This is a genomic window from Mesorhizobium sp. BHscii, from assembly GCF_053848065.1.
The window spans coordinates 57,672-112,147 of sequence record NZ_JBSPKW010000020.1 but is presented as its reverse complement, the minus strand read 5'-3'; the positions used below and the strand labels follow the sequence as shown (position 1 = coordinate 112,147).

Here is a 54,476-nt window from a genome sequence, read left to right as displayed (position 1 = left end):
GGACATGCAGCTCGGCGGCACCGGCAGCGACGCAGGCCGAGCCGTCACGCGCCATGGCTCCGGGGTCAAGCGGCAGTTGCGGATGAAAATCGGCGCTTCGCGCGCCATTGATGCAGGTCTGGACAATCATGGGTCAGCCCGGTTGAGTTCCTGCAAGTCTAGCGCATGATCGCGAAGATCGGAATCGGCGTTCGGAGCAAGGCCACGGAAGGGTCGCCGACGCTTGCCGGCCTGTGGGCTCTTTACCTGGAAAACTCGCTGCGCACGATGCCGTGGCGCTGGAGCTTATCGTAGAACGTCTTACGCGGAATCCCCAGCGCTTCGATCGTGCGCCTGACGTCGCCCTCGTTGCGGCCAAGCGTCTCGCGGATGATGTCGGCCTCGTAGCGCTCCAGCCGCTCCGGCAGCTTCATGTCGGCATCCGGCCGGGCTGGGCCAGGGGGAAGCGCTCCAGCGTCTTCTTCCAATCCAAGCACAAACCGCTCGGCGAAATGCGCGAGCTCGCGCACATTGCCCGGCCAGTCATGCTCCCTGAGATGGCGGTGCACCGAGGCCGGCACCGCCGGCACCGGACGCCGAAAGCGGGCGGCGGCGCGCTCGGCGAAATAGAAGAACAGCAGGGCGACGTCGTCGCGGCGCTCGCGCAGCGGCGGAATGGAGATCGTCACCACGTTGAGCCGGTAGTAGAGATCCTCGCGGAACGTGCCGCGCTGGCGCGGATCGCCGAGATCGACCTTGGCGGCCGCAACCACGCGCAGGTCGACGGGCCGCAACTCGTTGGTGCCGAGCGGCGTGACCTCGCGCATCTCCAGCACGCGCAGCATCTGCACCTGTGTCGAGACCGGCATGCTTTCGATCTCGTCGAGGAACAGCGTGCCGCCGCTGGCGTGCTCGATGCGGCCGATCCGCTTCTTCTTCGCGCCGGTGAAGGCGCCGGCCTCATGGCCAAACAACTCGCTCTCGATGACCGTCTCCGGCAGAGTGCCGCAATTCAGCGCAACGAAATTGCCCCTGGCGCGGCGGCTCCAGCGATGCAAGAGGCTTGCCACCACCTCCTTGCCGGAGCCGGTCTCGCCGGTCACCAGCACGTCGACGTCGGTGTCGGCGATCTGGCGCAGCGTGCGGCGCAGCCTTTCCATCGCCGGCGTCTGGCCGATCAGCGGCAGGCCGTCCTGCGCTTCTCCGGCCGCTTCGCGCAAGGCGCGGTTCTCCATCACCAGGCGGCGCTTTTCCGCCGCGCGGCGCACGCTCTGCACCAGCCGGTCGGCGGCGAAGGGTTTGGTGATGAAGTCGTAGGCGCCGTCCTTGATCGCCTTGACGGCAACCGCGATGTCGCCATGCCCGGTGACGAGGATGACCGGAATGTCCGGGTCCAGCCGCAGGACGCAATCGAAAAGCAGCAAGCCGTCGATTTCAGGCATCCGGATATCCGACACCACCACGCCGGCAAAACCGGCGTCGAGCCTGGCCAGCGCCTCGGCCGCCACCGAAAAAGCCAATACCGAAAAGCCGGCAAGCTCAAGCGTCTGCGCGGTGGCCCTGAGGAGATCGCTGTCGTCATCGATCAGGATCACCGGCGCTGCGTCGTCATTGGTCATGCTGCCTTTGCCATTACACTGCTTTTGCAAGATGGATGGTGAAGCGGGTGCCGCGATGGTCGCTCGAAACCTCGATGCGTCCGCCATAATCGGCGACGATATCCTTCGAGATGACGAGGCCAAGGCCGAGGCCTTTTTCCTTTGAGGTGTTGAACGGCGTGAACAGCGATCTAAGGATTGCGGGCGGAATGCCCGGTCCGTTGTCGAACACGCCGACCGTCACACCGTCCGCCGTCTCGTCGACCGAAACCCGCACATGAGCGTCGTCACGGCCTTCCAACGCTTCGAGCGCGTTCTGGAAGAGGTTGATCAGCACCTGTTCGAGCCGGACACGGTTGCCCATGACCTTGAGGGAAGGCGGCGGCAGGTCGATGGCCAGTGCGTCGAGCCGGCCGGCAAAGCGGCTTCTCAACAGCACCACGGCGCCTTCGATGACGCCGCGCAATTCGACAGGCTCGGCGGCGGTGCGACCCTTGCGGGCAAAGGCCTTCAATTCTTCGGTAATGGTGCCGATGCGTTCGGTAAGTGCTGCGATGGCGCCGAGATTTTCCTCGACCGGCGAAGTCTGCTTGCGGTCGAGGAAGACGCGGGCGTTGTCGGCATAGGCGCGTATAGTGGCGACCGGCTGGTTGATCTCGTGGGCGACGCCGGCGGCGACCTGGCCGAGGATGGCGAGGCGGTTGGCCTGGACCAGATCCTGCTGCACGACCTGCAGCTTGGCTTCCGTGCTGCGATGGCCTGATATCTCGGCCTGCAGCCGATCGCGGGCGCGGCTCAGATCCTCGGTCCGTTCGATCACGCGACGTTCGAGCTCGGTGCGCGCCGCCTGTTCGGCGGCGATCCGCATTTGCCCCGACTGCCGCCGCCACAACAGATACGCAGCAAGGCCGAGCAACGGGACAATGACGCCGAGTGCAAGGAGCCGCATTTCACGGACCGCGGCGGCGATCGGCGCTTCGGCCGGGACGAGATAGTCGAGCCGCCAGGGAGTCGAAGGGACCGGCGTAGAAAGCCTGAGATATTCCGCGTCGTTGCCGCCGGGCGTCACCGCATTGATGATCGACACGTCCGGGCTGAGCGCCTGCGGGCGCGTGATCGGCAATGGCATCAGCGGTGCGTCGCCGAACTGCTGGCTGTTCTGAATGGCGGCAAGGTCAGGCCCGGCAAGCGGCCCGGTCGTCATGAAGCGCCAGGACGGCACGCTGGTGATCAGGACGACGCCATTCTCGTCGCTGACATAGGCCGGGCGGTTCGCCTCGTGCCAGTCGGCCTCGAGCTGGTCGAACTCCGCCTTGACGACAACGACGCCGAGCGGTGCGGCATCATCGCCGACGCGGCGCGAGATGTAGAGACCGGGGCGTTTGCTGACATTGCCGAGCGCGAAATATTCGGCAGTTCCGGCCCGCATCGCGCCGGAGAAATAATCGCGAAATCGGTAGTCGTTGCCGACGAAGCTGATCGGCTCGCGCCAGTTGCTGGAGGCGATCGCCAGCCCGTCGGTGCCGATGACATAGAGCACCGAAGCCTTGGTGCCGGAGACCAGCCCTTCAAGCTTGCGGTTCAGCACATCGACCGCAGCAGCACTTTTCTGTGCCAGCGCGTCGCGCACCTGCTGGTCCTCCGACAAAAGCAGGGGCAGGGCGCGCGGGCTCTCCAGCACGGCGCGCAGCAGCGCGACCTTCAGATTGGCGTCGGTGCGGCCTTGCGCCGCCAGTGCCCCAACCTCCGTGGTGCGGCCATAAAGGCCTGCGCCGTAAAGTGCGGCCGTGGCGATCGCAAGGGCGATGGCCGCAAACAGCAGCCAGGCACGGCGCGCTCGCCTGCCGAGTTGCTCGGGCGTCGACGGTTGGCGCGTTGAAAACGGGGCAGCGGCGGGGCGTTGCAGCATCAGCCATTTGTGCATGTTTTCGCACAAAGCACAATTCGGCTATGCGAATATCCGCACTTTCTTTGCGCGAAACGAAACCTCGATTTCGAGAATATTCAATAAAATCATAGGGAAATTCTCTTCCACGCAGTCTGGCACGGCAGTTGCAAACACGAATTCAGCGGTCGCGAGGCTGCTGGGGGTCAATGCAATTGCTCCGGGAGGTCGAGCTTTCGATCGGAGCACAATGGAGGACGTCATGCAGACAGTATTCGCTGCCGCCGAGCCGCGCGGCAAACTTCCCTTCTACCGGCATCTCTATGTGCAGGTGCTGGCGGCGATCGCCGCCGGTGTGCTTCTCGGCCACTTCTATCCCGAAACCGGTGAGGCGATGAAGCCGTTCGGCGACGCCTTCATCAAGCTGGTGAAGATGGTGATCGCGCCGGTGATCTTCCTGACGGTGGCGACCGGGATCGCCGGCGTTGCCGACCTGCAGAAGATCGGCCGCGTCGCCGGCAAGGCGATGATCTATTTCCTGGTGTTCTCGACGCTGGCGCTTGTCGTCGGTCTCGTCGTGTCGAACGTCGTCCAGCCGGGTGCCGGCATGCATATCGATCCGGCCACGCTCGACGCCACCAAGGTGGCGACCTATGCCGAAAAGGCGCACGACACCAGCATTGTCGGCTTCCTGATGAATGTCATCCCCGACACGATCACCGGCGCCTTCGCGAAGGGCGACATCCTGCAGGTGCTGTTCTTCTCGGTGCTGTTCGGTGTCGCTTTGGCCATGGTCGGCGACCGCGGCCGTCCGGTCGTCGATTTCCTGCAGGCACTGACCACGCCGATCTTCCGCCTCGTCGCCATCCTGATGAAGGCCGCGCCGATCGGCGCCTTCGGCGCCATGGCCTTCACCATTGGCAAATACGGCATCGGCTCGATCGCCAACCTCGCGATGCTGATCGGCACATTCTATCTGACCGCGCTGCTGTTCGTGCTGGTGGTGCTTGGCGCCGTTGCCCGCTACAACGGCTTCTCGATCCTGGCGCTGATCCGCTACATCAAGGAAGAGCTGCTGCTGGTGCTCGGCACCTCGTCCTCGGAAGCGGCACTGCCGGGCCTGATGTCCAAGATGGAGCGCGCCGGCTGCAACCGCTCGGTGGTCGGGTTGGTCATCCCGACCGGCTATTCCTTCAACCTCGATGGCACCAACATCTACATGACGCTGGCCGCTTTGTTCATAGCGCAGGCGACCGACACGCCGCTCACCTTCGGCGACCAGATCCTGCTGCTCGCCGTTGCCATGCTGAGCTCCAAGGGTGCCGCCGGCATCACCGGCGCCGGCTTCATCACGCTCGCCGCGACGCTCTCGGTCGTACCCACGGTGCCGGTCGCCGGCATGGCTCTGATCCTCGGCGTCGACCGCTTCATGTCGGAATGCCGGGCGCTGACCAACTTCGTCGGCAATGCGGTGGCGACCGTGGTCGTGGCGCGCTGGGAAGGGGAACTCGACCAGACCAAGTTTGCCGCAGCAATGGCCGGCGACTTGCCGGAGGAAGCTGACCTGTCGCTGCCAGGGCTGCAGGCCGCCTGATTGTTCAGGCTGCATGGTCATAGTCCGAAGCCGGCTGCCGCCGGCTTCGGACTAGCCGCGGCCAATCTCCAACATCTGCGATTATCCACGGGCCACGCCGCTGCGCGCTGCCTCGGATGTAACAGGCTTGTGAGTCTTGTTGTTGGCGCGGGGCTTGCTCCAGCCTTATTTGAAGGCCAGTATCCGCCATGCCTTCAAGGCACCCGTCCACTTCGATCCCGACCTGATCGCGACCGAAGTTGAGACATTTCCGTCGGGCTCGGTTGCGAGCGGCCGAAACCGTCGGAGCTTGTGCTGCCGCCGACCACAACCTTGACCAAGGCGGCAGCCCTCGAAAGCATGGCGGCCTCGCTACGAAGTCGCAAGAGACGTGACCCGTCTCCTGACGGAAGGCGCATGCTTTCCTCTCAGGAACTCGTCGCGCGTGAAGAGGGGGCGGCCCGTGAGCGGGCTTTTGCCGAAACCAAAGCAAGATGCGAGGTCAAACGCGATGCAGTCTGAACCGAGGATTCCGGTATCAATCATCATCCCGAACTACAATTACGCGCGTTTCCTCAAACGCAGCATTGATAGCGCGCTGGAGCAGGACTACGCGGATGTCGAAGTCATCGTCGTCGACGATGCATCGCAGGACAATTCCGCGACAATCATAGAATCCTATCGCGACGAGATCGTCGCATGCCCGCGAGTGCAAAATGGCGGGCATGCCGCCGCGTTCAACACCGGCTTTGCGGCAAGCTCGGGCAAGATCGTCCTGTTCCTCGACGCCGACGACTACCTCTATCCGACCGCTGTTTCCACGATCGTCGACACCTGGGATGCGGCAACGGCCCAGGTGCAGTCCAGGCTGCATATCGTCGACGAGCGGCAACGCATCAAGGACGTCTTTCCGCCGCCCGAACTGCCGTTCGACAGCGGCGACGTCATGCCGAAACTTCTGCACAAGGGCCGCTACCAGACAACCGTAACCAGCGGGCTGGCCTTTGACCGCACAACCCTGGAATCGATCATGCCGATTCCAGAGCCGGAGTTCCGCCAGGGCGCCGACGGCTATCTTGCAACGCTGGCGCCTATGTACGGGCACGTCCAGTCCATTGAGGAATGCGTCGGCGCCTACCGGATCCATGGCGCCAACCATTCGGTCTTCGGTGAAAAGCTCGCCGAGCGGGCGCGCTGGAGGGTAACCCACGATTTCCGCCGCATGCAGGCGCTGTCGGACCAAGCCTCCGGGATCGGCTTAACAATCGTGCCGTCGGAGGCGGTCCGCCACGATCCGGTCCATCTGGAAGAGCGGCTGGCGTCGCTGTGCGCAGACAGACGCCGGCATCCCGTGGTCAATGATTTCCGGCTGGCGCTCGGGGCGGCGGGCGCCGTCGCCAGCCTCGAAATGACCGCGTCCCTGCGGCGCCGGGCCGTCCTTGCCGCCTGGTTCCTGTCAGTCGGGGTGTTGCCACGGAAAATGGCGACGGCGGTGCTGTCGTGGAAGCTCGACGCATCGTCTAGACCGGCATTCCTTAGCCGTCTGTCCAAGACAATCCGCCACGCGATGGGATAGAGTGACGCGTTGACATGGCTCCGCTAGGTATTCGGTCCGGTCCGTGACGAATGCTCGATGGCTAGGGCGAGCAGGCCCGGCCGCTCACTCGACCAGAACATGCGCCTCCCGCGCGGCGCCGACAAAGGCTTCCCTTGCGGCCTCGGTTGTAACATCGCCGCTCATGGCCCGGCGGCATGCGCGCAGTGCGGCGCCATGTTGCAGGCTGCCAGCGTCGCGCCACTGGCCTGTTAGCAATTCGACAGCCTGTTGTGCGTTGGAAATATGTCGGATCGTTCCCGTGATGCCGACCGAAACAGTAACCGGCTTGGAAAACCATCCTTGATCCATGGTGGAACCTTTGGTGAGTTGAACGCACCGAAACGCATGCCGTGGTACAAGGTTTCATTTGCGGCTGTCATCATGGCGTGAAAGCGGCGTTCCGCCGCCGGAAGGTCGGCGGGCGTCCCGTTCCAATCGGAGTCCCAACGAGCCACTCACCACCATAGCAACGAACGCATGCCGACCCCGGGTAGGGCAGCACGCGTCTGCCTGCCCTAATGCGCCCCGCGCAGCCTGACCACAACACTGCGCGCCGCCAGCACCAGCACCGTGATGATGATCAGGATCACCGAAAGGGCGGCGATCGCCGGGTCGATGTTGTCGCGCAGGCCCATCCACATCAGCCTGGGCAGCGTGATGGCGTTGACCGAGGTGATGAACAGGGTGACGCCGATCTCTTCCCAGGACAGCACGAAGGACAGAAGGGCCGCGGTGACGATGCCGAATTTGATGTTGGGCATGATGATGCGGGTGGCGCGCTCCCACACGGTGGCGCCGAGGCCGCGCGCGGCAAGATCGATGCGCCGGTCGAGCTGGCTGAGCGAGACCAGGATCAGCACCGTGGCGAAGGGCACCGTCATCACCGCATGCGCCATGGCGACACCGAGCCAGGTGTCATAGCCGAACAACGAGCTGACGCCGGAGATCGAGGTCAGCAGGAAGTAGAGCGTGATCGCCGAGACCACAGGCGGCACCACCATCGGCAGCAGCACGAACCCGACGAGTGCAGCGGTAAAGCGCGGCTGGAACATCCACACACCGAGGCTGAAGCACAGCGCCAGCACGGTGGAAAAGGCGCTGCTGACGACGCCGATCCTGATCGAGAGCAGGATCGAGTTGATCCAGCGCGGATCCTCGATCAGCGCCCGGTAATGGCGCAGCGACAATTCGCCTGACGGCATTGCAAGCATGCGGGTCGGCGTCAGCGACACCGGGATGACCGCAAGCAGCGGCAACAGCAGAAATAGCGCAACCAGGGCGGCGAGGACCAGCGAGACGGGGCCGGGGCGGTAGGTCGGCATCAGATCAGCTGCTTCGGTCTGACATAGCGGAACACCAGCGCCATCAGCGCGCCGACGAACAGCACCAGTACGACGCTGATCGCCGCCCCTAGGCCCCAGTCCGGGCTCTGGAAGATGCGGAGATAGATCAGCTCGGCGACCATCACGCTGCGGCCGCCGCCGAGGATCGCCGGCGTCACGAAGAAGCCCAGCGAAAACACGAAGACGATTAGCGCCGAGCCGATGATGCCGGAGCGGGTCATGGGCACGAACACCGACCAGAAGGTGCGCATACGGCTGGAGCCGAGCCCGCGCGCCGCCAGCAGGACGCGGTCGTCAAGGCTGCGCATCGACGACGCCAGTGGAAACACGGCGAAGGGGATAAGGAAATGCGTCATGCCGACGATGACGCCGAATTCGTTGCGTACCAGCGTCAGAGGTTCTGAGATGAAGCCGATCGCCTGCAGCCAGGTATTGAACAGGCCGCGATTGGAAAGCAGCGCCACCCAGCCGAAGGCGCGCGTCAGCACCGAGATCCAGAACGGCACCAGGATGCAGAATTCGGCGATTACGCGCTGCGCCGGCGTGCCGCGCACCCAGACCACGGTGATGGCATAGGCAGCGGCAACCGAAACAATCGTGACGATCGCGGCGATGCGCAGCGTGCGGACAAACACCGACTGAACCAGCGGGTCGCTAAGCAGCGTGCCATACTGCCCGAGCCCCGGCTCTGGCAGCGTGAAGCTCCAATTGACGACGCCGAAAAATGGCCAGGCATAGGCGGCGCCAAGGAACAGGAGCAGCGGCGCCATCAACAGCGCCGCGCCCATCCGGTCGGAGAGATATGCTTTCATCTCGGCCCCGGTTATCCCGGTCCTATCAGGCGGAGATGATCTTCGTGTATTCGTCGAGTGCGGCCCCGTAGTTCTTGGCGTACCACTCCATGTCGAGCGCGATCTGCTTCTTCATGTTTTCGGGGTCGACCGGGTTGATGCGCTTCTTGTCGGCGGGGATCAGCGCGTCGGCGGCCGGATTGGCCGGACCCTGGCCGAGCTTGTCGAACATGATCAATTGCTTCTCCGGGTCCTGGGCGCTGGCGATGAACTTCATCGCCGCGTCCTTGCCGCCGGGATTGCCCTTGAGCACGGCGAGCGCGCCGGGCGAGATCAGGCCCTGGTCCCAGATGAACTTGATCTTGCCGCCGGAATCCTGCTCGATCAGAGAGGCGCGGGTCGACCAGACGATCGCCATCGAAGCCTCGCCGTCGAGCAGCACGCTCTGGCTTTCGGCGCCGCCGCCCCAATAGGCAACGACGTTTTCCTTGAAGGCGGCGATCTTGTCATGCGCGCGCTTGAGGTCGAGCGGATAGAGCGAGGCCGGCGCGATGCCGTCGGCGAGCAGTGCCGCTTCCCAGCTCGACACGCCCCATTTGTAGAGCGAGCGCTTGCCGGGGAATTTCGTCACGTCGAAGAAGTCGGCCATGCCGGTCGGCGCCTGGCTGCCGAATTTCTCGGAATCATAGGCGATGACGTAGGAGAAGAAATAGGTCGAGGCGGCGTGCTCCCAGCCGAAGCCCTCGCGCATCTTCTTCTTGTCGACGATCGAATAGTCGATCGGCTCGAGCATGCCTTGGGCGCCGAGGGTGATGGCCGAGAACGGGTCGACGTCGACCAGGTCCCAGGTCGGGGCGCCGCTCTTGAACTGCGCCGCGATCGCGCCTTCTGTCGGGCCGGAGCCATCCATCTTGACGGTGATGCCGGTCTCCTTGGTGAAGGCCTGGCCATAGGCCGCATCATAGGCGGTGATGGCGTCGCCGCCCCAATTGACCAGCACCAGTTCCTTGGCTTGCGCGAACGCGCCGGTCGAGCGCAGCAGGATCGGCGTGCCGGCCAGCACGAGTGCGGCCAGCTGCGTGAACTGCCGGCGCGAAATCTCACCGCGCGCCGCCCTGGCGGACAGCGTCTCGATAGAGTGTTTCTTGGTTTCGCTCATCTTTGAATTGTTTGTCATGTCAGTTCCCCTTTTTTGTCGTTGATACTTCCCGAAAGTCAGCTTGGCGAATTCAGCTTCGCCACGCCAATCGTCATTGTCCTCCGTCCGGAAGGAGGAAACCTTTTTCCGCCGGCCATGTCAGCCACACGGAATTGCCCTTGCTGAGTGCCGACGCTGCGACCTCGTTCGGCACCGAGACCGTCACCTTGGCGCCCTGGCGCGTCGTGAGATCGAGCCGCGTCGCGGCACCGAGATAGGTCGAAGCGACCGCAGTCGCGGCGATGCCGTTCTCGCCGGCGGCCGCTTCGGGCGCGATCGACATGTATTCGGGCCGGATCGCCAGGATGGCGTTGCTGCCGACGGCGCTTGCATTGCCGCGCAGCGTGATGGTGCGATCTTCGCATAGGCCGGTGGCGCCGTTGTCGGCGTTGCGCACGCCCTTCAGCGGCAGCATGTTGATCTCGCCGAGGAACTCGGCGACGAAACGGCTGGCCGGCCGGTCGTAAACCTCGTCAGGCGCGCCAACCTGCAGCAATTTGCCGTGGTTGAAGATGGCAACGCGCGACGATAGCGCCAGCGCCTCGCTCTGGTCATGGGTGACGAAGACGAAGGTGGTGCCGGTCTCCTGGTGCAGCCGCTTCATCTCGGCCTGCATCTGGCCGCGCAAGCCCTTGTCGAGCGCCGAGAACGGTTCGTCGAGGAGGAGCACGCCCGGCTCGAACACCAGCGCGCGTGCCAGCGCCACGCGCTGCTGCTGGCCGCCGGAAAGCTGCGACGGCAGTTTCTTCTCGTGGCCCTTCAGCCCGACGCGCTCGATCATCTCGCCGACACGTCGTTTGATCTCTGCCGACGATTTCTTGCGCACCTTGAGCGGGAAGGCGATGTTGCCCTCGACCGACATATGCGGGAACAGCGCGTAACCCTGGAAAACCATGCCGGCCGCACGCTGTTCGGCCGGCCGCTGGGTGATGTCGACGCCGTCGCTGTAAAGGCGACCGTCGGTCGGCTGCACGAAACCGGCAAGGATCATCAGGAAGGTGGTCTTGCCCGAACCGGAAGGCCCGAGGAGGGTCAGGAACTCACCGCGGCCGATATCGAGCGTCAGATCGTCCAGTGCACGGAACGAGCCGAAGCTCTTGCCGATCCCGATTGCCTTGATCTCTGCGGCCCGGCCGGGTTGCTGCATCCTGCCTTTGTCCTCAATGCTGATTGAAATCGTAGGCAGGGCGGCGGCTCACCGCAACCGAATAGTTTTCGCCTGACCGGCAAATTTGATTCATCTATGGTGAGGTGTAGCGCCAAATCTCTCCCCTCGAGGGGGAGATGTCGCCGAAGGCGACAGAGGGGGTCGCTGCGCGTGAGCGCCAACTTCCTCTTTCTTTGAAAGCCAGACCGGGCCGAGCCCAGCCGAAGCGACCCCTCTGGCCGCTCCGCGGCCATCTCCCACTCGAGGGGCCCTCGAGGGGGAGATTAACGCTGGTTCTCCGACAGCTTCGACCGCAACCATCCACTGAATACATCCAGCACCGGGTGGCTCGCCTTGGCATGCTCTGAGACGAAGAAGTACGACCGCGGCGAACTGATCGCGATGTCGAAGGGGCGCACCAGTCGGCCTTCGCTCAGCGCCCGGCGGCTGGTCAACTCGTCGCCCATGGCGATGCCCTGGCCGGCGATCGCCGCCGAAAAGACCAGGTTCATGTCGGAAAAGAAGATGCCGCCCTCGATGTCCGGATTTTCGACCTTCGATAGCGCCAGCCACCGCGCCCAGTCCTCGGTGTCGCCGAGATGCAGCAGATTGGCGCGCAGCACGTCGGCCGGCTTGGAAAAGCCGCCGACTTTGTTGAGCAGCGTCGGGCTGCACAGCGGCGTAAACGAGATTTCGCACAATAGCTCGACCGCGCGGTTCGGCCAGTTGCCGACGCCGAAGGCGATGAAGGCGTCGGCTTCGGCATTGCTGACGTCGTCCAGCCGCCGCGGCGTCAGGATGCGCAGCGCGACATCGGGGTACATCTGCCGGAATTCGCCAATGTGAGTGCACAGGAACAGCGAGGCGAAACCCGGCGTGCAGCTGACGCTGAACGAGCCGCCGACGCCGGTGCCGGCGTGGCGAGTCACTGCGTCGCCCAGCACAGTCAGCGCCTTGCGCACGTCGCTGGCATAGCGCTGGCCGCGCGGAGTGAGCGCCACGCCCTTGCCGATGCGCTCGAGCAGATCGAAGCCGAGATCGCGTTCGAGCAGGCGAAGCTGATGGCTGACGGCGCTGCGGGTCAGATGCAGTTCGTCAGCAGCGCGCCAGACGCTGCCGTGACGGGCAAAACTGTCGAGGGCGCGCAGCGCCTGCGTCGATGGAATTCTCAAGAGGTGAACCGAATTTGCATGAGCCGGGAAAACATATCACTTTTTGGCGACGCGCTTCACTGCTTTCTTCTCGTCCATGGAGGAACCGGTGACGAACTCGGCCCAAGCGACCGCGCTTGCCTGTCTGGATAACATCCAGCCGTCGCTGTCGGCGTGGACGCGGACGATCTTCGATTTCGGCGAGACCGCCTGGCGCGAATACCAGTCGGCCGCCTGGTATGTGGAACGTCTGAAGCACGAAGGCTTTTCTGTGGAGGAAGGCTCTGGCGGCATGCCCACCGCCTTCTGCGCCCATTGGACCAACGGCGCCGGGCCGACCATCGGCATGTATGCCGAGTATGACGCCGTACCCGGCAATTGCCAGGATGCGGCGACAGTGAGGCGTCCGCGCCCGGGCCTCGGCGAACAGGCCGGCGGCCACACCGATCCGCATTCCGGCCTCGGTATTGCCAGCCTTGGCGGGCTTTTGGCGACCAAAGCGGCGATGCAGCGGCACGGCATACCGGGCACGCTGCGCTTCACCGGCGAGCCGGCGGAGAAGGTGCGGGGATCGAAGCCGATCCATGCGGCAAAGGGCTATTATGACGGGCTTGCCGGCATGATCTCCTTTCATCCCTTCTACATGCTGCCGCTCTGCAACACGGCGCGCTGGGACACGCATTGCGGTGCCGCCTACGCGATGATCTACCGCTTTGTGTGCGACGAACCCGAAAATTGGATTCGCGCAAGCGATGGTGCACCGATTCCGCAGGCGCATTCGGCGGTCAGGGCGCCGGGTGCCAACGACGCGCTCATGATGATGTACATGGCGTCCAAGGCGCTACGCGATTCCATGCTGCCGCATCAGGGCGGCTGGTCGATCAGCGAGGCGATCCTGACGGCGGGGCAGGCGACCGCCGACAATCTGCCGGCCGGGCTGGCCGAGATCCAGTACATGATCCGCGTGCCGACGCTTGCGATGGCCGAGCAGGTGACCGCCGTGCTCGACCGCAATGCGGAAGCCGCCGCGAAAATGAGCGGCTGCCGCCATGAGCGGCACTGGGTGTCGAAGTCGCGTCCGGGGCTGGCCAATCACGCCATGGCTGATATCGCCTATGAGGCGCTGTCGACGGTCGGGCCACCGCGCTGGGACGAGGCGGCCAAGGCGATCGCCCGCGAAATCCAGGTCAATGCCGGCGGCGCGACGACCGACGAGCCGTTCATAGCCGAGATGGAGCACCTGATTGCGCCGCAGGATGCGGAGGCGATCCTGCGCCGCGACTTGCCGCCGTCGCAGCTCAATTCGACCTCGGATGATTACACCGACATGTCATGGCACGCGCCGACGGCGCGGTTCTATGTCGCCCGTCCGGCGCTGCGTTCGCGGAACGGCCACGCCTATCCGTCCTGGGTGATGAACGCGCTGGGCGGTATTTCCGCCACGATCGATCCGATGGTCACCTGCGCGTCGAAGACGATTGCGCTGGCAGCACTTCGCCTGCTGGAAGACAAGTCCGCCCGCGATGCGGCGATGGACGAATTCGTCGCCCGCACCGGTGGCGGCATTGGCGGCAGCAATTGGCTGGCGCCACTTTGCGACTACGACCCGCCGATCCATTTCCGCTGGCCGGAATATGTCACCACCCCGCGCGGACGGGACTGGTGGATACCAAGCAACCCGCAAGCCGCGTGATCACCCAAGCGAGGAGAACTCCATGACCGTTCATGACCGCATCGTAGCAGAACCGTTTTCGTTGCAACGCCGCAATCCGGCCGGCGGCACCAAGCCGCTTACTACTTGGGGCTTCGCCAACGAGACCGATGTCTTGACCGACGTCCTGCTCGGCTCGCCCAATTTCCTGCGCCACCTCTCGACCAGCTCGCTGTCGCGCAAACATCTGCGCGAGGCGCCGTGCAACGTCCAGATCGCGCAGGCGCAGCACAAGGATCTGGTCGCCGCCTATGAGCATTTCGGCGTCAACATCCACTGGCACGAGCCGACGCCGGAACTGCCGATGCAGGTGTATTCGCGCGATTCAAGCGTCATGACACCGTACGGCGTCATCATCACCGCGATGGCCAATTGGTGGCGGCGCGGCGAGAACTATGCGGCGATCCGCACCTATGAGAAGCTCGGCATCCCGATCTACGACATGGTCACCGCGGGCACTTTCGAGGGCGGCGACTTCAACGTCATCGAGGACGGCGTGGTGCTGATCGGCTGCGGTGGCGCCCGCACGCAGGAGGAGGGCGCGCGCCAGGTCCAGGCCTGGTTCGACAAGGAGGGTTGGGAAACCCGCATCGCCTTCATCGACGAATATTATGTCCATATCGACCTAATGGTGGTGCCGATCGCCGAGAAGCTGACCGCCGTCTGCCTCGCCTGCACGGAGCCGGGCATCGTCGATTGGCTGAAGGGCAAGGGCCACGAGATCATCGACGTGCCGTTCCAGGACACGATGGCACTCGGCTGCAACTTCATGTCGCTGGGCAAGGACAGGGTGATCGCGCCGACGTCCAGCCAAACGCTAATCTGCCAGCTCAAGGCGCGCGGCTTCGAAGTGGCGGCCGTCGACATGAGCGAGATCTCGAAGACCGGCGGCGGCATCCACTGCATGGCGCAGGCGCTGAAGCGCGAGCCGGCCTGAGGGGCCGGCCTGAGGGGCCGGCCTTTAGCCCGGCCACTTCCGCGGAAGCGCCATCGTCAGCGACGTCGATCCCGCCTGGCTCGCGGCACGCGTCTACAGCACGATGAGCGTTCCCTTGCGCAGACGCCTGGCGCAACGATAGGCGAGGTCGGCGGCGACCATGTCTTCCATCGCAATGCCCATCGCCTTGTAGGTGGTGATCTGTTGATCCGAAACGCGACCCGGCGCGCGGTCGAGCAGCATGGCGCCAAGCTCGGTGCCGAAATCCGGGTCGAAGCCGGCAAGCTCGCAAGAACCGACTGGGGTCGGTTTGAATGCATCCTTGGTTTCGACAAAAAGACTGGATTTGCCGATGAGCTCGATCGGCATTTCACCGCCGGGCGGCGCCACCCCGACCGACGAGACATGCGTGCCCGGTTGGACCCAGCCTGCGTCGATCACCGGCTGGTAGGAGTGGGTCGCCAGGCACACCACGTCGGAACTGCGCACTGCCGCCTCGAGGTCGGCAACCGCCACCACCGACGGATGCAGCCGGGCAAGCGCTGCCGCATCGTCGAAGCTCTTCGATGTAACGCGGATTTCGGCAAAGTCGCGTACCAGCGGCAACAGATGCAGGTGCTGGTTGGCCTGGACGCCGGCGCCGACCACGGTCGCTATCCTGGCGTCCCGGCGCGCAAGCGCGCGCACCGACAGCATGGCGGAGCCGGAGGTTCGCACCGCGGTTATGAAGGTGCCGTCCATGATGCAGACCGGCAGGCCGGACAGCGGATCGAACAGGCTGATGGTGGCAAGGTGGCTGGGCAGGCCGATTGCCAGGTTGCCTTCGAAGACATTGACGATCTTGACGGTCAGGTTCATGCCCTCCATCCAGGCCGGCATGGCGAGGCTGTAGCCGGCCCCGGGGATGTCGAGCTGTGGTCGGGGTGGATTGACGACCTTGCCTTGTGACAGCGCCTTGAAGCCGTCTTCCAGAACATCGAGAAGCTGGCTGAGGTCGATGCACGCCATCACGTCGGCTTCGCTCAGCACCAGGATCTCGGTCGCTCCCTTGCTGATTTCCGCCGCACTCCTGCCGGCTGGGCTGAACGCTTCCTTGGTCATCCTGCACTCCTGTATTCGTTGAAAATCGGCTCACCACATTTGCTCTAAGTGGGGTGAGGGAAGCGCAGGCTATTGCGAGGTTTTATGTGATGAAATACGTTGATTTTGGCATCTCTGCGTGAAATCAGCACAAAAACCTCTGAGATAGCGTGGATTGTGAAATGGAAAATCTCGACCAGATAGACCGCAGCCTGCTCCGGCTGCTGCAGGAGGACGGGCGCCGGACGACGCTTGATCTGGCCGGGCGTGTCGGGCTGTCCCCGACCGGAACCAGCCAGCGGGTGAAGCGCCTGTTCCGCGACGGGTTCATCACCGCGGTCAGGGCCGTGCTCGATCCGCGCAAGGTCGGCCGGGGAACGCTGGTGTTCATCGAGGTCCGGCTTGACCACACGGCGCCGCATGTCTTCGACCGCTTCGCCGAAGCCGTGGCGAAAGCTCCGGAGGTTCTGGAGTGCCATATGGTGGTTGGCGGTTTCGATTATCTGGTCAAGGCGCGGATCGCCGAGATGGCGGTGTTCCAGGATTTCCTGCAGCGGGTCATCCTGCCACTGCCCGGCGTGCGCGAAACGCACACTTTCGCCTCCATAGCCGATGTCAAGCCGAACGCCCTGTTGCCGGTGTGATCGAGTGGAGGAGGCTGTTCAGGGCGACCTGCATCGCATCCGGTGCAGAGACGCAGGAGACCGGCTCTAGCTTTGCGCAGTCAGCAGGTTTGCGTCGCGCGCCAGCCGCCACTCACCATCAGCCTCCTTGCGTAGGAGCGTCAGCGTGTATCCCGATTGACGCACCGGCTTCCCGTTTGGCGGCGTCGCGGTCATATCGATACGGCCGCGTATGAAGGCCCAGTCGCCGAGAAGCTGTAGTTCAACGATCTCGTTCGTGCCATCGACATGAACGCCGGTCATCTCCTGCGCGGCCACCGCGAAGATCTCCTTGTCGAAGGGTTCCCGGCCGGGAACCATGAAGATCGCGTCGTCCGTCATCAGGCTGAGGACGGTCGCGGTGTCTCCACGCTTGCTCGCATCCATCCACGTCTCGACCAGCTTTCGGATTGCTCTTTCGTCGTCCGTCATCCGTTATCTCCCTGGCTTCTCGCCGTCATCGATACCGCACGGCGCTCCTCCCTCGCCGCAACATAGGGCTTAGATCGCTCCCGTCATCGATTGCGGTGTTTTATCGACGTCGCGCTGCCTGTGGCGTGAAACGGCCGGTCCGCGGCTCTATGCTTACCGCCAACCGCCCGAGGCGGTGATGCGCTCGCCGGTCAGCCAGGACGCGTCGTCGGAGGCTAGGAACACCGCGATGCGGGCGATGTCGTCGGGCTGGCCGAAGCGCCCGAGCGGGGTCATGGCGACGATCTGGCTTTCGAATTCGCTGCCGGCGATGCCGATGCGTTTCAGACCCTCAGTGTCGACGCCGCCTGGGGCAATGGCGTTGACGCGGATGTTGCGGGCGCCCAGTTCTCTCGACATGGAGAGCGTGATCGAATCCACCGCGCCCTTGGTGGCGGCGTAGACCAGCGAGTTCGGCTGCGGGTTGAGGCTGGCGACCGAGCTGATGTTGATGACGCTGCCGCCTCTGGTACCGAAATGGTTCACCGCTTCCCGGATGGTTAGGATGGTGCCCAGTACATTGGTGTCGAACTCACGGTGAAATTCGGCCTCGGTCACCGCTTCCAGCGGCTCGAACGCGAAGACGCCGGCATTGTTGACCAGGATGTCCACCGCGCCGAACGACGATTTGGCCGCCTCGAACAGGCGGCGCACGTCGGCCGCTTGCGACACATCACCGTGGACGGCAACGGCTCGGCCGCCTGCATCCTTGATCGCGGTAACGACGCGGTCCGCACCTTCCCGCGACGAAGCATAGTTGACGACCACGGCGGCACCGGCCGCCGCAAGACCCTTGGCGATGCCGGCGCCGATACCCTTGGAGGCGCCGGTGACGATGGCGACCTTGCCGTTCAGCTTGCTCATCAAAATCTCCTTTGTCGATGATGAGCGGTATTTAATCGTGATCGGATAGCGTATTAGGATCATCTCGATCGGTTCTTTCGTGCCTGGAATTCTTGAATGACCACAATCCTCGAAAAGACCGCCGGTCTCGTCGCCTTCGTGCGCACGGTCGATGCGGGCTCGTTCCATGCCGCCAGCCGGCTGGTCGGCTCCAGCCCGTCGGCGGTGTCGAAGAGCGTGGCGCGGCTCGAGCGCCGGCTGGGCGTCAGGCTGATCCAGCGCTCGACGCGCCGGCTGGGCCTGACCAGCGAAGGCCTCGCCTATTACGAGCGGATCGCGCCTTTGCTCAGAGCGCTCGATGATGCCGAGGACATCGTCCAGATGGCCGATACAGCGCGCGGCCTGCTGCGCGTCACGGCATCCGTGGAACTCGGGCGCGGCCTGATCGCCGCATGGGCGCAAGCGTTCCTGGCTCAGCACAGCGAGGTGAAACTGGAACTCAACGTTACCGACCGCCACGCCGACCTGATCCGCGAAGGCTATGACGTCGCGGTGCGCATGGGGACGCTGTCGGACACCGAGCTCATGGCGCGCAAGATCGCCAATCTGCCGATCGTGCTGGTGGCCTCGCCGGCCTATGTCAAACGGCGTGGCCGGCCAGCCTCGATCGAGGCGTTGCAGAGCCACGACTTCATCCGCTATCAGATGGCCGGCCGGCCCTATCCGGTCACCTTGGCCGACGGCACGGTAGTCGTGCCGAACGGGCGGCTCGATACCGATGATGGCGGCGCCATCCGGCAAGCGGCGCTTGCCGGAGCCGGCATCGCGCATCTGATGCAGTTTGCCGTGCAGGACGATCTCGACGCCGGCCGCCTGGTCCGCATCTTGCCCGAGGTGGCGATGCCGACCATGCCGGTGCACATCGTCCATGCGTATGGGCGACAGCTACCGGTCCGCGCCCGGCTGTTCGTCGATTTCCTGGCGGGCCGGATGGCGGTGCTGACGCGATAGGGCGGGCAGGATGGCGCACGCAGTCGATCCGACGCCGTCGCAAGCAAGATCTTGCCCTCGTCACCCGGTCATCAGAACGTAATCTTCACCGAGGCGGTACTGCGGTTGGCTGGCCCGTGAAAGACGGCCTCTATGTTGTTGCCGTCGGGATCGAGCAGGAAGGCGGCATAGTAGCCGGGATGGTAGTGCTGCCGCTCGCCCGGTGCGCCATTGTCCGTGCCGCCGGCCTCGAGGCCGGCCTTGTAGAAGGCGTCGACCATCGCGCGGTCCTTTGCTTGGAAGGCAAGGTGGTGGCGCCCCGTCAGTTTTCCCTGGGCCGCCCGGCTGTCGGCGCTCGAAACGAACAGTTCGTCTGCCCAGAAATAATCCTCGGCGCTGCCGCCGATCGGAACATTGAGCACCTTGAAAACCGACTCGTAGAAGCGGCGGCTGGCCTTGAGATCCCTGACCACCAACTGGACGTGGTCGATGAGACGGCCGCGATGAAGTTCCATGCCTGTTAGCTCCTGATCGCCAGGTTGGAAATCTAGCTCAGGATGGCGCACGGTCAACGTAATGGAGCAATCGAGTGGCGCGATTTCCGACTGGATAAAAAATGCAACCGGATTGTAGGATTCGAAATGTCGCCATCGTCCTTCGGACGCAAGCGGCGCTGCGAAGCACGAAAGAAGTCGCGCCGTGTCCAAACGATCTCGGGAGAAAAATATGAGCCTTTCCTACCGTTGGGTCATCGTCGCGGCTGGCGCCATGATGACCTGTGTCGCCCTCGGGGCGATGTTCTCGCTGGCGATCTTCCTCGAACCGATGACGCTCGACACAGATTGGTCACGCGCCGGCATATCGAGCGCGATGACGCTGAACTTCCTGGTGATGGGCCTCGGCGGCTTCGCCTGGGGCGCCATTTACGACCGCTACGGCGCCCGCATCGTGGTGATGACAGGTGCGTTGCTGCTCGGTCTGGCGCTGGTGCTGGCCAGCCGCACCGGCTCGCTGCTTGTCTTTCAGATCACCTATGGCGTGCTTGTCGGCCTCGCGGCAAGCGCCTTCTTCGCCCCGATGATCGCGCTGACCACGGCCTGGTTCGACAAGAACCGCAGCCTTGCCGTTTCCCTGGTTTCGGCCGGCATGGGCGTGGCACCAATGACCATCTCGCCCTTCGCGCGCTGGCTGATCTCGGCCTATGACTGGCGCACCGCCATGTTGGTCATCGGCGTCGCGGCGTGGGCGCTTCTGGTGCCGGCCGCATTGCTGGTGCGCCAGCCGCCCAAGCCTGCCGTTGACGACGCCACCTCCGACCTTGCCGCCAACGATACCGGCATGTCGGTTCGCCAAGCGCTGCGCTCGCCGCAATTCATCGTTCTGGCACTGACCTTCTTTGCCTGCTGCGCGGCGCATTCCGGGCCAATCTTCCACATGGTGAGCTATGCGATGCTGTGCGGCATAGCGCCAATGGCGGCGGTCAGCATCTACAGCATCGAGGGCCTGGCGGGGCTGGGCGGCAGGCTTCTATACGGCGTGCTTGCCGACCGGCTAGGGGTCAAGCCGGTGCTGATTACCGGTCTGGCGATACAGTCCGTGGTGATCGCAGCCTATCTCGCCGTCAGTGAGCTTGGTCAATTCTACACGCTCGCCGTCATCTTCGGCGCCACCTATGGCGGCGTGATGCCGCTCTATGCGGTGCTGGCGCGCGAATATTTCGGCCAGCGCATCCTCGGCACAGTGTTTGGTGCCGTAACCATGCTGTCCAGCATCGGCATGGCCTTCGGCCCGCTCGCCGGCGGCATGGTGTTCGATGCCTATGCCAGCTATTCCTGGCTGTTCATCGGGTCGGCCCTTGTCGGACTCGGCGCGGTGGCGGTGGCGATCGCCTTCCCGCGGCTGCCGCGCAGCGAGTTGCAACCGGCGTAGGTTGGTGGAGAGAGGACGCAGGGGTCGAAAGTGAACATCGCTACGTCAGCTTTTGACCCCAGTCGCGAGGCGTTCATTGGCGGTGATAGGAGCCGGGTCAAGACTGTGCAGTACCCATCTTCCTTAATTAGCAATCGATCATGCTGCGGCGCAGCGCGTTCATGCCGGCAAGCCGACGTTCGGACGAAAACCGTCAAAAACGGGCGAATGAACGGTTTTTTCGCGTATTTTTGCGCACACCTCACGCGACTATTTCAATTGCGTTAAGATTTTGTGTTTGCGGGGCAGCATTTTTTTCCTATCCTCGCCGCAGGGCTTTGCGCATTCGATTGCGTGAAGAACTGGCGTGAGGACCCCAAAAATGCAGCAGGCAAAGCGAGTCTTGGTGACGGGGGGCGCAGGTTTTCTGGGATCGTTCTTATGCGAGCGGTTGCTTACTGAAGGCCACGAGGTTGTATGCGTCGACAATTTCTTCACAGGAAGTCGGAGAAACGTCTCGCATTTGCTCGACAACAGATCCTTTGAGATCATTCGCCACGACGTGACATTTCCGCTCTACATAGAAGTTGATGAAATATACAACCTTGCTTGCCCGGCAAGCCCGGTTCACTATCAGTTCGATCCGGTCCAGACGACAAAGACCAACGTCCATGGGGCGATCAATATGCTGGGCCTCGCCAAGCGGGTTCGCGCAAAGATCCTTCAGGCGTCCACGTCTGAAGTCTACGGCGATCCCGAGATTCACCCGCAGACCGAGGACTATTGGGGCAGGGTAAACCCGATAGGTCCCCGTTCCTGTTACGACGAAGGCAAGCGGTGTGCCGAAACCCTGTTTTTCGACTATTGGCGGCAGCACAGGCTGCGGATCAAGGTAGCGCGTATCTTCAACACTTACGGTCCTAGGATGCGTCCGGACGACGGCCGCGTCATTTCCAACTTCATCATGCAGGCACTGCGAAACAAGCCGATAACCGTGTACGGCACCGGCCAGCAGACACGCTCATTTTGCTACGTCAATGATCTCATCGACGGTCTGGTTCGCCTCATGCACACGGCCGACGATGTTACCGGTCCAATCAATCTCGGCAATCCGGTCGAATTCACGATGCTCGAACTTGCCAATCTCGTGATCGAACTTACCGGAAGCCGATCCAAGATCAGGTTTTTACCCTTGCCGGTCGATGACCCAAGGCAGCGACAGCCTGATATCGGGTGTGCCTTGCGCGAGCTCAATTGGAAGCCAAGAATCGCATTGCGCGACGGTCTCGCCATGACCATTGCCTATTTCGAAGACTTGGTCTCATCGGGATATGCTCGGTCCGCTGCAGCCGAATGAAAACAGTCTTGGTCACTGGCGGGGCGGGCTATATCGGCTCACACTGTTGCAAGGCATTCGCCGAATCCGGTTGGTCGGTCGTTGCGTATGACAACCTCTCGCGCGGCTGGCGCGACGCGGTCAAATGGGGACCGCTTGTCGAGGGCGATATTTGCGATGTTGCAGCGGTGGCAGCAGCGCTGCACCAGTATCGGCCGGATTTGGTGGCGCATTTCGCCGCTTACGCCTATGTCGGCGAGTCCGTCGAGCGCCCGGAACTCTACTACCGAAATAACAGTTTTGGGACGCTGGTCTTGCTCGAGGAAATGCTGAAGATCGGCGTCGACAAGCTGATCTTGTCGAGCACCTGCGCGTCTTACGGCGTTCCGATTCGTTCTCCGATTGACGAAACGCATCCGCAGTCGCCTATCAATCCCTATGGATGGTCGAAATTCATCGTAGAACGAATGGTGGACAATCTTTCGGATGCCCATGGCCTAAACGCGGTTGTGCTCCGGTATTTCAACGCGGCCGGATGTGATCCCAACGGCGAGATCGGTGAGCGGCATGAACCGGAAACACATGTCATTCCGCTCGCTATCGAGGCGGCGGTTAGGTCGGGCCGGATTTTTACCATTAATGGCACCGACTTCGACACAAGGGACGGAACCGCGGTGCGGGACTATGTCCACGTCACCGATCTCGCCCGTGCGCATGTTCTGGCAGGGGAGAAGCTTCTGCGCGATCCGGGCGTCCACGTCTACAATCTCGGCACCGGAACCGGAACGACGGTGAGCGAGTTGGTCGATGCGGTGAGCCGGGCTTCGGGAACGCGCCTTCCTGTGGCCTACGGTCCGCGCAGGGCAGGTGACCCGCCTGCGCTTGTAGCCGCGGCCGGCAAGGCGGCCCGGGAACTCGGCTGGATGCCTGAGCAATCCGGAATCGACCGGATCGTCGAAACGGCGCTGGCCTGGTATCGCCGCCGGTTGTGACGATCTTTTTTGCGAAAGAGCCCTACCGCCTGGTCAACAAGCAACCGAGAGCGGCGGCGACTGCGGCGAGTGGGAAATTTCCTCCATTCGTCTTCGCGGTGCCTGACCGAGGTGTTCCCGCAAGCCCGGATTGTCCTTCAGTCTTTGCAGGGCGCGCGCGATTGATTTCAGCGTTGCGGTCGCGCGGTCGACGAATTGAACTACATCGAAGATTCATTCGCCAGGACGTCACTCCACGCGCCTTCAATCCAGCTTAAGCAACTGGGCAGAATGCGACAGTCGCACAATCCCGTGCTCTTTCAGATATGGCCAATAGGAGTCATTGACTGTTGCTGCAACAACGTCGAACGTTAGCAAGTTCTCGCTTGCGAGGTCCGGGTCATCCTCTCCCCACGCATAGAGAGCCGCTCCAGCGGTATAAGTGCCTGGCAACAATCCCAACGATCGCACGCTGAATACGACCTTGGCCTTCCCAACTATGTCAAATTGGCCAACACCTTCCGCGAGGCTTTCGAGCACAGAGATCAAGTTGCCTTCCTGATCAAAAATCTGGATATGAACCACGCTTCGGTGAAACGAATTCCTCGCGCCCAGCTTCAGCACAAAATCGTAATCGCCACCAAACTTGAGTTGGCTGCATCGCTCGCGCGTACCCGGATACACAATAGCGACCTGCATCCAGAGGTCTTCATCGCCAACGCGCTCGGAACCGTTGCTGCTCGAGGCGGTGTTCGACAGGTACGCATCGATGATCGATGATGCCTCGCCAAAATCCTTCAGAAGGCCGCGGTCCAGATAAATCGCTTTTGTGCAATGCTGCCGAACCATGGCCATGTTGTGGCTCACGAACAGCACGGTCCGACCTTCCCCCGCGACGTTCTTCATCGTGCCGATACATTTCCTTTGAAATTCAGCATCGCCGACAGCAAGCACCTCGTCGACGACGAGAATCTCCGGCTCCAGATGAGCAGCGATCGCGAAGGCAAGCCGAACATACATGCCGGACGAATAGCGCTTGACCGGCGTTTCGAGAAAGCTGCCGATATCGGCAAATTTGATGATCCGGTCTAGCTTACGCGTGATCTCGGCCTTACTCATGCCGAGGATCGCGCCGTTGAGGTAGATGTTCTCGATCCCGTCGAGATCCGGATGGAATCCGGCCCCTACCTCCAGCAAGCTTCCGATCCGGCCTCGCATCACTGCCTCACCCTCATCCGGAGCCGTGATCGAGGTCAAAACCTTGAGCAGCGTGGTCTTTCCCGAGCCGTTGCGTCCGATGATACCGCACACGGTGCCAGTCGGAACGGAAAAAGTGATGTTCTTGATGGCGAAAAATTCGTTGAGGGAAGCTTTGGCTTCCCGCGAGCGCAAACGCGCGACAAGTTGTTCGACCTCCTCACGCAATGAGCGCACGCCGATCGCGCCGCGCCGGTAGCGCTTGGAAAGTCCTCGAACCTCAACGGCTGGCAATTCTGTCATCGATCTCAAGCCGTAACATTTGCGGTTCGACCGCCGGGTTGATCCGCGGTCAGCCCGTCCTTCACGACGCGCGCCGTGACAACGATAGGATAGGCGGTATCCCGGACGTCGAGCTTCTGGTCAGAAACTTCTTCCTTGGCGAGTCCCTGAAGAAAACAAACTGCCGCAAAGACGTTGCCGTGGGTTTCGAGCGCCATGTTCGCCGTGCTGAAGGATTTCGCAAGCAACTTCGCCAACGCCGCCTGCGTCAATGACCAGAACCACGTGCTGCCCCACTCGCCGCGATCGACCGCGGTGATGCCAGGAACAGTTAGCAGCAGCACGCCCCCGGGCTTGAGCGCTTCGGCCAGTGCAGCGACCGCGGCCGACATGTCGAAGATCAGATGAAGTGTTTGCGTGAGGATGATGCAGTCGAAGGCGTTTGACGGCAGCACTCCGGGCTGCGACAGGTCGCCTATGATGGTCGCGTTTGGATCATCGGGATCAACATGCAGCACGTCGCTCTTGACGACATGAGCACCGCCAAAATGCATCGTGTAGCTGTTGTCGCCGATTTCCAGCACACGGCCATGTATGTCGGCCGCATTCAATTGTAGGAAATTCTCGATATAATACCGATCTATTGGCTTGCCGCGATCATATCCAAATGAGTGGCTCATCGGCATCGTGCGTGCGAAATCCCCAAACCGCACCGAACCGACGCGCGGAGCCCGCCAATCAGCGCCGGAAGCTCCGAGCAGCCGTTGCACAAGCCTGCCGACCTTGCGCTTTATCCTAAATGCCGCCGTTTGCAGCGTGATTGGCGGCGACATCTGCAAAGCCTGCCGCAGCATGCGAATCGCTTTGGCGGGTTCGGCGCGGATCGCGCGCAAGGCCTCAGTAGTCAACTCTCCGGTATAGTAGGTCTTCCAGAACCGCCTACCATCGCGGACTGCAAGACGCACGTCGTCGTCAACCGGACCTGCCAACTGCTTGTCAAGCACCGACAATGCTGCAGCGAGCATCATCGATCGATTGTTCGACATGTTGTCGCCGTGGATGCGATATTCGGCGACGACATCGTCGTGCGTTACGATCGAACCGCGCCGGGCTATCCGCAAGAACAGCTCATAGTCTTCGCAGGATCGCATTGAAACGTCGAACCCGCCCATGGCCGCGAGCGTCTCCCGCCGATAAACCACGGTCGCATGCATCGCAATGAAGTTTCCCGTCCGCAGTAACTGAAGATAAGGATCTTCAGTAAGCGCGACGTGATGCTTGTCTGACTCGATCGCACCGCTTCCATTGATGAAGCGATGAGCTCCGTAAGCGAGAACCGCATCTGGATGCGCAACCAGCATTCGCACGCCCGTCTCAATGGCATTCGGAAGGAGACGATCATCCGCGTCCAGAAAGGTGATGTAATCGGATCTGGAAGCCGCCAGTCCGGTGTTTCGGGCGGCCGCGAGCCCGCAATTGTCCTGCCTGATCAGGCGCACGCCTGGATGACGCTCGACAACCGATGCCGGATTGTCGGTGGATCCGTCGTCGACGACAATAATTTCATCCATCGGCCGGCTTTGACGAAGACAGCTCTGAATGGCTTCCTCGAGAAAGCGAGTGTGGTTGTAAGTTGTTATGACGACTGCGAGCATGAAACAGCCAAATTCTCCTTAGCTTCGCAGGGAGGCAACGGGCTGGTGTTCGTTGCCAGAAATCGAACGCGACCGTAGGCCCCACAAACAGAATTTTGGCACAGAAATGATGGACACTCGTTAGTTTTAGCACGTCGCCCCCAGCGAGGCGATGCGACTTGTCATTCACGTAATACGGTATCGTTAATATCAGACATCTCAGGTTCGGTCGCGATCCAATCCGCGCCACCGGTCCCGCCCACTACTTCCGTGCTCTCGTCAGCAGCCTGAACACCTTCGACAGGATGCGGCGTGGCGTCAGCCGCCGAGCGAACCGGCGTCCGGCTTCAATGGCGAGGTCAAACCTATCACGAAGTGTCAGGGGCCGACGCTGGGCCGGATAGCGCGCAAATGCGAAGCGGAGCGCCCGCTGCAACTCCGGCGTCATCAATCCCGAGGCCGACGCATGCATCTCAACCCATTCGAGGAAGCCGATGCGAGCAGCATGCGGGCGCAGTCGATCATAGATGCCGGAAGCAGTCGCCTTGGCCGATGTCGAATCGAGGTGCTGCCTGTATCGGCCGGTGGGCGTGGATGTCACGAATACCGGATAGCGCAACAGCAGCTTCACTAGAAGGGTCTGGTCTTCGTAGAGCTCGAACGCCTCATCGAAGCCGCCCACCGCTACCAAAGCTTCGCGATGAACCATGATCGAGCAGATGCACGGCACATGAGCCCGCTGGCGCACGATGACCTGGTCGAGCAGGTCGGGCGGCATGTGCAGACGGCCCGATTGGCGTGGCATCGAGTCGGTCCAGTTCCTGTGCGGCTCATCGGGGAACCACCACAGGGTCGGTCCATAAAGGACCTTGGCGCGAGGATGCGCATCGAAGATCGCAAGTTCCGTCTCGAATTTTTCCGGCTCAAATATATCGTCGCCATCCAGGAACGTGAAGAACATGCCCGACGCGGCCGCGATTCCGGCATTGCGCGCCGCGGCGGCGCCGCGACGCTGGCCGTTCGATCGAATGAAACGGATTCGCGGATCGCCGGTTGCCGCAGCCACCGCGATTGCAACGCTCCCGTCGAATGATCCGTCGTCAATGAGAAGCATTTCCCAGTCGGTGAAGGTTTGCGCGCGCACGCTTTCGATCGCGTCCGGAAGAAACCGCTCGACATTGAGGAAAGGCGTGATGACGGAGATCAATGGCATCGGCGTCGTGCCCATTGTACAGAATGCGCGGCGGCCGACGAAGGGCGACCTTCACTCTCTACGGGGCCGCAAGGGTTGTCATTTCTCTTCACAGCATGTCCATGGCCGTTCGTTCGACGCGTTGAAAGATCACGACGCCGATGAACAGCACGACCGAGGTCGTGACAAGCGCTGCAGCGATTTGTGGCGCACCGACCGCCGAAGTGCCGAAGAAGCACCAGCGCCATTCATCAATTATGACAGCGAGAGGATTCAGAAATCCGGTCAGCGTCCGGTACTGCTCGGGAATAGCCGAAAAAGGAAAGATGATCGGCGTCACGAACAGCCAGATCTGAATGAGGAACGGAGTCATATGCGCTGTATCGCGGTACTTCGCGGTTGACGCTCCTAGACAAAGCCCAACAGCCAACGAGAATGCCGCGATCTGGATGATCACCAGCGGAAAGAACGCGAGGCGCCACGACAACCCGTCCACTTTTCCTGTCAGCTGGTACCAGAGCAAGAAGGCCAATGCGACGCCAAGCTGGATCGCCAGGGCCACACTGTTCGACAGCAGCGACGACACGGGAACGACGAGTCGCGGGAAGTAGATCTTGCTGAAAAGATGACCGTTAGCAATGAAGACCTGGCTCGCGGTGGAGACGACTTGGGAAAAATACGACCACAGCACCAGCGCTGTCAGATAAAAGATTGGCGCGGGATGGCCACCGGTTGAAATGCCCGCGATACCGCTGATCACGGTGGTCAAGGCTGCGGTAAGCGCCAGGGGCTGCAGGATCAGCCAAGCCGGACCAAGCAAGGTCTGCTTGTAGCGGACTTTGATGTCGCGCATCGCGAACAGGAGCAGCAGATCGCGATAGCGCCACAGGTGCCAGACATCGAGGTCAAACCAGCCGCGTCGAGGAGTGATAATGGTAGTCTGCTGTGCGTTCATCAGAACAGATGATCCTCGATTTTTCGCAAGAATTCGTCCCCTGACCAGTTGCCGACATACAATCGAGGTAAACGCAGCACGTCTGCCTCGGGCGCAACGCACCCGGCGCGCGTCGTGCATGCGAACTCAAATCCCGCTTCCCTGACGGCAGATACCGACAGAGCGTCATGGTCTCCGAATGGATATGCAAAAGAGAGGACGCGCTTCCCGGTCATTTGCTCACAGGCCGAACGGCCGTCGACGATCTCGCGAAGCTGGGTCGCGAAGGAATGGGCCGGAAGCGTGGGATGACTGACAGTATGACCGCCGATCGTGATCAGGTCGTCACTGATGTCACCAACCTCCGCGGGAGTCATAATACAGTGCTCTGGCCTGGCGTCGAGGCCAACGCCCGCCCATTTCGCAATGTCTTCGACGTGTGCGTTCTGACGCTCATACGGCAGCGTTCGGAGCGCCGACCACACCTCCCGGTAGACTTTGTCACGGCCGGCCTGATCCACCATCTTCGGGATAAGCCAGTGATGCCTGCCTCCCTCGATCGTGATGTCGAGTTGGTCAGGCAGCTCAGGCGTCTCAAGACAGATGCGCGTGAGCGCATCCCACCAGAATTCTCTGCCGCTTCCGATTGCTCCCGTCGCAACAAACAGCGTCATCGGGCAGTCGTGACGCTGCAGGATAGGGCGAGCGTTGCTGTAGACGTCGTGATAGCCGTCGTCAAACGTGACAACCGCAAGCGGTTTGCCTGGCTTTCCCTGTGCGATGACATCGAACAGCTCATGCAAATGCACCACCCGCCGGCTCCGCGTCAGCGCTTCGATTTGTTCGTCGAACCTCGCCGGATGGACGGCTAGGCTCCACGGATCGACGGCGATATCTGCAACGCGATGGTACATCAGTATGATGGGAGCACGGCGCAGGCGTCGACGCCGCACCAGCCGACGAAGCTGCAGGAGAACGCGCGGGATCACCATCGTTCTCCCGCCGCAGGAAACGTAAAAACCACGGTCACGTCCGATCGCGGATGCCATCCCGATCGGCAGAAACGCGATACATGTGAGTGTTCAAGCATATAGCTGATGGCAATAAGACCATGAGGCCACGGGCACGGATGTGAGCGAAATGAGGAAGCATGAAGGCATCCACGAGTTTCGGCGGATTGAAACCAGCATATTAGCACATGTCGCCGCCGTAAGTGCGAATACCGGGCGAATTCTCAGATGTTGAAGTAGCCGGTAGGGACAGGCGGCTTGATACCATCCCGTTCGAGCATGCTAGTATTTAGGCCGGTGGCATTCATCCTTCATCAAAAGCAGGTTTTTTTCGATATGCAACCCGCAGTTTCCGTCATCATTCCTGCCTACAACGCGGAAAAGACCATCCGACACACCCTTCAGTCGGCCGCCTCGCAAACTTTCAACCAGCTGGAGATCATAGTGGTCGATGACGGGTCGACCGACCGGACCGCTGAGATCGTCGAGGCGTTTGCAACCAGTGATCCGCGTATTTCTCTTCTGAGACAGCAGAACCAAGGGGTTGCTGTCGCCAGAAACCTGGCAATTCATGCGGCGAAGGGTGAGTTTATAGCGCCACTTGATGCGGATGATGTGTGGCACCCGACAAAGCTGGAAAAGCAGCACAGCCTCTTTCAGTCGCGGCCGTCTCTCGGCCTTGTCTACGCATGGTATCGGGTCATCGATGATGATGATTGGGTGGTCGAATGCTCCCCGCCAACTCTCGCTCGCGGGGACGTTCACAACTGGGTGCTGGTCGAGAATTTTATCGGCAATGCAAGTTCACCGCTAATCAGGCGATCGGTTCTTATGGCAACCGGGGGATACGACCCGTCGCTCAGAGCCGCAGGCGCCCAAGGAGCCGAAGACTTGCAGATGCAGCTCAACATTGCCGCGATCTGCGATTATGATGTCGTTCCCGAGTATCTGATTGGTTACCGGCGATCACTATCTTCTATGTCGACCAGGTATGTCGTCATGCTGACATCGCACCGGATCGTCCTTGAAACAGTCCGCACGCGACATCCCAAGCTAGCTTCTTTCTTGTTTCGTTGGTCCGATGGCGTGGCTTCAGCGTATTATGGCAGCGAAGCCGCGCGCACGTCGCCAGGCGCGGCCATCGCTCCGCTTGTCCACGCAACACGGATCGATCCGGCCGCGCTGTTTCATGTCTTCGCAAAGCCGTCCGCACAAGACCTGTGGCGGCGGCTGTGTCGCTTTGTACCAAGAATGCTTGCCGTTAAACAGCGCATAGTTCCGACCTCGCCGCATTCCATCTGTACCTCAGAGCGTTTCTTCGACGCCGATCCGACCTTCATCTGCCAGCCATTTCCTCCGGAGTGGCTTCGAAGGCGAGTCCAGATGGCCCTCAAGACGCCAACGCCGCGCCAGCTTCGCGAGTCAGGTCCGAGGAGTATTGATCCGTCCGCTCTCGTCGAAGACGGCGCTTAAGGTCTCAAACACGAGGTGCCGGCACCCCTGATCTGAGACCGGCTGAAATGACAGGTGCTAAGCGACTGCTAAGGGACGCCCCGCCTAGAAAGCGCAATCTCGGCAGACAGCAGAAAACTGACGTGATATTCGAAGCCTGCGCATCCGCAAGTACGGACGCGATCGTCGCGGCTGGCATCGACATTCGACGGGCAGGTCCTGTGGTGCGCGCTGAAATCATAGAGCACTTTTAAGCCTCGCTTCGCCGAGGCTTTTTTCATGGAGCAAGCCTGATGGCCCGACCTGCAACTGCCGCCGTTCGACTTCTGACCGGCGAACGCGAACCCGTGCGTCTGGCGACCACAGCCAACATCCTCCTTCATGGCCTGAAAACCATCGACGGCGTGCCATGCGAGGTTGGCGACCGCGTGCTGGTCAAGGAACCAGTCCGACCCGACGAAGAACGGGATCTACACGGTGAGCGAAGGCGAATGGCTTCGCGCCGCCGATGCCCGCACCGCCCGCACCTTGCAGAACGGAACGACGGTCCACACCCAGATAGGGACAGTCAATGCCGACCGGGTGTTTCAGTTTACGGCCGACGAGCCGGTCGTGGGCACCGACGCCATCGCCATTATCCCGTTTGTGTCGCCCGACATTTCAGACGTTGTCGATGAGGCGGAAGCGCTGCGCGATGAAACGAAGGTGCTAAAGGATGCCACTGAGGCCAGTGCCGGCCACGCAGCTGCCAGCGCCTCCACCTCCGCCGCCAATGCCGGACAAACCGCCGCCGATGTCGTAGCAACCGCGGCCAATCTGGCCAGCGCCCAGGCGGCGCGCGACGCGTCCCTGTATGGCAAGGGCATCTTCCCGACGATCGTGGCGGCGGTCGGCTTTGGTATCGTTGGTAGCGGTGCGCTCGTGGGCGGTGCTGGCGGGACTGATGGGACATTCGATCTCGCCATTACTGGCGGTGTTGGCTCTGGCGCTGCCGGTCGGTTCATCGTCGCTGGCTGCGTAGTCACTATGATCCTCATCACGGCGTCGGGTTCCTATACCACCGCGCCTGCTTTTAGCTTTGGCGCGTCAGCCGGCCTCGCTGGTACCAGCGTCCCACCGGTTCTTGCCCGGAATGTTGAGGTTGGTGAATACTTTTGGACCGAAATCGGCGCCGGTATCCTCGGAATGGACAACGTAGTGGCGGGGCCGGTTGCCATCGACACGGGCGTTCGTCAGCGGCGGAAGTCATCGCCTTGATCGGATCGCGGACGGTGGGTCCGGTTGCCATTACCGGCTCGGTCGGCAGCACGGCTATCACTAACACTTCTGTCTATTACTGGCCGGGGTTTCTGTCCGCGATAGATGAAAATCTGTCGAGCGTAGAGCTCGGTTTCGGTGTGACAGCCGGGACCATTCATGTCGTCTTTGCCCACGTCGAGGGCGACGGCACGCTGAGTCTCGTCTCTGAACAAACCATCCTTGCGGTTGCCGGCCCGTCCTCCGTCAACTCGGGGCTCTCGATCCTGAAACCGGCCGGCAGTGTCATGGGCCTCCAGCGCACCGGCTCCGGCACCTGGTACTATACGGCGGGGGCCATTCCGAACGGCGAAGCCGAGTGGTTCACGGCGGCGGTTCCTACGTCGAACACCGCCAAGACCATTGGTTTTACCAATGGCCCGCAATGGAAGGCAACTTTCACGGGCGAAATCGGCGTCAAGGCGCGTGCTGCCTATGTTACCGCAAACGAACTGGCTGATATTGTCGGATCAGAGCAGGTTGTTGGCTGGCCGTCATTGGTCAACACAGGCACGAATACCCCGTCGAACTACAGCGTTGTCATGCAAACGCCAGCGCCGTCCGATGGGTACATTACCGAAGTTAATGCCGGGGCAAGCGGTTCCGGCTGTCATTGGGCGCTGGCCAGCAACGGCCCCGCACACTGGTTCAATCGCGTCACGCAGTTCGCAAATGTCGTTATTGCTGACGATGAACCGGGCATGACGGCGCTGCGGCCAAGCTCTACCTACACGCCCGCCTTCTATGGCGTCACGACCAGCGGAACCGTCTCGACGGGAACGCGCGGGCCGCTCGGCGAAAGCATCATCCTTGCGGATGGTGCGTCCCTGGCGTTCACGGGCGCCTATGAACAGGTCGACGTCCACCACACCCAGGACGCCGGTCAAGGCTCGCTCGCCTTCGCCTTCAACGGCGGCGCGGCCTACAAGACTGTGAACGCTGCCGGTGCTCTGGCACTCGATCAATATTCCGGCCCGTCCCTGACAGGGCAGGCAGCGAGCCGAAAGCTATACCCTCACGGTCGCAGGCGGACCTGTGGAGATCACCGGGCTTATCCGTCTCGGCATAAAGGCGACCGGCTCGCGCCCGCGTCTGCGGACGCCGCGCGCCGCGCACGGAAGCTATACATTCGCGTCCTTCAACGCGCCGCGCCTTGCTTCTGCGGTCGCACAATGCGGCTATGCTGGCGGCAAGATCGTGCCGGTCCTCGCCCTGGGCATCAACGACAGCTTTGGCACGCCGCCGGCGACGATTTCAACGAACATCACGTCGATCATCAACACGCTGGAAGCGGCCCTGGCGCCCCGCATCATCGTAATGCCGCCAACGCCCCCGTCCTCGTCTTGGGATGGCAGCTATACGGGCGGCCGAACATACGACGCAGCGCTTGGCGCGATCCGCCAAACCTACCGGTCGCGCAATGTGCCGACGATCCCGATCGACGGGTTCGATTACATCAACTCGGGGGCCTATCAAGAAGGCCTGCACTTCAACGACGCCGGCCACGACGGCAATGCGTTGCGCTTCATCGAATACGTCGCGGAAAGGGGATAAGGCCACATTCGCTATTCAGTGCAAGGGTAAAGTGATCGCGACGCTTGAAGAGGGCGAGGAATGGGTGATCGTCGGAAAGAAGATCCTAACAGTTCAATGACCCGAACTTATTGTCGAGGAATCACAGTGCCTACGGACGATGCCGAAGGCTCGTCGAAGTGTGGCTGGGAGGCGCCTAGTCCGCACTGGACGCGGTTCGCGCACTATGGCACGGTTGGCTTGGCGGGGGTGATCCTTAGGAGGATTTCTCTATGGCGGACGCCGGCAGCATTATAGCGATCTATGATGATTACTACGCAGATGGCAAAGTAGCCGCGAAACGCGAAATTGCTTCGCAGCAATCAGTCGGCCATATAGAAGCGATCCTCCCGGGGGAGACCTTCGAAAAGGTCCTTGATATCGGGGCCGGTGAAGGGGCTGTGCTGGACAAGCTCAACAAACGAATCTGGCAAAGACACTCGGGGCCGACGAGATTTCCACCTCGGGTATTGAGGCCATCAAGGCACGGAAAATCCCTAGTCGGAAGAGCTCGATGTTTTTTTGGCTTCCACATTTGGCACTCCGACAAGTCGTTCGACCTGGATTGGCCATCCACGTCGTCGAGCACGAAGGGATGTTTTTGATGGAGGCGGCGAGGGTCTGCAAGAAGCTCTACATCGAGGTGCCGCTGGAGCATACGCGAAATCTCACCAAGGCGATCCGCACGTCCGGACCCTATGGGCACATCAATTTTTATACTCCTCAGACGTTCGAAAATCTGCTCAAAACGTCCGGCCTCAAGGTCGACAGGCTGATGACGTTTGCTCACGATCTCGCTTATGAGCAGCACCTGGCCGGCCCGTCAAAGGGTTGGTTGAAATACAAGCTGCGAACCGAATTTCTCAGGTTCGCGCCCAAGACTGCGCTGCGGAACATGGCGTACATGGCCGGAGCGCTCTGCAGCACTAAGTAGTCGATTCTGAGAGGTCGCGGACCCTTTTGGCCGGAACGCCGGCAACGACCGTGAAGGGCTCTACGTCCTTCGTGACGACAGACGCCGCGCCAACGACCGCGCCCTTGCCGATCGTGACGCCTTTCAGGATTGTCACGCCAAAGCCGATCCAGACATTCTCCTCGATCGTGACCGGCGCGATGCCGACATCCGACCAGTTCTTTTTGCCCTGATGCCAGTCCGCGACGTCGTTGGCTCGCTGCTTCCAATCCAGCGAATGCGAGTTGTGGTCAACGATCGTCGTACCCCAGGAAATAACGACGTCATCGCCGATCCTGATGTGCTCGGCGGCGACTAGGTGGCTCTTGCCGATGAAGCAACGGCGGCCGATCGTGATTTGGGCTGCTGACCGGTCAAACGAGAAACGGCAGTTGATGATACCGTCCTCGCCGATCGAGTGATGGCCACGGCGGGCAGTGTGGACGCTCTGAATGGCCATCTTCGTGCCGGCGCCGACATTGACGCCCGCTAGGCGTTGCAGAAAGGGCGGCACAAAAGGCATGTCAGTGTGTTCCGTATCGTGTCTGTTGCTGCCTCTCGGCGATAACCTGCGATCCGTCGCAGACAATGAGGTTGTGGTATTTGCGCACAAAGCACCTTCAATGCTGCCCGCGCGTCGTGCTCGTCGTCGGTTTCCACCATTGGCGCAGGGATGCGCCGACCATCGATCGCTTGGAACCGGAAAGCGCTGATGGTTTATCCCACCGGCAGGTCAGTTCGCATTGTCAGGGGCAGATCCGTTGGGCCGCCCATCATTTGCGGCAAGCATCTCCGCTTTGCAAGCGTGATCGTGAGGTTGTTCACGCGGTAATTCGTTTGGCTCGACACGCCCCCGGGCACAGCCTGTGCAAGTAGCATTTCGTCGACCGTAGATAGGTTTGTACCGAGCGATCTTGTGAGTCGAGAATTTCGGCGGCGGCTGGCTGGCTTGCGCGTCCAAAAGACACGCCGTAGCCCGCGCAGGCGAATGCCGCAAAGACTGCAAAGACTAATGACGGCTGTCTTGCGGCTTGTCGTGAGGCTGGCTGTTCGACTACCAGACAAAATAGAGCGAACCAATCTTCATGACTGGCACGCGGCGCTCGCGTTCGCGCACCCGCAATTCGCGATAGCCGCCCGGTTTTGATACGCACTGCCATCGGTTCAACTCCCGCCGTGCAACGCAACGATGATGTGCAATGCAGCAAGTAGAGAACTTCCCCAAGGGATGTGCGAGTTTTGACTGTTTCCGGAAGGAAGCGCAGGCGCCTGATGACGTTCAGGGCGTCAAGGCGTTGCCCGGGATTGGTCAGGATCGTCCGGTGCACCCGGCGGGTTATCTAGAGGACGCTGGCGGTTCGACCACCAGGTGAAATAGACCGAACCGATCTTGACGACAGGGATGCGGCGGGCGCGCTCGCGCTCGCGCAACTCCCGATACACCTTCACCTTCAAGGTGCCGCCCGGCAACTTGATACGAACCGCCATCAGCCCAACCCCATTGTGCAGCGCAGCAATTAGAGAGCTTCCGCGGCGGAAGAGTCAACAGCCGCTCATGGACTATTTCTGGGGCTATCTTCTGGGCCTGTCTCCAGAAGGGTCGGGGCGCAGGCTCTGGTTCATCATTTTGGCGGGGGCCTGGACGGACGATCCGACATGCTGCTCGGCCACCAGACGATGAAGTAATTTCCGACCTGCCAGACCGGAACTTCGCGCTTCTGTTCGCGGCGGCGCAGCTCGTCCCTCGTCTTGATCTTCAAAGTCCCGCCCGGTAGTCTGATCCTTATTGTCACGTCCGCACCCTGTGTCCCACAAGGTACGAACGGTTCATGGGAGCAGTTTCATCCCGGCTAAGCAATTTCGGTTCAGGTGGCGACGCGGACGGAGTTGTTCTCAAATGGTCAACACCCTCACTTGAAGAAATCCGCCATGCCCCGGATGGCCAGGAACGCATAGAGGATCGGCCCGGCGACCAGCCCGCAATAGAGGCACAGGATCGCTGCCAGCGCCACAAGCAAGGGCTTATCGCGACCGACCGCGCATAGCTCGGCCTTCAGCGTCCAGCGCGCCGTTCCTTCATCTTGCGACATGGGCCGCTGTCCTCCCGATCTCCGCTCCTCTTGGGGCTCATTTCACACAGTCGGTTGCAAACATCAACCTGCCCGCGACCTGGGCGGAAAGGACAAGACCATGGATACCACGTTCAAGGGTGCCGCCAGGCGCCTGGACGACCTCGATCTGCCAAAACTTGGCGCCAGAATCGGCGTCGGCGAGGATGAGATCCACGCCTTTCTCGAGGTCGAGACCAGCGGGCATGGCTTCGACGCCCATGGCCGGCCGATCATCCTGTTCGAGCCGCATGTCTTTTCCGCAACCTGTCGGGGGCGAAGCGTGCGCAAGCAGTCGCGGCCGGACTTGCCTATGTCAGGTGGGGCGAAAAGCCTTATCCCCGGGACAGCTATCCGCGCCTGAAAGCGGCTATCGCGATCGACGAGACGGCGGCGCTCAGATCGGCGTCGTGGGGCCTCGGCCAGGTTCTCGGCGAGAATTTCAAGGCGGCCGGCTTCCCCACCGTGCAGGCCATGGTCGAAGCCATGATGGAGGACGAGGCGCTGCAGCTGGCGGCGGCGGTCAATTTCATCGCCGCCAACCGGCTCGACGACAAATTGCGCAAGCATGATTGGGCCGGCTTTGCCAAGGGTTATAACGGCGCATCCTTTGGGAAAAACGCCTACGATATCAGGCTTGCCGACGCGTTCCGCAAATGGTCTGGGATCAAGGACACGCCGTGGCCGCCCGCTGCCCCAGCACAGCCTCCAGCGCCTGTTCCGATCCCGCAGGCTCCGCAGCTGAACGGTTCCCCGACTTCGGAGGCAGAGCCGGGCAGGGCTGGAGTCCGGCCCGGGCCGTTGCCCGGATTCTGGGCCGCGGTCCTGGCTCCGTTGGTCGCCGCTATCCTCTCCTTGTTTCGAAAGGCCCCCTCTTTGTTTCGAAAGGCAAAGCCATGACGTGGTTCAATACCAATGCCGCGCACAATCTGATCAATGTGCTGATCCTGCTGCTTACCGGCCTGGTCGGCTTCGACTGGACGATGTTCGGCATCGACGCGGCCCTGGCGCTCAAGATCACCGGGGTGCTGACCCTGCTCAAGATCCTGATGAATGTCGTCCGCGACGGCGTCGCCGGCCTCGTCAGAAGACAGCCCGCCGTGGAGGGCAATTGAGATGTGGGTGCTTTCCATGCTGAGCGCGCTCGCCGGCAACAAGGCGATCATGGCGATCTTCGCAGCACTCGTCGGCGGCATCGGCCTGTTTGTCGCCGGCGGCATCAGCCGGGCCAGGAAGGATACGGCCAGGCGAGCGGCGGAAAACTCGCCGCGGCGCAGGATCGCCTCGAAATGGACCGCGAGGCGACCGATGTCGAACGCGCGGCGCGCGACCTGCCGGACGAAGCCGCACGGCGGGAGGCGATGCGATGGGCAAGGCACTGACGATCGGTCTGCTGCTCGGGGGCCTGCTGCTCGCCGGATGCACAACGCCGGTTTCGCCCGCGCGCCAGGTCTGGTGCGACCACAATCAGGCGCGGCGTCCATCCGCCCTCGTCGTCGCCGCCATGTCGCGGGCCGAGCTCGACGAGGTGAATGCCTACAACGGGAAGGGCGCCAGATGGTGCGGGTGGAGGCCGTGATGATACAGGAGTTTCTCGATGCTCTCGGCATCAAGGCGCCGGTGGTGGTCGCCGGCCTTTCCGGCGGCATTCTGCGGGCCTTGTCGCGCCACCGCTACAAGGTTCGCGAGATGGTGGCGTCGCCGATCTGCAGCGCGCTGGCGGCGGCCTACCTGACGCTTCCCGTGGTGCACTACATCCGCGCCGGCCTGCCGATTCCGTCGCCTGACGACGACACCACGACGCTGGCCGCGGCGTTCCTCATCGGCGTCTCGGCGATGTGGATTTCGGACATCGTCTTCGAGGTGGTGGTGAGGCGGTTCAAGCCGGAGAAGGAGGAGTGAGATCGCGCCTGTCTTATTGCGCCGCAGTAACAGCCTCTTGCGGGAGACCCGGGTGAAGGTGCGGAACCACGGGCGACGGTGCGCGTTACGCACGACCCTTGTGAGGATGCACCATGCCAGCTCGCCCAATCGCCTCGACAGCCGCAGCGATCCTGCTCGCCGCCACAAGCATGGCTTACGCCCGGCCGGATGCGCGCACCATGACATGCGAACAGACGCAGCTTCTGATCCAGAGCCGGCGCGCGGTGGTCCTGACCACCGGCCGCAACACCTACGATCGATATGTCCGCCAATACGGCAATGAGTGCGACTGGCCCGACGTGCCTGTCGCCTCCTATGTCCGGACGCTTGACGGTCAATGTCGGGTCCATCGATGTGAGGAGCCGGTTTTCGATTTCCCGGACTGAGAAGCAGCCGGCCTCTGATCCAAGGTCTGTTCGCGCGACGTCTCTTCGCGCGACATCGAGGGGGCCGATGCCCTAGAAGCCGAAGAACTGCCAGCCGATCAGATATCCAAGCGCGACGACCGCCAGGGGAAACAAGGCGGGCGCCAGCCGGCTGAGGGCGGAGCTCCTTGCCGGTTCCTTCGGGGCATTCCTGACGGCGTTTCCGAGATTCTTGGTCATGGTCCAATATAGTAGCAATCGCTGATTAACGATTCCCCAACATGCTGCGCCCGTCCCGGAAACGGGGCGGTTTTTCGCGTCTTCCACGGTACTCGTCGCTCTTGCCGCTCAAACTATCCTGTCAGTCGATTGAACCAGCACGGAGCCGGGCGCGTCGCAGCATACGGGAACCAATCGCCGCCCACCTGCTTTGGCAAGGAGGTGATCCTTCGCGGGAAAGGAGTTCGACGTGAAACCTTTCGAATTCTTGCCAAGTACGCGGATGACGGGCACGCTGATGACGGGGACGCTGATGATGGGCGTGCTGGGTGCACTGGCGTTGGCGGCGCCGGTTGCCGCCCAGACGGAGACACAAGACCAGGCGCCTGCCGGCCCCTGCCAGGCCCAGCCGCAGAACGGCCAGCAGCAGAAGCCGCCCGTCAACAACGGTGCCAGCGACAGCCTGACCGACACGCTTGATCCCTGCAACGGCGTGCTGCAACCGCCGCCGACCGGCGATCAAGGCATGGCCGCACCGCCGCCGGACCAAGGGAAGACACCGGTGCTCAAGCCCGGCGAGGTGCCGGCACAGCCGCCGAAACAATAGATTCGGGCCTTTGCCGCCTCGCGCCTGACGGGTGCCCGACGCCGGCACACTTTTTCGCCTTCGGCCCGGAACATTAGCTCTTGCTAAATGTTCCTCTCGAAGCAGTCGATATCACCCCCTCCGGTATCGCTGCTGATCGGGCAATCCGATCGGCCCGCGTGCCTGCGACAGGAACGCGGGCCACTGTGGTCGCATCAGGGCGGCACCAATGCGGGGATCGAACAGCCGCCGCTACGGAACAAAGAAGGTTGTGTGAGCGTTTTCAATGTGGGCGCGCCGTTCCCGACTGGGGAAGGCGCAGCCCGCAAACAGACAGGAGAAGACGATGAAAATCCACCTTGTTCCTGCCGCCGGGCTGGTTCTGCTCGCCGGTATCGGCGTGGCCACCGCAGACCAGGTGATTGTCACGCCCGAGCAGCAGACAGTCGTCCGCGAATATGTGCAGAAGCACCCGCTGGCGTCGATCAGCCTTTTGGGAGTGGAGCTCAATATCGGTTCCACTTTGCCCGACACGGTTGAACTTCACGAAGTTCCCGACGTCGAGTACAGATACGTGGTCGTCGACGGTCGCACCGTGCTGGTCGACCCCGGCACCCGCAGGATCGTGCAGGTCATCGACTGACCTTCACCCGCCGCTCTCTCGGGAAGACGCAAGAGGGAGCGGCGGCTCGCCGGCAGGCCGCCGGCCGTTGATCGTCTTGTCGCGGGAAGGAGCCATTTTCATGTTGCCCCATGTCCAGTCACGCAATGTGGCCGCATCTGTCGACAAGCTGCTTGCTGAACGGGGCACTGCCCTGTTGTCGATGAAGGAGTTGATTGCAGAGGTTCGTGAGCGAACTGGAACGGAGCGCTCGGACGCGGATCTGGCGGGGCTGATCACCAAAAAGGCGGCGCTTCTCGGTGTCGCGGTTCTGTCCGACCAGGGCTGAAGCCGCCCAAGACGCCGAACGAAATTTCAGCTAAAAGTTGCCGCTCACGGATTTGAGCCGATGGAGGCAACAGTGACGGACGACAGGCAGGAACGCATTCGCCAACGGGCCCACGCGATCTGGGAGCAGGCCGGCCGGCCCGACGGCGCGCACCAGCAGCACTGGGCTCAGGCCACAGCCGAGATCGATGCTGAGGAGAGCAGGCCGAAAGCGAAGGGTCCCGCGACCGGAAAGGCCACCAAGCCAAAAGCTGTCCGACCGCGCAAGAGTTCAGCAAGCTAGAACATAGCGCTTCGGTAACACAGCGTTTCGGCCGCGGGACGAAACTCTGTCCGTGCCGCGGCCGAAAGCGTGAGTCCTGAAATCGCTCTCGGCTACTTGCCGCAGTGGTTGTCGTTGACGGTCGGTGAAACCGTGCCGGGAGCCTTGTTCGTTGCATCCGGCATCGCGCCCTGCGGGCCTATAGGGCAGTTACGATCGGCATTAGAATTCAAGTCGGCGTTTGAATTCAAGTCATCAGGGCCCGCAATAATGCTACCCGTAATCCCGGGATCGACGGCATTCGGCTCGACGAGGTTCCGATCGACCGGGGCAGGGTCGGTGACGACGCTTCTGTCGCTGCCGGGACCCATGTCAGCGTCCGGGTCGCTGGTATTCTGGGCCATCGCAGAGGTGGCCAGACCGGCGGCAAGTACGGACGCTGCGAGAATCTTCGTGAGCATGATTTTTCTCCATTTGTCTCCATTTTCTCGGTTGTCGCCGCATTTGCGACAATAGAAAAAACCGCTCGGGGGTGGTGAAGGTTCCCATAAAATTCCAGCCTGCGACGAACCGTTCGGGATCATCAGAGCAATCCTTGCCCAGGATGGGGAACTCAAAAGCGTGCTGGCCACGAGCCGTTGACATGACCGCCATGTCACGGTATTGAACAGGACTATACAGGTCTACTGAACAGGTATTCCATGACGCGTCGCACGGCTCTGCCGTCTCCCGGTACGGGCAAGCCCGAACGGATCGCCACCGTCCTCGAACACGAGATCCGCTCCGGCGTGCTCGGCTTCGGCGACCGCCTGCAGAGCGAGAACGAGCTCGTCCAGCGCTTTTCCGTCAGCCGCAACACCATCCGCAAGGGTCTCGAGGAACTGTCGAGCCGCGGGCTGATCACCACCAAAGTCGGCATCGGCTCGTTCGTCACCTTCGACGGCATGCCGGTCGACGACGCCGTCGGCTGGTCGCGGGCGCTGGCCAATGCCGGCGCCAATGCCGACACGCGCACGCTCAGGCTCGAAGTCATGCAGGATGCCGAGCTCGCTGCCAGGCTGGGTGTCGAAAGCCCGTTCTTCATCGCCGTTGACCGGGTGCGCAGCAACGCCGATGACGGCCACGCCATCTCGATCGAGCGCAGCCGCTTGCCGCTGTCGCCCGAGCTGGAGGACGTGCCGCTGCGCGGCCTGCGCGAGGGCTCGCTGCACCAGACGCTGCGAGGGGCGGGGCTCGTCCCCGATCACGGCGAGGAGTGGGTCGATATCGAGATGCTGAGCGCCGAGGACGCGGCCATTCTCGATTGCGCGCCCGGCGCGCCGTTCCTGCGCACGCGGCGGTTGACGCGCGCGGCCGATGGCCGCGCCATCGAATTTGTCACCAGCCTTCTCAATCCGGCGCATTTCGCACTTCACCTGGAGTTCTGAGTATGGACACGGCCGAGGCGATCGACCGGGCGATGGGTGCGCTTATCGGCGGTGCGCTGGGCGATGCGCTCGGCATGCCGACGCAGTTGTTGTCGCCGGCCCGCATCGCCGAGCTCTACGGCCACGTCGAGGATTTCGTCGCGCCCGTCGCCGACCATCCCGTCTCGAAAGGCCTGGCCGCCGGCACTGTTACCGACGACACCGAACAGGCGCTGCTGCTCGGCCGTATCCTGGTTGTTTCAGGCGATGGCTTCGATCATACGCGCTGGGTCAATGCGCTGCTCGACTGGGAGCGCGAGGTCAAGGCGCGCGGCAGCTACGACCTGCTCGGGCCTTCGACCAAGCGCGCCATCGACGCCATCAATGGCGGCGTGCCGGCCGAGGAAGCGGGAAGTGGCGGCGACACCAATGGCGCGGCGATGCGGATCGCGCCGGTCGGCATCATGATGCCGCCGGAGCCGCTCGACGCGCTGGTCGCCAAGGTCGCCGAAACCTGCCGCGCCACGCACAACACCTCGATCGCCATTGCTTCAGCCGCAGCCGTCGCTGCCGCCGTCAGCCGCGGCGTTGCCGGCGGCGACTGGCGTGCGGCCTCGGACCGGGCGGTCGTGGCGGCAAGGCAAGGGGCGGCACTCGGACACTGGATCACCGGCGGCGACATTGCCGCGCGTATCGACTGGGCGAGGAGCCTCGTTCGCGGCAAGGCTGTCACTGACGGCATCCGGCTCATCGTCGACCTGGTCGGCACCGGCGTCGCCAGCCAGGAATCGGTTCCGGCGGCCTTCGCGGTGCTGGAAATAGCCGGCGGCGATCCCTGGCTGGCGGCCGTCATCAGCGCCAATCTCGGCGGCGACACCGACACGATCGGCGCCATTGCCGCCGGCATGGCAGGCGCCTGCGCCGGCTTTTCCCGATTGCCGCGGGAACACATCAACCGGCTCATAGGCCTCGACATTGCGCAGGTGCGCGCGCTCGCCGCCGACCTGGTCGCGGCGCGGATGGCGAAAAGCATTTCAGGCAAGGACGCGGCGGCATGAGCGGGCGTCTCGTCCATATCGGCAGCGCGGTGGTCGACTATGTCTACCGCATCGACGCCTTGCCGGCGCCCGGCACCGAGAAAACCGCATCGAGCTTTGCCCAGGTCGCCGGCGGCGGCTTCAACATGATGGTCGCGGTCAGCCGCACCGGTATGAAAGTGGTGTTCGGCGGCCAACTCGGCAGCGGACCGAATGGTGACTTCCTGCGCGCCGCCCTCGCGGCGGAAGGCATCGCAACGCTGACCCCGGCATCCACCATGATGGACAGCGGCAATTGCGTCGCCATGATCAGCGGCGACGCCGAGCGCACCTTCGTGTCATGGCCTGGTGCCGAGAGTGTGCTCAGCCTCGGCATGATGGCGCCCGTCCGGGTTGCGCCGGGGGATTGGGTGTTCGCCTCCGGCTACACGCTGAGCTATGTCGGCAGCCGCGATGCGCTGGCCGACTGGATCGAGGCGCTGCCGGCGGAAATTCCCTTCGTCTTCGATCCGACGCCTGTTATATCAGACATCCCGCGCACCATTCTCGACCGGGTGCTGGCGCGCACGAGCTGGCTGAGCTGCAACATCGTAGAAGCGGCCGAGATCGCCGGCCCCGGCGATGTCGAAGCTATTGCTGCCGGGCTTCTTTCCAACCACAGTCCGAGCGCCGAGGGGGTCGTCATCCGCGCCGGGGCAAAAGGCTGCTTCGTGCGGTTGGCTGACGGCACCGCGCAGGCCGTGCCCGGTTTTAAGGTCGCCGCCGTCGATACCAACGGCGCCGGCGACACCCATATCGGCGCCTTCGTCAGCGCGCTTTCGCGCGGCGTGCCGCCCTTCGAAGCGGCGCGCTACGCCAATGCGGCGGCGGCGCTCTCGGTCACCCGCCATGGCGGATCATCGGCGCCGACCGACCAGGAGATCCAGACATTCCTCGGCTATGACGATCGATCCGTGCACGGCCGGAAGCAAGAGGCCCATTTGTGACAGCCTAAATGACGCAACAAGCCCGCCAACCGGGCAAAACAATGAGAGGAACGAACATGCGCATGCCAAAACTGACTGCTTTTCTGACGGCGACTGCCGTCTTCACCTCCGCGCTGACGCTGGCCGCCACTGCCGCTGAAGTGCATGTGCTCAACTGGAAGGGCTACGGGGCCGACGAGCCCTGGGCCATCGCGGCCTTCGAGAAGGCGACCGGCAACAAGGTCGTCAACGACTTCTTCAATTCCGAACAGGAAATGCTGACCAAGCTGAGGACCAATCCCGGCCTCTACGACGTCGTCATGATCAACGCAGCCTTCAACGACCAGGCGATGGCGGAAAAGCTGATCCAGCCGATCGACGTTGCCAATATTCCCAATTACGCCGACATCAGCCCGGACAAGGCGGGATCGCCGATGCTCGTTCGTGACGGCAAGGTCTATGGCGTGCCATGGGTGTGGGGCTTGACCGCGCTCGCCATCAACGAGAAGTCCTTCGAGACGCCGCCGACCAGCATCACCGAAATGTGGAACGAGGCCCATAAGGGCCGCGTGGTCATTCGCGACGACGCGGTCGAAGCGGTTCAGTTCGGCGCCATCGCCACCGGCCAGAACATCAACGACATCAAGGACATGGAAGCCGTCAAGGCGAAGCTGACCTCGCTGATGCCGCAGATCAAGACATTCTGGAGCTCGGAGAACGATTGGAACCAGATGGTCGCCTCCAACCAGATCGACATCGGCACCTACTGGAGCGGTTCGGCCGACCGCGCCAAGACGCATTTCAAGCTGCCGGTCTCGCTGGTCATCCCAAGGGAAGGCGCCGTCGCCTGGCTCGACGCCTTTTCCATTCCGGTCGGCTCCAAGAATGTCGCCGGCGCCGAGGCGTTCATCAACTACATGATCGATCCCGGCTTCTACGTTGAATGGGTCACCAAGGTCGGCGCGCCGGTCTCGGCCAACACCAAGGCGGTTGCAGCGCTTCCCGAAGATGCGTTCAACCGCAAGGTGATGGGCGATCCCGATGTCGCCAAGCGCATCCAGTTCCAGGCGCCCATCACCGATGCGCAGCGCGAGGCCTATCTGGCGCTGTGGCAAGAGCTCAAGGTCAACGTGAAGTAGCGGGCGGGCTTTCGGGGAGAGGCATATGGCGGAACAGGTCGCGACCGGTTCGAGGAGCGGATTGCGATCGGCTTTGCCCCTGCTTCTGCCCGCTTATCTGTGGCTGACGGTGGCGATCTTCCTGCCGCTGTCGGCCATGGTCTTCTTCTCCTCCATGACCGAGCTGCCGCTGTCGGGGAAGGCGTGGTCGTTCACGCTGGAGAACTACGCCACCTTCTTCTCAGAGCGGCTGTATTTGACGCTGCTGCTGGCGTCGCTCAGGCTCGGGCTTGAGGTGACCCTGTGGTGCGTCGTCATCGGCTTTCCCGCAGCCTATGTGCTGGCCAAGGTGCTGAAAGGGCGCAGCCGCGAGGCGATCTTCCTGCTCGTCATCCTGCCGTTCTGGTCGAACGGGCTGGTGCGCATCTTCTCCTGGGCGATGGTGCTGCGCGAGGGCGGCATTCTCGACACCGCGCTCAACGCCGTGCTGCCGTTCAAGATCAACATCGACCTGATGTATTCGTATCCGGCCGTCGTCATCGGGCTGGTGCATTCCTACGTGCCCTACATGGTGCTGACCTGTTACCTCACGCTGCAGGCCATCGACGACTCGCTGATCGAGGCAGGGCGCTCGCTCGGCGCCTCAAGGCTGCAGATGCTGAGGCGGGTGATCATCCCGCTGTCCATGCCGGGGCTGGTGGCGGGCGCAGCGCTGATCTTCGTGCCCGTCGTCGGCTCCTTCATGGAGCCGCGTATCCTCGGCGGGCGCACCGGTACCTTCTACGGAACGGTCATCGAGGATCAGTTCGTCGCCGTCTTCAACTGGCCGCTGGGCGCAGCGCTGTCCTTCATCCTGCTGGCCGTCGTCCTGGTCATTCTTGCGCTGACATCGCCGGTGCTCAGGAGGGCCGCCTGATGGCGACGACCCGTATCCTCGAATGGCTTGGCCGGCTCTACATCTGGCTTCTGCTCGCCTTCCTCTATCTCCCGATCGTCATCATGGCGCTGATGTCGTTCAACGTCTCGCCCTTCTACCAATTGCCGTTCGAATGGACGACTGAATGGTACGCGTCGCTGTGGCAGAACGACCAGCTGATCTCCGCAACCTCGAACAGCATAGAGATCGCCGTCATCACCACCATCCTTTGCACCGCGCTCGGTACGGCGGCGTCGCTGGCGTTCTATCGCTACGAATTTCGCGGCAAGAAATTCCTGCAAGCGCTGCTGTTTCCGCCGATCGCCATTCCGTGGCTGATCACCGGCACGGCGATGCTGATCTTCTTCTTCGGCGTCGGCATCGGGCGTGGTCTGTTCGCAATCCTGCTCGGCCATGTGGCGCTGGCGCTGCCCTATGTCATCGTCGTCGTCTCGGCACGGCTGCAGACCTTTGCGCCGGAACTGGAAGAGGCGGCGCGATCGCTCGGCGCCAACCAGTGGCAGGTGACGCGGCGCGTGACGTTGCCCTGGATCATGCCGGGCGTCATCGCCGGCGGGCTGTTCGCCTTTGCCGTATCGTTCGACCAGTTCGTGGTGTCCTACTTCCTGTCGACGCCGGGTCAGACAACCTTGCCAGTCGAGATCTACGCCGCGATCCGCAAGGGTTTCACGCCCGAGATCAACGCGGTCTCGACGATCATCATCGTCGTCTCGATGGCGCTGATGCTGCTTACGGCACGTTTCTTCAAATTCGGCGGAGAGAAATAATGGCCGGCGTTCAGGTATCGAATTTGTCGCGCAATTTCGGGGCGCACAAGGCACTGGATGACGTCTCCATCGATTTTGCCGACGGTGGTTTCTATGCACTGCTTGGGCCCTCGGGCAGCGGCAAGACCACGCTGCTGCGGCAAATCGCGGGCTTCGATTTCCCCGACTCGGGCCGCATCGCGATCGGCGGCGAGAGCGTCGAGCGGGTGCCGGTCGAGAGGCGGCGTATCGGCATGGTGTTTCAGAACTATGCGCTGTTTCCCAATATGAGCGTGGCCGACAATGTTGCCTTCGGCCTGTCGGTGCGTGGCGAAGCCAAGGCAACTATTGCAAGCGAGGTGCAGCGCGCGCTCGATCTGGTACAACTCAGCAAGCTCGGCGGCCGCCGGCCGCACCAGCTGTCCGGCGGTCAGCGCCAGCGGGTTGCGCTGGCCCGCGCCATCGTCACCAAGCCGCGTGTGCTTTTGCTCGACGAACCACTCGGCGCGCTCGACAAGGCGCTGCGGGTAGACATGCAGATCGAACTGAAGCGTATCCAGCGCGAGATCGGCATCACCACCATCTTCGTCACCCACGACCAGGAAGAAGCGCTCACGATGAGCGACCGCATCGGTATCCTGCGCGATGGCCGGCTGGTGCAGGAAGGGCCGCCGGAGGAGATCTACGACAGCCCGAAAAGCGAATTCGCCGCCACCTTCCTCGGCGATGCCAACATCTTTCGCGGCGAGACCACAGGCGTCGGTATCCGGCTGCCCGACGGCACGACGATCGCCGCCCGGGCAGGGGCGACGCTTGCCGCCGGCGCCAAGGCCAGCTGCGCGGTGCGGCCCGAACGCATCCGCATCGCCATCGATTCCGGAAGCGCGGACCAGGCCAATGGCAATGTGCTCCGTGGCCAAGTTTCCAAGCGTATCTTCGCCGGCAACAACAGTACGTATTTCGTCGAACGCGACGGCCAGACGCTCAAGGTCATCGTGCAGAACACCGGCGCTGACAGGCTGGCGGAAGGCCAGGAGGTGCTGCTGCGCTGGTCGCCGAAGAGTACGGTGCTGATCGCCGCGAACTGATCTTGCCAGGCGGACTGCAATCAGTGAGAGCATGGTCGGGCATAGTGAGGAAAGCGGAACACCCGATGGCGCTTGAATTGACGGCGGGCGACCAGTCGATGCTGCAGGGCGAGCACGGCCCGGCCGTGGCCGCAGCGATGAAGATCCTGGTCGCCTTTTCGAAGGCGGTCGGCGCGCGCAAGCTGCTGGATATTGCCGGTGCCCACATCGACGGCTGCCTCTATCACGGCCAGGCCGGTCTCGATTTCGTCGAGAGGCTGGTCGAGGGCGGTGGCAGCGTTCGGGTGCCCACCACATTGAATGTCGGTTCGTTCGACCTCATCCATCCCGGCCTGGTGAAGATGCCGGCCGCCGAAGAAGTGCCGGCGCGGCGGCTGATGAAGGCGCATCTGGAGCTCGGCTGTCAGGCGACCTTCACCTGCGCGCCCTATCAGACGCGGTTCCGGCCGGCTTTCGGCGAGCAGATCGCCTGGGGCGAGTCCAACGCCATCGTCTTTGCCAATTCGGTGATTGGAGCGCGGACCAATCGCTATGGTGATTTCATCGATTTGTGCTGCGCGATGACCGGGCGGGCGCCGGCCTGGGGGCTGCATTTGAGCGAAAACCGGCGCGGCCAGATGCTGTTCGAGCTGACCGGTTCTTTCGAGCCTACCGACGCCCTGTTCGTTGGCGTCGGGCTGATCATCGGGCAGGCGAGTGGCGACCGCATCCCGGTGATATCGGGCCTGCCGCAGCCGCGCGACGAGGACCAGCTGAAGGCGCTGGGTGCGGCGGCGGCAACGACGGGCGCGGTGGCACTGTTTCATGCGGTCGGCATCACGCCGGAAGCAAAGACGCTCGACGAGGCGTTTCGCGGCAAGGCGCCGGAGGAGACGATCCGGATCTCTCGCGCCGACATCGATCATGCTCTGGCCAGGCTGTCCAGCGTCCCCGACGGTGCGCCGCTTGCGGCCGTATCGCTCGGCACGCCGCATTTTTCCCATCACGAGTGGATGCGCCTGCTGCCGATGCTGCGCCATATCGCGCCGTGCAGGGGCGTCCCGATCTATGTCAACACCGGGCGCGCGACGCTGACGCGGCTTCAGAACGAGGGCGAGCTGGAGAGTGTGAAGGCGTTCAACCTCATTCCAGTGACCGATACCTGCACCTATGTCACCACCATTATCGAGCGCCTCGACGGCGTGGTGATGACCAACTCCGGCAAATGGGCGCATTACGCCCCCGGCAATATCGGCGTCTCGGTGGCGTTCGGCGAGATGGAGGACTGCATCCGCTCGGCAGCGGTCGGGCACGTCGTGAGGGGTGCGCCATGAGTGAACAGGCAAGTCGAGCCCTGAAAAGTCGAGCCCTGAACAGAGTTGGCAGTTTCCAGCTTGCCGGCGAGGCACAAGGCTCGGCGCTGGTGCTGTCGCAAGCGCTCAGTTTCTGGGGCGGCCTGGACATCGAGACGGGCGACATCATCGACCGTTCGCATCCTGGTCTTGGCCAAAATGTCGCTGCCAAGATCCTGGTGATGGCTTCCGGGCGGGGATCTTCGTCCTCGTCCTCGGTTCTGGCCGAGGCGATCCGCAGGGGCACGGCGCCGGCCGGCATTATCCTGCAGCGGCCCGACCCGATCCTGGCCGTCGGCGCCATCGTCGCCGAGTTTCTCTACGATGTCAGCATGCCGCTGGTCGTCTGCGACATATCAGGCATTGTTTCCGGCGACCGGATCGCGATCGGCCTTGGCGAGGATGCGCAAGCGATCGTGAGCAGGATCCAGCCGGCCATCGGTCCTGCCGCGCCACGTCGCCAATAGGCCGCAGTCCAGCGTCTCGTCGCGGCCGAGCGTGCCGCGCCAGTGTTCGCGAACGATCCTCGCGGCAGCCGCTTCCGCCGCGAACCAGCCGAACGCCGAACCGTTTGCATGCGGAGGAGATCCCGGTCCTCCTCGTCCCGTAGACAACAGCCCGCACGGCATCGAGCTCAAGATTACCCTGATCGCCGCAGCCACAGCCCCACTTGCTGGCGCGGCCTTTCTTATCCAGGAACTTCCGTTCAGATCTCCGGGATGCTTTCCCTGAAGATCACCTGCAGCCTTGGCTGGTGCAGTTCGTAGGGCAAGCCCCTGACCGCATGGGTCAAGGTGTTGAGCGCTTCGCGGGCCTCGACGCGCGGATTCTGGTCGATGACCGCGTCGAGCGTGCCGTCGAGCAGAAGCTCCTTGGTGCCTTCCGTCACCTCATGGCCGAGAAACACGGTCGACAGCGCCCGCCCTCGTTCCCTGAGCGCCCGGGCGATGCCGGTGTTGCCAGCGCCGACATTGTAGATCGCGGCCAGGTCCGGGTGCCGGTCCAGCAGGGCGGAGGCCTCCGCATAGGCCTTTTCCCGGTCGTCCAGCATCTCGCGCATCTCGACGATCTGCAGATTGGGCGATTCTTCCGTGAGGATGTGGCGGAACCCCATCTCGCGTTCCTCATGGCCGCGATAGGAGAGCGAGCCGGCGAACAGCGCGACCTTGCCCGGACGGTCAGCGCCCATGAAGCGATTGAGCAGATAGCCGGCGAGCCGGCCGGCAGCGCGGTTGTCGATGCCGATATAGGCGACCCTCGGCACATGCAGGATGTCGGACGCGATGGTGACGACCTTGACGCCGCTGGCCGACAGCGAGCGGATTGCCTCACGGACGGTCGGATGATCGAGCGCAATGACGCCGACACCTTGCGTCTGGCCGCGCAATTCCTGCAGCAGGCGGGCAAGTCGGTCGGGATTGAAGCCTTCGATCGTGGCGACGCGCACGTCGAGGTCCGGCCGCGACTGCGCCTGCGCCTCGATATGCCGGTGCAGCATCTTGATGAAGGAATTGGTGCCGGCGGGCAGGGCGAAATCGAGCCGTATGACATCGCCGCGCAGCGCGTTGCGCGGGGTCGGGCCGTTCGAATTTTCCGCGATGTAGCCAAGCCGCTGCGCCGTTTCAAGTACGACTTCGCGGGTGCGCGCCCTGACCCCGGCGCGGTTGTTGAGCACACGATCGACCGTGGCGGCTGAAACGCCGGCTTCCCGGGCTATGTCTGTCAGGGTGGACCGCATAGTCGATCACCTTACTGCTAGTGCGCTACAGGCGCATCAAAACCGCGGATTAACGGATGTACGTCGGACGACGACTTCATTCCCATCCGCGATTCTGATGGGAAATGATGTATCCGGCCTTAGCCGATGCGCAAGCCGGCGCGCTACACCAAATCGTCGAGCCGGATCGAAAAGGGTAGGCGACTGCGCACGGTTCCCTCAAATTCAAGCACCAGGTACCGTAGAGTGACCTCGTTAGACTGCATTCTCTCCCTCATTTGCGATGTTATGACGTGTTTTGAGTATCTATGATGTTGACAGCCTTCCCAAAGCGTCGTCAATATCCATCAGAAGGGCCGTGGAGGAACAAGGCCCCGAGGGAGGACTTCCAATGTCTGATATGATCGGCATGTCGCGGCGCCGTTTGCTGGCGTCCGGTGGAAAGGCGGCAGTGCTTGTTGCCGCCGCAGGTATCGCACCGAAATTCATTCGTCCCAGCCGCGCCTATGCGGCCGATGCGCTCGCGCCGGGCATGATCGGCGGCCCGACGGGCTTCGACGGCTCAGAGCGTTATCAGTATGGGCCTGATACGCCGGAAGGCCGCGCCATCGAGGCGGCAAAGGCGATGAAGGGCGCCGGCAAGGCGCCTGCCAAAATCGTGCTCGGCCTGTCCGACGGCTCGATCGGCCAGCTGACGCAGCCATTTCCTGCCGGCGCGCCTTCGATCAAGGACCTGTGGGAGAAGGAAACCGGCATTCCGCTCGAGATCGTCGGCGTTCCGAACGGCCAGGAATTCACCAAGACGATGCAGGACATCTCCACCAAGGGTGGGGCCTATGATATCTACGCGGTGGAATGGAACCGTCTCGGCGATCTCGCCGAAACCGGCGGCATCCTGAAGCTCGACGACTTCGTCGCCCAGTACAAGCCGGAATGGGACGATCCCGAGCGCGGCTATGTCAACGGCGCCAAGGGCGTCTCGCTGCTCAACCAGTATCGCGGCTCGACCTATGGCGTGTCGCTGGATGGCGATTTCCAGACCTGGGTCTACCGCACCGATCTGTTCGGCGACGCGGCCGAAAAGAAAGCCTTCTCCGACAAGCATGGCTACGAATTGGCGCCGCCGAAGACCTGGAAGCAGCATGACGAGATCGCGGCCTTCTTCCAGCGCCCGGACAAGGGCTTGTTCGGCTCAACCGATCTGCGCAACCAGGGCTGGGGCTATACCAATTGGTATCAGCGTTATGTCTCAATGGCTTCGCCCAATCAGTTCCTGTTCGACGACACCGGCAAGCCGCTGATCAATTCGGAGCAAGGCATCGCTGCGACCAACGAGTACATCGCCTCGCTGGCCCATCATTCGCCGGACGCGATCTCCTGGGGCTGGCCGGAGCAGTACGGCAATTTCGCCAAGGGCGGCGCCGCCATGACCTGCGCCTTCTCCAACCTGCCGAAATTCCTCGACAATGCCGGTAACAAGGATTCGCAGGTCACCGGCAAGATCGGCTCGATGCTGCCGCCCGGCCGCGAGATCGACGGGAAGCTGATCAGCCGTTCGGTGCTGTGGCTGAACCTCTCGGCTTCGGTCTCCTCGCAGGCCAAGAATCCGGAGGCCTGTTACCTGTTCCTGCAGTGGTTGGGATCGAGCCGGATCTATGCCTGGATGACCGCCAATCCTGGCGGCTATTTCGATCCGTTCCGGCTGTCAGATTTCTCCGACCCGCTGGTCCGCCAGACCTATCACGCCTACCACATGGATGTGGTGCGCGAGACGGTCGCCCGCACCGTGCCGACCATCAACTATCCCGGCGCCACCGCCTTCCACAATGCGCTGGACGAGAACCTCGTCGCAGCACTTACCAAGGCCAAGACCGCCGAGCAGGCGATGGCCGACACCGAGGCCGAATGGAAGAAGATCGCCCGCCGCACCGGCGAGGAGAAGCTTCTCGAAGCCATCAAGACCAACAAGGAAGCCTGGCCTACTGTTCTCGATCCGGTCAGCTGATCCTGCTCCCTGAATCCGAATGGAGGGGAGGAGTGATTGCTCTTCCCCTCCGCAAACGATGACCCCAGCAAAGCTGCAAGATGAAGCGTTCCGTTCCTTTCGAAATATTCCGCTATGCAGCGATCCTTGCGGCCATGGCGGTGACGCTGGTGCCGATCCTGTGGATGGTGTCGATGGCCTTCAAGCCGATCGCCGAATGGTCGGCGACCGGCGCCCACCTGACCTGGTGGCCGAAGAACCCGACGCTCAGCAATTTCCGGTTCGTCTTCGGGGAATCGACCAACAATCTGATCGTCGCGCTCGACCGCACCGCGCTGAAACCGATCCTGTCGTCGCTGCTGTCGGCCACGTTCGGCACGGCAATCGCAATGTCGGCCGGCACGGCAGCCGCCTACGGACTGGCGCGCTTCGGCTCGGGCCAGAATCTGCCGCTGGCGCTGATCCAGCTTCGCCTGTTTCCGCCGATGGCGGTGATGACCCCGGTCATGATCATGTGGGCTTTCCTCAACTTCACCGACAGCTGGTGGGGACTGTCGCTGATCTACGGCATCGTCACGCTGCCTTTCGCCTTCTGGCTGATGAAGACCTTCTTCGACGACATGCCGCGCGAGATCGAGGAAGCGGCGCTGGTTGAGGGCTGTTCGCGGTGGCGCGTCTTCACCCGCATCACGCTGCCGATGATGCGCGCACCGCTGGCCAGCGCCGCGCTGTTCGTCTTCATTCTCAACTGGTCGGACTATCTGATCGCGCTGCTTCTGACGACGCGCGAATGGGTGACGGTCCCCGTCTACATGGCCTCGCTGTCCTCCTCGATGACGGGACAGCTCTACGGCGCCAAGGCGGCGCTCGGTCTCATCGCCGCAGTGCCGCCTGTGATCATGGGCGTCGCCATCCAGCGCCATCTGGTGCGCGGGCTGACCTTTGGGGCGCTCAAGCAATGAGCGCGGTGACTGCGACGATTTCGGAGGACGTGATGAAGGCCGTCCAGGCAAAGCCGGCCTTGCGGGACGAAGGGGCAAAGC

Annotated in this window: 59 protein-coding genes (2 of these 59 cut by a window edge); 35 read left to right on the top strand and 24 right to left on the bottom strand. The window is 62.5% G+C overall.

Annotated features, from left to right (window positions below; translation table 11 throughout):
- The 3 genes from ACWTU7_RS24335 to ACWTU7_RS24325 all read right to left on the bottom strand — a co-directional run.
- Positions 1–130, bottom strand: the 5' end (the start) of a protein-coding gene (locus tag ACWTU7_RS24335; protein WP_455840562.1) for a 3-keto-5-aminohexanoate cleavage protein. 596 nt of this gene lie to the left of the window's left edge; the window shows 130 of its 726 coding nt (coding positions 1–130); it begins with the start codon at positions 128–130; its stop codon lies beyond the left edge, outside the window.
- Positions 131–242: 112 nt separating this feature from the next.
- Positions 243–1,598: a sigma-54-dependent transcriptional regulator gene (locus tag ACWTU7_RS24330; RefSeq protein ID WP_455840563.1), complete on the bottom strand. Its 1,356-nt coding sequence runs from the start codon at positions 1,596–1,598 to the stop codon at positions 243–245.
- Between the two features lie 13 nt (positions 1,599–1,611).
- Positions 1,612–3,486 carry a sensor histidine kinase gene (locus ACWTU7_RS24325; protein ID WP_455840564.1) on the bottom strand — a complete coding sequence of 625 codons (1,875 nt, stop codon included), beginning with the start codon at positions 3,484–3,486 and terminating at the stop codon, positions 1,612–1,614.
- A gap of 238 nt (positions 3,487–3,724) precedes the next feature.
- Between ACWTU7_RS24325 and ACWTU7_RS24320 the strand changes: the two genes are divergently transcribed.
- Positions 3,725–5,056 carry a dicarboxylate/amino acid:cation symporter gene (locus tag ACWTU7_RS24320; RefSeq protein ID WP_029350644.1) on the top strand — a complete coding sequence of 444 codons (1,332 nt, stop codon included), beginning with the start codon at positions 3,725–3,727 and terminating at the stop codon, positions 5,054–5,056.
- A gap of 490 nt (positions 5,057–5,546) precedes the next feature.
- Positions 5,547–6,611 (top strand): glycosyltransferase family 2 protein, encoded by a 1,065-nt coding sequence (locus ACWTU7_RS24315; RefSeq protein ID WP_455840565.1) that lies wholly within the window; start codon positions 5,547–5,549, stop codon positions 6,609–6,611.
- An 84-nt stretch (positions 6,612–6,695) separates the two neighbouring features.
- On the opposite strand, the gene ACWTU7_RS24310 is transcribed toward ACWTU7_RS24315, so the two are convergent.
- The 6 genes from ACWTU7_RS24310 to ACWTU7_RS24285 form a co-directional block, all read right to left on the bottom strand.
- On the bottom strand, positions 6,696–6,941 hold the full coding sequence (locus ACWTU7_RS24310; protein ID WP_455840566.1) for a DUF982 domain-containing protein: 246 nt from the start codon (positions 6,939–6,941) through the stop codon (positions 6,696–6,698).
- Positions 6,942–7,147: 206 nt separating this feature from the next.
- Complete coding sequence (locus ACWTU7_RS24305; RefSeq protein ID WP_455840567.1) at positions 7,148–7,954, bottom strand: ABC transporter permease; 807 nt, start codon at positions 7,952–7,954, stop codon at positions 7,148–7,150.
- Entirely contained in the window at positions 7,954–8,787 is an 834-nt protein-coding gene (locus tag ACWTU7_RS24300) for an ABC transporter permease (RefSeq protein WP_065006677.1), read from the bottom strand. Before ACWTU7_RS24300 ends, ACWTU7_RS24305 begins: the two co-directional genes overlap by 1 nt.
- 25 nt (positions 8,788–8,812) lie before the next feature.
- Positions 8,813–9,925: an ABC transporter substrate-binding protein gene (locus ACWTU7_RS24295; protein WP_455840640.1), complete on the bottom strand. Its 1,113-nt coding sequence runs from the start codon at positions 9,923–9,925 to the stop codon at positions 8,813–8,815.
- A gap of 91 nt (positions 9,926–10,016) precedes the next feature.
- The gene (locus tag ACWTU7_RS24290; protein ID WP_455840568.1) at positions 10,017–11,111 is read right to left on the bottom strand and encodes an ABC transporter ATP-binding protein; all 1,095 of its coding nucleotides are present in this window, start codon (positions 11,109–11,111) and stop codon (positions 10,017–10,019) included.
- Positions 11,112–11,395: 284 nt separating this feature from the next.
- On the bottom strand, positions 11,396–12,283 hold the full coding sequence (locus tag ACWTU7_RS24285) for a LysR substrate-binding domain-containing protein (RefSeq protein WP_029350660.1): 888 nt from the start codon (positions 12,281–12,283) through the stop codon (positions 11,396–11,398).
- A gap of 76 nt (positions 12,284–12,359) precedes the next feature.
- Here ACWTU7_RS24285 and ACWTU7_RS24280 point away from each other — a divergent pair, with 76 nt between their 5' ends.
- Together ACWTU7_RS24280 and ACWTU7_RS24275 are read left to right on the top strand one after the other, a co-directional pair.
- A complete protein-coding gene (locus tag ACWTU7_RS24280; RefSeq protein WP_455840641.1) occupies positions 12,360–13,955 on the top strand; it encodes an amidohydrolase in 1,596 nt (531 codons plus the stop codon).
- Positions 13,956–13,977: 22 nt separating this feature from the next.
- Positions 13,978–14,910, top strand: coding sequence for a dimethylarginine dimethylaminohydrolase family protein (locus ACWTU7_RS24275; RefSeq protein WP_455840569.1), 933 nt, complete (start codon positions 13,978–13,980; stop codon positions 14,908–14,910).
- Between the two features lie 93 nt (positions 14,911–15,003).
- On the opposite strand, the gene ACWTU7_RS24270 is transcribed toward ACWTU7_RS24275, so the two are convergent.
- Positions 15,004–16,011: an ornithine cyclodeaminase family protein gene (locus ACWTU7_RS24270; protein ID WP_455840570.1), complete on the bottom strand. Its 1,008-nt coding sequence runs from the start codon at positions 16,009–16,011 to the stop codon at positions 15,004–15,006.
- A gap of 161 nt (positions 16,012–16,172) precedes the next feature.
- Here ACWTU7_RS24270 and ACWTU7_RS24265 point away from each other — a divergent pair, with 161 nt between their 5' ends.
- A complete protein-coding gene (locus tag ACWTU7_RS24265; protein WP_455840571.1) occupies positions 16,173–16,634 on the top strand; it encodes an Lrp/AsnC family transcriptional regulator in 462 nt (153 codons plus the stop codon).
- Between the two features lie 66 nt (positions 16,635–16,700).
- On the opposite strand, the gene ACWTU7_RS24260 is transcribed toward ACWTU7_RS24265, so the two are convergent.
- Positions 16,701–17,084, bottom strand: a complete 384-nt coding sequence (locus tag ACWTU7_RS24260) for a YybH family protein (protein WP_455840572.1) — start codon at positions 17,082–17,084, stop codon at positions 16,701–16,703.
- 153 nt (positions 17,085–17,237) lie between these two features.
- Positions 17,238–17,987 carry an SDR family NAD(P)-dependent oxidoreductase gene (locus ACWTU7_RS24255; RefSeq protein ID WP_455840573.1) on the bottom strand — a complete coding sequence of 250 codons (750 nt, stop codon included), beginning with the start codon at positions 17,985–17,987 and terminating at the stop codon, positions 17,238–17,240.
- Positions 17,988–18,083: 96 nt separating this feature from the next.
- On the opposite strand from ACWTU7_RS24255, the gene ACWTU7_RS24250 reads away from it, so the two are divergent.
- The gene (locus ACWTU7_RS24250) at positions 18,084–18,977 is read left to right on the top strand and encodes a LysR family transcriptional regulator (RefSeq protein ID WP_455840574.1); all 894 of its coding nucleotides are present in this window, start codon (positions 18,084–18,086) and stop codon (positions 18,975–18,977) included.
- Between the two features lie 71 nt (positions 18,978–19,048).
- Here ACWTU7_RS24250 and ACWTU7_RS24245 read toward each other — a convergent pair whose 3' ends face one another.
- Positions 19,049–19,471: a VOC family protein gene (locus ACWTU7_RS24245; RefSeq protein WP_455840575.1), complete on the bottom strand. Its 423-nt coding sequence runs from the start codon at positions 19,469–19,471 to the stop codon at positions 19,049–19,051.
- Positions 19,472–19,682: 211 nt separating this feature from the next.
- Between ACWTU7_RS24245 and ACWTU7_RS24240 the strand changes: the two genes are divergently transcribed.
- From ACWTU7_RS24240 to galE, 3 genes are all read left to right on the top strand, one after another.
- Positions 19,683–20,885, top strand: coding sequence for an MFS transporter (locus ACWTU7_RS24240; RefSeq protein ID WP_287093660.1), 1,203 nt, complete (start codon positions 19,683–19,685; stop codon positions 20,883–20,885).
- Between the two features lie 361 nt (positions 20,886–21,246).
- Positions 21,247–22,221 carry a UDP-glucuronic acid decarboxylase family protein gene (locus ACWTU7_RS24235; protein ID WP_455840576.1) on the top strand — a complete coding sequence of 325 codons (975 nt, stop codon included), beginning with the start codon at positions 21,247–21,249 and terminating at the stop codon, positions 22,219–22,221.
- The gene (gene galE / locus ACWTU7_RS24230; RefSeq protein WP_455840577.1) at positions 22,218–23,192 is read left to right on the top strand and encodes a UDP-glucose 4-epimerase GalE; all 975 of its coding nucleotides are present in this window, start codon (positions 22,218–22,220) and stop codon (positions 23,190–23,192) included. The genes ACWTU7_RS24235 and galE overlap by 4 nt, the downstream gene beginning before the upstream one ends.
- A 243-nt stretch (positions 23,193–23,435) precedes the next feature.
- On the opposite strand, the gene ACWTU7_RS24225 is transcribed toward galE, so the two are convergent.
- The 5 genes from ACWTU7_RS24225 to ACWTU7_RS24205 all read right to left on the bottom strand — a co-directional run bounded on the left by ACWTU7_RS24225 (position 23,436) and on the right by ACWTU7_RS24205 (position 29,459).
- Positions 23,436–24,671 (bottom strand): ABC transporter ATP-binding protein, encoded by a 1,236-nt coding sequence (locus ACWTU7_RS24225; RefSeq protein WP_455840578.1) that lies wholly within the window; start codon positions 24,669–24,671, stop codon positions 23,436–23,438.
- A gap of 5 nt (positions 24,672–24,676) precedes the next feature.
- Positions 24,677–26,305, bottom strand: coding sequence for a glycosyltransferase family 2 protein (locus tag ACWTU7_RS24220; RefSeq protein WP_455840579.1), 1,629 nt, complete (start codon positions 26,303–26,305; stop codon positions 24,677–24,679).
- A gap of 241 nt (positions 26,306–26,546) precedes the next feature.
- Positions 26,547–27,497: a glycosyltransferase family 2 protein gene (locus ACWTU7_RS24215; RefSeq protein WP_166487892.1), complete on the bottom strand. Its 951-nt coding sequence runs from the start codon at positions 27,495–27,497 to the stop codon at positions 26,547–26,549.
- 88 nt (positions 27,498–27,585) lie between these two features.
- Entirely contained in the window at positions 27,586–28,431 is an 846-nt protein-coding gene (locus ACWTU7_RS24210) for an ABC transporter permease (RefSeq protein WP_455840580.1), read from the bottom strand.
- Positions 28,431–29,459: a polysaccharide deacetylase family protein gene (locus ACWTU7_RS24205; protein ID WP_455840581.1), complete on the bottom strand. Its 1,029-nt coding sequence runs from the start codon at positions 29,457–29,459 to the stop codon at positions 28,431–28,433. The genes ACWTU7_RS24210 and ACWTU7_RS24205 overlap by 1 nt, the downstream gene beginning before the upstream one ends.
- Before the next feature lie 258 nt (positions 29,460–29,717).
- Here ACWTU7_RS24205 and ACWTU7_RS24200 point away from each other — a divergent pair, with 258 nt between their 5' ends.
- The 4 genes from ACWTU7_RS24200 (at position 29,718) to ACWTU7_RS24185 (ending at position 34,674) form a co-directional block, all read left to right on the top strand.
- Entirely contained in the window at positions 29,718–30,893 is a 1,176-nt protein-coding gene (locus ACWTU7_RS24200; RefSeq protein ID WP_455840582.1) for a glycosyltransferase family 2 protein, read from the top strand.
- A gap of 456 nt (positions 30,894–31,349) precedes the next feature.
- Positions 31,350–32,129, top strand: a complete 780-nt coding sequence (locus ACWTU7_RS24195) for a hypothetical protein (RefSeq protein ID WP_455840583.1) — start codon at positions 31,350–31,352, stop codon at positions 32,127–32,129.
- A gap of 1,074 nt (positions 32,130–33,203) precedes the next feature.
- Positions 33,204–33,722: an SGNH/GDSL hydrolase family protein gene (locus tag ACWTU7_RS24190; protein WP_455846549.1), complete on the top strand. Its 519-nt coding sequence runs from the start codon at positions 33,204–33,206 to the stop codon at positions 33,720–33,722.
- Between the two features lie 583 nt (positions 33,723–34,305).
- Positions 34,306–34,674 carry a hypothetical protein gene (locus ACWTU7_RS24185; protein ID WP_455840584.1) on the top strand — a complete coding sequence of 123 codons (369 nt, stop codon included), beginning with the start codon at positions 34,306–34,308 and terminating at the stop codon, positions 34,672–34,674.
- Here the strand turns inward: ACWTU7_RS24185 and ACWTU7_RS24180 are convergent.
- From ACWTU7_RS24180 to ACWTU7_RS24170, 3 genes are all read right to left on the bottom strand, one after another.
- The gene (locus ACWTU7_RS24180; protein ID WP_455840585.1) at positions 34,667–35,215 is read right to left on the bottom strand and encodes an acyltransferase; all 549 of its coding nucleotides are present in this window, start codon (positions 35,213–35,215) and stop codon (positions 34,667–34,669) included. The two genes, ACWTU7_RS24185 and ACWTU7_RS24180, sit on opposite strands and share 8 nt — an antisense overlap.
- 764 nt (positions 35,216–35,979) lie before the next feature.
- Positions 35,980–36,180, bottom strand: coding sequence for a hypothetical protein (locus ACWTU7_RS24175; protein WP_455840586.1), 201 nt, complete (start codon positions 36,178–36,180; stop codon positions 35,980–35,982).
- 422 nt (positions 36,181–36,602) lie between these two features.
- Positions 36,603–36,782, bottom strand: a complete 180-nt coding sequence (locus ACWTU7_RS24170) for a hypothetical protein (RefSeq protein WP_455840587.1) — start codon at positions 36,780–36,782, stop codon at positions 36,603–36,605.
- Positions 36,783–36,882: 100 nt separating this feature from the next.
- Between ACWTU7_RS24170 and ACWTU7_RS24165 the strand changes: the two genes are divergently transcribed.
- The 6 genes from ACWTU7_RS24165 to ACWTU7_RS24140 all read left to right on the top strand — a co-directional run bounded on the left by ACWTU7_RS24165 (position 36,883) and on the right by ACWTU7_RS24140 (position 39,109).
- The gene (locus tag ACWTU7_RS24165; protein WP_455840588.1) at positions 36,883–37,164 is read left to right on the top strand and encodes an N-acetylmuramidase domain-containing protein; all 282 of its coding nucleotides are present in this window, start codon (positions 36,883–36,885) and stop codon (positions 37,162–37,164) included.
- Positions 37,068–37,700 (top strand): N-acetylmuramidase domain-containing protein, encoded by a 633-nt coding sequence (locus ACWTU7_RS24160; protein ID WP_455846550.1) that lies wholly within the window; start codon positions 37,068–37,070, stop codon positions 37,698–37,700. The genes ACWTU7_RS24165 and ACWTU7_RS24160 overlap by 97 nt, the downstream gene beginning before the upstream one ends.
- The gene (locus ACWTU7_RS24155) at positions 37,697–37,915 is read left to right on the top strand and encodes a hypothetical protein (protein WP_029351719.1); all 219 of its coding nucleotides are present in this window, start codon (positions 37,697–37,699) and stop codon (positions 37,913–37,915) included. The genes ACWTU7_RS24160 and ACWTU7_RS24155 overlap by 4 nt, the downstream gene beginning before the upstream one ends.
- A 251-nt stretch (positions 37,916–38,166) precedes the next feature.
- Positions 38,167–38,379: a hypothetical protein gene (locus ACWTU7_RS24150; RefSeq protein ID WP_455840589.1), complete on the top strand. Its 213-nt coding sequence runs from the start codon at positions 38,167–38,169 to the stop codon at positions 38,377–38,379.
- Positions 38,358–38,702: a hypothetical protein gene (locus tag ACWTU7_RS24145; protein ID WP_455840590.1), complete on the top strand. Its 345-nt coding sequence runs from the start codon at positions 38,358–38,360 to the stop codon at positions 38,700–38,702. The genes ACWTU7_RS24150 and ACWTU7_RS24145 overlap by 22 nt, the downstream gene beginning before the upstream one ends.
- Positions 38,703–38,815: 113 nt before the next feature.
- On the top strand, positions 38,816–39,109 hold the full coding sequence (locus tag ACWTU7_RS24140; protein ID WP_455840591.1) for a hypothetical protein: 294 nt from the start codon (positions 38,816–38,818) through the stop codon (positions 39,107–39,109).
- Positions 39,110–39,181: 72 nt separating this feature from the next.
- Here the strand turns inward: ACWTU7_RS24140 and ACWTU7_RS24135 are convergent, their stop codons facing one another.
- Positions 39,182–39,328 (bottom strand): hypothetical protein, encoded by a 147-nt coding sequence (locus ACWTU7_RS24135; protein ID WP_084831392.1) that lies wholly within the window; start codon positions 39,326–39,328, stop codon positions 39,182–39,184.
- A 229-nt stretch (positions 39,329–39,557) separates the two neighbouring features.
- Between ACWTU7_RS24135 and ACWTU7_RS24130 the strand changes: the two genes are divergently transcribed.
- The 4 genes from ACWTU7_RS24130 to ACWTU7_RS24115 all read left to right on the top strand — a co-directional run bounded on the left by ACWTU7_RS24130 (position 39,558) and on the right by ACWTU7_RS24115 (position 41,125).
- On the top strand, positions 39,558–39,914 hold the full coding sequence (locus ACWTU7_RS24130) for a hypothetical protein (RefSeq protein WP_455840592.1): 357 nt from the start codon (positions 39,558–39,560) through the stop codon (positions 39,912–39,914).
- 325 nt (positions 39,915–40,239) lie between these two features.
- A complete protein-coding gene (locus tag ACWTU7_RS24125; RefSeq protein ID WP_455840593.1) occupies positions 40,240–40,536 on the top strand; it encodes a DUF1236 domain-containing protein in 297 nt (98 codons plus the stop codon).
- Positions 40,537–40,636: 100 nt separating this feature from the next.
- On the top strand, positions 40,637–40,843 hold the full coding sequence (locus ACWTU7_RS24120; protein ID WP_095518752.1) for a hypothetical protein: 207 nt from the start codon (positions 40,637–40,639) through the stop codon (positions 40,841–40,843).
- A gap of 60 nt (positions 40,844–40,903) precedes the next feature.
- Positions 40,904–41,125, top strand: a complete 222-nt coding sequence (locus tag ACWTU7_RS24115; protein WP_455840594.1) for a DUF2934 domain-containing protein — start codon at positions 40,904–40,906, stop codon at positions 41,123–41,125.
- A 92-nt stretch (positions 41,126–41,217) separates the two neighbouring features.
- On the opposite strand, the gene ACWTU7_RS24110 is transcribed toward ACWTU7_RS24115, so the two are convergent.
- Complete coding sequence (locus ACWTU7_RS24110; RefSeq protein ID WP_455840595.1) at positions 41,218–41,688, bottom strand: hypothetical protein; 471 nt, start codon at positions 41,686–41,688, stop codon at positions 41,218–41,220.
- A 117-nt stretch (positions 41,689–41,805) separates the two neighbouring features.
- Here ACWTU7_RS24110 and ACWTU7_RS24105 point away from each other — a divergent pair, with 117 nt between their 5' ends.
- From ACWTU7_RS24105 to ACWTU7_RS24065, 9 genes are all read left to right on the top strand, one after another.
- The gene (locus ACWTU7_RS24105; RefSeq protein WP_455840596.1) at positions 41,806–42,531 is read left to right on the top strand and encodes a GntR family transcriptional regulator; all 726 of its coding nucleotides are present in this window, start codon (positions 41,806–41,808) and stop codon (positions 42,529–42,531) included.
- 2 nt (positions 42,532–42,533) lie between these two features.
- Positions 42,534–43,568, top strand: a complete 1,035-nt coding sequence (locus tag ACWTU7_RS24100; protein ID WP_455840597.1) for an ADP-ribosylglycohydrolase family protein — start codon at positions 42,534–42,536, stop codon at positions 43,566–43,568.
- The gene (locus ACWTU7_RS24095; protein WP_455840598.1) at positions 43,565–44,533 is read left to right on the top strand and encodes a PfkB family carbohydrate kinase; all 969 of its coding nucleotides are present in this window, start codon (positions 43,565–43,567) and stop codon (positions 44,531–44,533) included. Before ACWTU7_RS24100 ends, ACWTU7_RS24095 begins: the two co-directional genes overlap by 4 nt.
- Positions 44,534–44,589: 56 nt before the next feature.
- Positions 44,590–45,651, top strand: a complete 1,062-nt coding sequence (locus ACWTU7_RS24090; protein WP_127211141.1) for an ABC transporter substrate-binding protein — start codon at positions 44,590–44,592, stop codon at positions 45,649–45,651.
- A 25-nt stretch (positions 45,652–45,676) separates the two neighbouring features.
- Complete coding sequence (locus tag ACWTU7_RS24085; RefSeq protein WP_287335821.1) at positions 45,677–46,546, top strand: ABC transporter permease; 870 nt, start codon at positions 45,677–45,679, stop codon at positions 46,544–46,546.
- Positions 46,546–47,334 carry an ABC transporter permease gene (locus ACWTU7_RS24080; RefSeq protein WP_095518747.1) on the top strand — a complete coding sequence of 263 codons (789 nt, stop codon included), beginning with the start codon at positions 46,546–46,548 and terminating at the stop codon, positions 47,332–47,334. The genes ACWTU7_RS24085 and ACWTU7_RS24080 overlap by 1 nt, the downstream gene beginning before the upstream one ends.
- Complete coding sequence (locus ACWTU7_RS24075; RefSeq protein ID WP_455840599.1) at positions 47,334–48,401, top strand: ABC transporter ATP-binding protein; 1,068 nt, start codon at positions 47,334–47,336, stop codon at positions 48,399–48,401. The genes ACWTU7_RS24080 and ACWTU7_RS24075 overlap by 1 nt, the downstream gene beginning before the upstream one ends.
- Positions 48,402–48,466: 65 nt before the next feature.
- Complete coding sequence (locus tag ACWTU7_RS24070) at positions 48,467–49,714, top strand: aconitase X (protein WP_455840600.1); 1,248 nt, start codon at positions 48,467–48,469, stop codon at positions 49,712–49,714.
- On the top strand, positions 49,711–50,199 hold the full coding sequence (locus tag ACWTU7_RS24065; protein ID WP_128340974.1) for an aconitase X swivel domain-containing protein: 489 nt from the start codon (positions 49,711–49,713) through the stop codon (positions 50,197–50,199). Before ACWTU7_RS24070 ends, ACWTU7_RS24065 begins: the two co-directional genes overlap by 4 nt.
- Positions 50,200–50,438: 239 nt before the next feature.
- Here ACWTU7_RS24065 and ACWTU7_RS24060 read toward each other — a convergent pair whose 3' ends face one another.
- The gene (locus ACWTU7_RS24060) at positions 50,439–51,470 is read right to left on the bottom strand and encodes a LacI family DNA-binding transcriptional regulator (RefSeq protein ID WP_455840601.1); all 1,032 of its coding nucleotides are present in this window, start codon (positions 51,468–51,470) and stop codon (positions 50,439–50,441) included.
- 370 nt (positions 51,471–51,840) lie between these two features.
- Between ACWTU7_RS24060 and ACWTU7_RS24055 the strand changes: the two genes are divergently transcribed.
- From ACWTU7_RS24055 to ACWTU7_RS24045, 3 genes are all read left to right on the top strand, one after another.
- The gene (locus ACWTU7_RS24055) at positions 51,841–53,454 is read left to right on the top strand and encodes an extracellular solute-binding protein (protein ID WP_455840602.1); all 1,614 of its coding nucleotides are present in this window, start codon (positions 51,841–51,843) and stop codon (positions 53,452–53,454) included.
- Positions 53,455–53,534: 80 nt separating this feature from the next.
- A complete protein-coding gene (locus tag ACWTU7_RS24050) occupies positions 53,535–54,395 on the top strand; it encodes a carbohydrate ABC transporter permease (RefSeq protein WP_455840603.1) in 861 nt (286 codons plus the stop codon).
- Positions 54,392–54,476, top strand: partial view of a carbohydrate ABC transporter permease gene (locus ACWTU7_RS24045; RefSeq protein WP_455840604.1) — the 5' end (the start) only. Its footprint extends 875 nt past the window's final position; 85 of the gene's 960 nt are visible here — the first part of the coding sequence; the start codon lies at positions 54,392–54,394; its stop codon lies beyond the right edge, outside the window. Before ACWTU7_RS24050 ends, ACWTU7_RS24045 begins: the two co-directional genes overlap by 4 nt.

What these genes read in the sequence shown, in the direction of transcription:
- ACWTU7_RS24330 (WP_455840563.1), bottom strand. Translation starts at nt 1,598, where the DNA reads ATGACCAATGACGACGCAGCGCCGGTGATCCTGATCGATGACGACAGC.
- ACWTU7_RS24325 (WP_455840564.1), bottom strand. Translation starts at nt 3,486, where the DNA reads ATGCTGCAACGCCCCGCCGCTGCCCCGTTTTCAACGCGCCAACCGTCG.
- ACWTU7_RS24320 (WP_029350644.1), top strand. Translation starts at nt 3,725, where the DNA reads ATGCAGACAGTATTCGCTGCCGCCGAGCCGCGCGGCAAACTTCCCTTC.
- ACWTU7_RS24315 (WP_455840565.1), top strand. Translation starts at nt 5,547, where the DNA reads ATGCAGTCTGAACCGAGGATTCCGGTATCAATCATCATCCCGAACTAC.
- ACWTU7_RS24310 (WP_455840566.1), bottom strand. Translation starts at nt 6,941, where the DNA reads ATGGATCAAGGATGGTTTTCCAAGCCGGTTACTGTTTCGGTCGGCATC.
- ACWTU7_RS24305 (WP_455840567.1), bottom strand. Translation starts at nt 7,954, where the DNA reads ATGCCGACCTACCGCCCCGGCCCCGTCTCGCTGGTCCTCGCCGCCCTG.
- ACWTU7_RS24300 (WP_065006677.1), bottom strand. Translation starts at nt 8,787, where the DNA reads ATGAAAGCATATCTCTCCGACCGGATGGGCGCGGCGCTGTTGATGGCG.
- ACWTU7_RS24295 (WP_455840640.1), bottom strand. Translation starts at nt 9,925, where the DNA reads ATGAGCGAAACCAAGAAACACTCTATCGAGACGCTGTCCGCCAGGGCG.
- ACWTU7_RS24290 (WP_455840568.1), bottom strand. Translation starts at nt 11,111, where the DNA reads ATGCAGCAACCCGGCCGGGCCGCAGAGATCAAGGCAATCGGGATCGGC.
- ACWTU7_RS24280 (WP_455840641.1), top strand. Translation starts at nt 12,360, where the DNA reads ATGGAGGAACCGGTGACGAACTCGGCCCAAGCGACCGCGCTTGCCTGT.
- ACWTU7_RS24275 (WP_455840569.1), top strand. Translation starts at nt 13,978, where the DNA reads ATGACCGTTCATGACCGCATCGTAGCAGAACCGTTTTCGTTGCAACGC.
- ACWTU7_RS24270 (WP_455840570.1), bottom strand. Translation starts at nt 16,011, where the DNA reads ATGACCAAGGAAGCGTTCAGCCCAGCCGGCAGGAGTGCGGCGGAAATC.
- ACWTU7_RS24265 (WP_455840571.1), top strand. Translation starts at nt 16,173, where the DNA reads ATGGAAAATCTCGACCAGATAGACCGCAGCCTGCTCCGGCTGCTGCAG.
- ACWTU7_RS24260 (WP_455840572.1), bottom strand. Translation starts at nt 17,084, where the DNA reads ATGACGGACGACGAAAGAGCAATCCGAAAGCTGGTCGAGACGTGGATG.
- ACWTU7_RS24255 (WP_455840573.1), bottom strand. Translation starts at nt 17,987, where the DNA reads ATGAGCAAGCTGAACGGCAAGGTCGCCATCGTCACCGGCGCCTCCAAG.
- ACWTU7_RS24250 (WP_455840574.1), top strand. Translation starts at nt 18,084, where the DNA reads ATGACCACAATCCTCGAAAAGACCGCCGGTCTCGTCGCCTTCGTGCGC.
- ACWTU7_RS24245 (WP_455840575.1), bottom strand. Translation starts at nt 19,471, where the DNA reads ATGGAACTTCATCGCGGCCGTCTCATCGACCACGTCCAGTTGGTGGTC.
- ACWTU7_RS24240 (WP_287093660.1), top strand. Translation starts at nt 19,683, where the DNA reads ATGAGCCTTTCCTACCGTTGGGTCATCGTCGCGGCTGGCGCCATGATG.
- ACWTU7_RS24235 (WP_455840576.1), top strand. Translation starts at nt 21,247, where the DNA reads ATGCAGCAGGCAAAGCGAGTCTTGGTGACGGGGGGCGCAGGTTTTCTG.
- galE (WP_455840577.1), top strand. Translation starts at nt 22,218, where the DNA reads ATGAAAACAGTCTTGGTCACTGGCGGGGCGGGCTATATCGGCTCACAC.
- ACWTU7_RS24225 (WP_455840578.1), bottom strand. Translation starts at nt 24,671, where the DNA reads ATGACAGAATTGCCAGCCGTTGAGGTTCGAGGACTTTCCAAGCGCTAC.
- ACWTU7_RS24220 (WP_455840579.1), bottom strand. Translation starts at nt 26,305, where the DNA reads ATGCTCGCAGTCGTCATAACAACTTACAACCACACTCGCTTTCTCGAG.
- ACWTU7_RS24215 (WP_166487892.1), bottom strand. Translation starts at nt 27,497, where the DNA reads ATGCCATTGATCTCCGTCATCACGCCTTTCCTCAATGTCGAGCGGTTT.
- ACWTU7_RS24210 (WP_455840580.1), bottom strand. Translation starts at nt 28,431, where the DNA reads ATGAACGCACAGCAGACTACCATTATCACTCCTCGACGCGGCTGGTTT.
- ACWTU7_RS24205 (WP_455840581.1), bottom strand. Translation starts at nt 29,459, where the DNA reads ATGGCATCCGCGATCGGACGTGACCGTGGTTTTTACGTTTCCTGCGGC.
- ACWTU7_RS24180 (WP_455840585.1), bottom strand. Translation starts at nt 35,215, where the DNA reads ATGCCTTTTGTGCCGCCCTTTCTGCAACGCCTAGCGGGCGTCAATGTC.
- ACWTU7_RS24175 (WP_455840586.1), bottom strand. Translation starts at nt 36,180, where the DNA reads ATGGCGGTTCGTATCAAGTTGCCGGGCGGCACCTTGAAGGTGAAGGTG.
- ACWTU7_RS24170 (WP_455840587.1), bottom strand. Translation starts at nt 36,782, where the DNA reads ATGTCGCAAGATGAAGGAACGGCGCGCTGGACGCTGAAGGCCGAGCTA.
- ACWTU7_RS24165 (WP_455840588.1), top strand. Translation starts at nt 36,883, where the DNA reads ATGGATACCACGTTCAAGGGTGCCGCCAGGCGCCTGGACGACCTCGAT.
- ACWTU7_RS24155 (WP_029351719.1), top strand. Translation starts at nt 37,697, where the DNA reads ATGACGTGGTTCAATACCAATGCCGCGCACAATCTGATCAATGTGCTG.
- ACWTU7_RS24150 (WP_455840589.1), top strand. Translation starts at nt 38,167, where the DNA reads ATGGGCAAGGCACTGACGATCGGTCTGCTGCTCGGGGGCCTGCTGCTC.
- ACWTU7_RS24145 (WP_455840590.1), top strand. Translation starts at nt 38,358, where the DNA reads ATGGTGCGGGTGGAGGCCGTGATGATACAGGAGTTTCTCGATGCTCTC.
- ACWTU7_RS24140 (WP_455840591.1), top strand. Translation starts at nt 38,816, where the DNA reads ATGCCAGCTCGCCCAATCGCCTCGACAGCCGCAGCGATCCTGCTCGCC.
- ACWTU7_RS24135 (WP_084831392.1), bottom strand. Translation starts at nt 39,328, where the DNA reads ATGACCAAGAATCTCGGAAACGCCGTCAGGAATGCCCCGAAGGAACCG.
- ACWTU7_RS24125 (WP_455840593.1), top strand. Translation starts at nt 40,240, where the DNA reads ATGAAAATCCACCTTGTTCCTGCCGCCGGGCTGGTTCTGCTCGCCGGT.
- ACWTU7_RS24120 (WP_095518752.1), top strand. Translation starts at nt 40,637, where the DNA reads ATGTTGCCCCATGTCCAGTCACGCAATGTGGCCGCATCTGTCGACAAG.
- ACWTU7_RS24115 (WP_455840594.1), top strand. Translation starts at nt 40,904, where the DNA reads ATGGAGGCAACAGTGACGGACGACAGGCAGGAACGCATTCGCCAACGG.
- ACWTU7_RS24110 (WP_455840595.1), bottom strand. Translation starts at nt 41,688, where the DNA reads ATGATCCCGAACGGTTCGTCGCAGGCTGGAATTTTATGGGAACCTTCA.
- ACWTU7_RS24105 (WP_455840596.1), top strand. Translation starts at nt 41,806, where the DNA reads ATGACGCGTCGCACGGCTCTGCCGTCTCCCGGTACGGGCAAGCCCGAA.
- ACWTU7_RS24100 (WP_455840597.1), top strand. Translation starts at nt 42,534, where the DNA reads ATGGACACGGCCGAGGCGATCGACCGGGCGATGGGTGCGCTTATCGGC.
- ACWTU7_RS24095 (WP_455840598.1), top strand. Translation starts at nt 43,565, where the DNA reads ATGAGCGGGCGTCTCGTCCATATCGGCAGCGCGGTGGTCGACTATGTC.
- ACWTU7_RS24090 (WP_127211141.1), top strand. Translation starts at nt 44,590, where the DNA reads ATGCGCATGCCAAAACTGACTGCTTTTCTGACGGCGACTGCCGTCTTC.
- ACWTU7_RS24085 (WP_287335821.1), top strand. Translation starts at nt 45,677, where the DNA reads ATGGCGGAACAGGTCGCGACCGGTTCGAGGAGCGGATTGCGATCGGCT.
- ACWTU7_RS24080 (WP_095518747.1), top strand. Translation starts at nt 46,546, where the DNA reads ATGGCGACGACCCGTATCCTCGAATGGCTTGGCCGGCTCTACATCTGG.
- ACWTU7_RS24075 (WP_455840599.1), top strand. Translation starts at nt 47,334, where the DNA reads ATGGCCGGCGTTCAGGTATCGAATTTGTCGCGCAATTTCGGGGCGCAC.
- ACWTU7_RS24070 (WP_455840600.1), top strand. Translation starts at nt 48,467, where the DNA reads ATGGCGCTTGAATTGACGGCGGGCGACCAGTCGATGCTGCAGGGCGAG.
- ACWTU7_RS24065 (WP_128340974.1), top strand. Translation starts at nt 49,711, where the DNA reads ATGAGTGAACAGGCAAGTCGAGCCCTGAAAAGTCGAGCCCTGAACAGA.
- ACWTU7_RS24060 (WP_455840601.1), bottom strand. Translation starts at nt 51,470, where the DNA reads ATGCGGTCCACCCTGACAGACATAGCCCGGGAAGCCGGCGTTTCAGCC.
- ACWTU7_RS24055 (WP_455840602.1), top strand. Translation starts at nt 51,841, where the DNA reads ATGTCTGATATGATCGGCATGTCGCGGCGCCGTTTGCTGGCGTCCGGT.
- ACWTU7_RS24050 (WP_455840603.1), top strand. Translation starts at nt 53,535, where the DNA reads ATGAAGCGTTCCGTTCCTTTCGAAATATTCCGCTATGCAGCGATCCTT.